We start from the raw sequence: 57,549 nt of genomic DNA, 5'->3' as shown, positions 1-57,549 counted from the left end.
CGCGCGCTCGTCGATCAGCGTGAGATCCGCGACATCCACGTCCTTCTGCATCAGCACGCCGCGCCGGTGACGGTCGGTCGCGATCTGCACGATCTTCTGCGCGGCCGCGACCGCGTCCTGTTGCTGCGCGACGAGCGTCTGCGACGTCTGCAGCGACGTGACGAACTGCGCGACCTGGCCGAGCGCGTCGTCGACGGTCTTGTTGTACAGCCCGATCGCCACATCGGCCTGTGCGACATCCGCGCCGAGCTTCGCCTTCAGCCGGCCGCGATCGAAAATCGGCAGCGAGATCGCCGGGCCGACGGAGCCGGCGAGTGAGTCGCGCGAGAACAGCGACGCGGGCGTCAGTGCAAACACGCCGCCGAGCGCGACGAGGTTCACGTCCGGATAGAACTGCGCGCGCGTCGAATCGGCATTCGCGAACGCGGCTTCGACGCGCAACCGTGCGGCGACGACGTCGGGCCGGCGGCCGAGGAGACCGGCCGGCAACCGCGCGGGCAGCGCGCCGCCGGCAAATGCGCCGACGCGCGGCCGCTGCAGCGCGAGCCCGCGCTCCGGGCCGCGACCCGACAGCACGCCGAGCTGCAGTTGCGCGAGCTTGATCTGCTCGTCGTTCAGCGCGATCTGCGCGAGCAGCTTGCTGCGCTTGATCGATGCATCGCTCGCGTCGTACGCGTTGTCGAGCCCGCGCGCGGTACGCTCGCGCACCACGGTCGTCACGCGCTGGCTGACCTGCAGTTTCTGCTGCAGCAGGTCCTGCGTCGCATACGCCTGGTCGAGCTGGCAGTACACGGTGACGATCGCGACCGCCAGCGTGAGCCGCACCTGCTCGGCCTCGACCCGCGCCGCTTCACGCAGCGACATCAGGCTCTTCGTCGCGGCGCGGTTCTTGCCCCACAGGTCGAGCTGGTAGTTGAGCCCGACGAACACCGACGACGGCGATACGTTCGGATCACCAAAGATCTCGACCGGCACGCGATAGCCGCCGACCGACACGTTCGCGACGTCGTCGCCCGGCTTCGGCATCCGCGAACGGCTGACCGTTGCGCCGGCCGTGCCCGTCAGCCCCGTCAACGAATCGAACTGCTGAAGCTGGGCCTGCGCGATCCGCAGCCGCGCCTGCGCGACCTGCAGGTCGGGGTTGTTCTGCGATGCCTCGGCGACCAGCGCATCGAGCTGCGGATCCTGCAGCTGCTTCACCCAGTCGGGCGCGGGCCACGCACCGTTCACGCCGGGGCCGGCCGTATGCACGAGCGCATCGTCGGCCGGCGCGCGCAACGACAGTGACGGCAGGAAGCCCGTCGGCACGCATCCGCCCAACGCCAGCGACATCGCCGCGACACCGATCAACGCACCGCCCTTCACGCTGCGCGCCAGACCCGCTGCTTGTTTCACACGCCGCATCGCGCCCCTCATCCCTGCTGAATGCGCTGCTGAACGCGCTGCGCACGCGCGGCCAGACGTGGCCGTGTGTGTTCGAGCGGGCCGAGCCGGCCGAACAGGCCGTCCGCGATGCCGAACAGGATGCCGGCAAGCTTCGCGCGCTTGTCGCGTTCGACGAGCGCGATCTGCACAACCTGCCACACGGTCAGCAGGTTCGGCACGATCGCCACCGGAAAGCGCAGCCCGTACTGCATCCCGAGCTGCACCGCATTGCGTGCGCTGTAGTAGCGCCGTTGCCACGAGTGATTCATCGACGTCATTTCGAAAGGGCCGAGCGCATGACGCTGCTTCGCGCCGATCCGGTGCGGCAGCACCAGCGACGGCACGACATAGAGCGGCACGTTGCGCGCGAGCGCGCGGAAGCTGTACTCGGTGTCGACGTGATCGATGAACAGCGTCTCGTCGAAGCGGCCAAGCACGTCGAAGGCGTCGCGCGACACGACGCAGCCCGACGAGATCAGGAACGCGCAGCGCTGCAGCGGCGCACCCGGCTCGATGCGCAGGCGACGCAGCCCGATCCCGTTGGTCGAGAGTTCCGGCAGGAAACTGCGCGCGTTCTCGTCGAAAATGCGCGGGCCGGCCAGGAACGCGCGCCCCGCGAGCCCCGCGCAGACATCGCGCATCGCGGGGAAATACGCGGCGGGCACGGACGAATCCTGGTCGAACAGCGCGACGGCATCGAGGCGGTCGCGAAACAGCACCGCGAGGCCTGCGTTGTACGCGCCCGCAATGCCGCCCCGATTGCCGTGATGCAGCAGCGCGATGCCCTCGCGCGCGCACAGCTCGCGGGCTCGCGCATCGGGCTGCGGCGTGTTGTCGACGACGAGCAGCGCGTCGCACGCGTGCCGCCAGGCGCCGAGCGCGTCGAGCTGCGCATCGCTCGGGTGATACAGGATCACGAGTGCGCCGAGTGTCGTCATGTTCCTCTCCTCAATGCCCGAACGACGCCGCCGCGCCACGCTTCGGCCGCGTCAGCCACATCATTGCCGCGAGTGCGAGACACGTCATGCTCGCCATCCAGAACATGTCGTTGGTCGCCATCATGTACGCCTGCTGCATCACGACCTGGTGCAGCGTCGTCAGCTCGCGCACGCCGTCCACGCCCATCGCGTTCAGCGTGTGCACGAAACGCTGCGTGTTCGCCGACGCGTGCGTGACGGATTGCGACACGACGTCGTAGTGATAGGTCGCGCGGTTGTCCCACAGCGTCACGCTCATCGCGGTGCCGAACGCGGCCGACAGCGTGCGCAGGAAGTTCGACAGGCTCGACGCGGCGGCGAGCCGGTCGTCCGGAATGCGCGACAGCGTCGCGGCCGTCAGCGGAATGAAGAAGCACGGCAGCCCGATCCCCTGGATCAGCCCCGGCGCGGCGATCTGCGCAAACGTCATCTTCAGCGTGAAATGCGCATCCCACGCGAGCACGGCCGCGAACACGAGGAAGCCGAAGGTCGCGAGCACGCGCGCGTCGAAGCGATGCGCATGCAACCCGACGAGGATCGAGAACACCAGCGCGAGCACGCCGAGCGACGCCGTGGCGAGCCCCGCGTGAAACGCGTTGTAGCCCATCACGGCCTGCATCCACAGCGGGAACACGACGCCGACCACCGAGAAGCTCATCATCCCGAGCGAGATGATCAGCACGCAGAACGAGAACGTACGATCGCGAAACAGGCTCAGGTCGACGACGGGATGCGCTTCGCCCGCCTCCCAGATCAGCAGCGACACGATTGCAAGCCCCGCGACCACCGCCAGCGTGACGATCAGCGGCGAACCGAACCAGCCGCGATCGTGGCCGAGATCGAGCATCGCCTGCAGCGAGCCGACGCCGATCACGAGCAGCACGATGCCCGGCACGTCGATCGGGCCGGCCGTGCCGCGTTGCGCGTCGGGGCGCAGCATCGCGGTGCAGACCGCGAACGAGAACAGCCCGATCGGCAGGTTGATCAGGAAGATCCACGGCCACGAGAAGTTGTCGACGATCCAGCCGCCCACCACCGGCCCGAAGATCGGCGCGAGCAGCACCGTCATCGCCCACAACGCGAGCGCGATCGTGCGTTTGTCCGGCGGGAACGTGCGCAGCAGGATGGTCTGCGACAGCGGCACCATCGGCCCCGAACACAGCCCCTGCAGCGCGCGGCAGATCACGAGCACGTGCAGGTCGCGCGCGAGGCCGCACAGCAGCGACGTCAGCGTGAACAGCAGCACTGCGCCGACGAACAGCCGCAATTCGCCGACGCGGCGCGCGAGCCAGCCCGTCAGCGGCACCGCGATCGCGGCCGCGACCGAATACGAGCTGATCACCCACGTGCCCTGGCTGTTCGATACGCCGAGACTGCCGGAGATCGCCGGTACCGCGACGTTCGTCACGGTGGAGTCGAGCACCTCGATGAAGGTCGCGAGCGACAGCGCGAACGTCAGCAGCGCGAGCCGGATGCCGCGCACCGGCTGCGCGGCCGGCGCGGGGGCCGGCACGTCGAACGCGGACGGCGTGACGGGCCCGTCGTGAAGCGGCGACGCGGTGCTCATGCGCCGGCCACCGCGACTTCGGGCCGCACGGCTGCCCGCCCGCGCGCCGGCGCGAACCGTTCGATGAAATCGGCGGCGGCATCGCAGCCGTCGCGTTCGGCCGCCAGCCGTGCGCGTGTACGCGCCGCGTGCGCCGCAAACGCGGGTTCGCCGAGCACGCGCGCGAGCGCCGCGCCGAGGCGCGCACCGTCGATCGGGCCGTCGACCCGCACGCCGCAGCCGCTCACGGCGACCCGTTGCGCGTTGTCGAACTGGTCGTGCGCGAACGGTGTCACCACCTGCGCGATCCCGGCTTCGAACGCGAGCGCCGCCGTGCCGATCCCGCCGTGATGCACGAGCGCGCGACAGCGCGGCAGCAGCGTGCGCATCGGCACGAAACGGCGCACGAGCAAACGGTCGCCGTCCGGCGCCGCATCGTGCGGCGTCAGCAGGATCCCGCGCGCGCCGGTCGCGCGCAGCGCGTCCGCCACCGCGCGCGCATAGGCCGCGTGATCGACGCGTGTCGAACCGGCCGTGAACACGACCGGGGGCTCACCGGCCGCGAGAAACGCATCGAGTGCCACATCATCGTCAGGTGTCGCAATATCGTTGAACAGAGGAAAACCGCTTTGCAGATGATTCGACGGCCAGTCAGGCTGCGGCGGCGCGAACCAGCCGGGAAACAGGCACAGCACGCCGTCAGTCGAATGCAGCCAGCGGCCCAGCACGCGCCGCGCCGGCGCGAGCCCGAGATCGCGGCGCACCGCGTTGAGCGCGGGGCCGCATGCGCGGTCGAGCACCTGACGCTCGATCAGCGTCATCAGCGCCGCCTTCACGGGCAGCGGCCAACGCGCGGGAATCGTCAGGCGCGGGTGGGTCGGCGGCGCATGCGCGGACAGCAGCGTCGACGGCGACACCTGCACCGACACGTACGGCGTGCCGTGCAACTCCTGCATGAAGCGCGCGGAGAACGCCCACAGCGTGCCGACCAGCACCGTATCGCCGTCGGCCCGCGCGCGCAGTGCGTCGTAATGCGGGCGCAGCGTCGGCGCGATCACCTGCCACAGCGTACGGAACGACGTGCGCGAATCCCACAGCGCGGGGTTCGCCATCGCGGCCTCGTAGTCGGCCGCGGTGCCGATCGGCACGAATTCGAACCCGCAATGGCGCACGGCCGCCTCGAACGGCGCATGCGTGCAGAACACGACGTCGTGACCGCGCGCCGCGAGCGTGCGCGCGACGCCGAGCAGCGGATGCACGTCGCCCGCCGAGCCGATCGCGGTCACGATCATCTTCGCCATTGCGCGCCTCGCGGGGTTCAGTAGAAGCCGGGAATCAGCGCCGCGACCTCGCGGCGGTACTGCGCGTACGCCGGCCCGAAATACCCGGTCAGCCAGCTTTCCTCGACGCGCACCTTGTACGCGAGCGACGCGAACACGAGCAGCACGCCGATCGCGCCGCGCCATTCGCCGCCGATCAGCGCGGCGCCGACGAGCGCGATCAGGCAGCCCGTATAGATCGGGTGGCGCACGAGCGCGTACGGCCCCGTGCGCACGAGTTCGTGGTCTTCCTTCAGCGTGACCGACACGCTCCAGTTCGTGCCCAGATGCAGCCGCGCCCATACCGAGAACAGCAGGCCGGCGGCCAGCACCGCGAGCCCGCACTGCGCTTGCAGGCCGAAGCGCTGCCAGTCGGGCACGAGCGCTTGCCACGACGGATCGGGCAGGATGATCAGCGCGCCGCCGACGATCAGCGGAATCGACTGCAGCGTGCGCGAGCGCGAAGCCTCCTTGCGCACGGTCGTCTTCACGCCTTGCGAAGTGGCAATCCAGTAGGCGAGCCACGCGGCCCACGGAACGACGATGGCGATGGTCTGAACGATATTCACGGCTGGCCTGCCTCGTTGGGATGGGAATTCGGATGCGCCGGATGTGCCCGATGCGCCGGGCGCACGGCGTGCGACGTCACGACGACAACGCGTGCATCGGCGCGGGCATGCACGCCTGCGAGGCGGCGTGCGCGATGCCGGCGGCGAGCGACGACTCGCCGCAGAAAAAGTCGAGCAGCGCCGACCGCGTGTATTCGCGCTGCGCGCGGCCTTCGATGTCGAGGAAGTGGCCGGCATCCGGCACCGTCGCGAACCGCGCGCGCGGCACGTGCGCACCGAGCTGGCGCACGTCGGCGGGCGTCGTGTAGTCGTCACGCTCGCCGTTCAGGAACAGCAGCTCGCAGCCGATGTTCGAGAACTCGCTGAAATAGCGCTCCGGCTGCAGCGACAGGATCTGGTCGACGTGGAACGCGACCTGGTCCTGCTCGTCGCGCGGCAGGCGCGTGAGGTACCGGTAGTTGTACAGCTTCATGATGCGCGGCAGGTAGCGGCCGACGGTGTCGTTCAGCAGCTGCGCGGCCTTCAGGTTCTCGCCGGCCGCGATGTGGTCGCGGGCGCGCGTCACGTAGTCGACCATCGCATCGTTCAGGAACGGCGAGAACGAGCAGATCGCCGCGCGCCGCACGCTCGGGCAGCCGCGTGCAAGTGCGAACAGAGACGCGACGCCGCCCCACGACACCGACACGAGGTAAGCCGGCGCGAAGCGCTCGACCAGGTGCTGCAGGATCGCGGCTTCGTCGTCCTTCGTCAGGATGAAGCAACCCGGGTTGTGTTGGCGCGACTGCCCCGCGTACGGCAGGTCGAAGCAGATCGTGTTCATCCGCTCGCCGAGATACTGGACGGTCTGCCCGAACGACGCGGTCGTCGCGAGCGCGCCGTTGACGAGCATTGCCGTGTCGAACGCCGGGTCGAACACGTTCCGTTCGACGTAGACCTTCAGACCATTCGGCAACGGGACCACGTGTTTTTCGGTCAGCATCGTCGTTCTCCGGTGGATGCGGCGTCTCGACGTCGCGGCATGCTGCAGGTGCGCAATGACTGCGCCGGTTATCGCGCGCAATCCGAATCGCGCTGTTGGCCAATGCACCGCGGCAATACCGGCGGCATCGATTCATTCCTCGTAGTGCGGCGCCATACTAATACGGACAATATTACTGACTCAAGTCATTCCAACGATAGCCTCTACTCTTCCCGGAAATACGGTCGATTCAAATTATTCCCGCATTTTTTATGGTAAGCCGAACTCTTCAGAGCGCGGCCGCAATCGTTTGCCAAGCGACGATCGATCCCCGTTTAATCTTCATATATTCATTTAAAATCAATGCGTTGATTCGTTTCATTCGCTTATTTCAAACGGATTTTCATGAATGAATCGTGACGTCGTTTCTCCGACCGACTTCCATACTTCACCGAGTATCACACTGCTCAATACTCTTTCATTCCGTAATCGCTTCGACACCTGCAACGATTAACCGGATTGATCGCACACCTCAGAAAGTGTTTTAAACAAAATCCAGCTTTTTTAATCATCTTTCGATTATTTTTCCGCACCTGCACAACGCGCAGTCGGGCCCCCCTCTCGCCTGCCCGGCACACACCGTCACCGTCAGACCCCGATTTTTTGTTGATTGAACGATCAATAAAAAACCGCTAAGCTCTCGACTTCCAGGGACGGCCCGTCCGGGCGAAGGGAGTCGCGATGCCGAAAGTCGGAATGCGGGAGATTCGCCGCGCACAGTTGATCGACGCCACGCTGCGTTCGATCGACGAAGCGGGCCTGCCCGGCACGACGCTTGCATCGGTCGCGCAGCGCGCGAACATCTCGACGGGCATCGTCAGCCACTACTTCGGCGACAAGGACGGCCTGCTCGAAGCGACGATGCGGCACGTGCTGCGCGACCTGTGGTCGGCCACCACGCGCCGCCGCGTGGCGGCGCGCAAGGATCCGCGTGCCCGGCTGCGCGCGATCGTCGCCGCGAACTTCGACGACACGCAGGTCAGCGCGCCCGTGATGAAGACGTGGCTCGCGTTCTGGTCGCAGAGCATGCACGACCCGATGCTCAAGCGCCTGCAGCACGTCAACACGCGGCGCCTCCATTCGAACCTGTGCGCCGAATTCGCGAAGGCGTTGCCGCTCGCGAAGGCGCGCGAAGCCGCCAGCGGCCTCGCCGCGCTGATCGACGGCCTGTGGCTGCGCGGCGCACTCGCCGGCGGCCCGATCGACACCCGGGCTGCATTGAAGCTCGCCCACGATTACATCGACCTGCTGCTCGCGTCCGACTGACGCGTCACGCAGTCGCCCTCAAGGAGATCCTCATGTCCGTATTCGGTTTGCAGCGCCTCTACATCGGCGGCGGTTACGTCGACGCCACGAGCGGCAAGACTTTCGACACCTTCGATCCCGCCACCGGCGAACTGCTCGCACAGGTGCAGCAGGCCAGCGCGGCCGACGTCGACCGTGCCGTTGCGTCCGCGCAGGAAGGCCAGCGCGAATGGGCCGCGATGACCGCGATGCAGCGCTCGCGCATCCTGCGCCGCGCGGTCGACCTGCTGCGCGAGCGCAACGACGAGCTCGCCGCACTCGAAACGCGCGACACGGGCAAGCCGATCGGCGAGACGCTCGCGGTCGACATCGTCACCGGCGCGGACGTGATCGAGTATTACGCGGGCCTCGCGACCGCGATCGAAGGGCTGCAGGTGCCGCTGCGCGCGGAATCGTTCGTCTACACGCGCCGCGAGCCGCTCGGCGTGTGCGCGGGCATCGGCGCGTGGAACTACCCGATCCAGATCGCCTGCTGGAAGACGGCGCCCGCGCTCGCGGCCGGCAACGCAATGGTGTTCAAGCCGAGCGAAGTCACGCCGCTGACCGCGCTGAAGCTCGCGGAAATCTATACGGAAGCCGGCGTGCCGGCCGGCGTGTTCAACGTCGTGCAGGGCGACGGCTCCGTCGGCGCGCTGCTCACGGGCCATCCGGACATCGCGAAGGTGTCGTTCACGGGCGGCGTCGAGACGGGCAAGAAGGTGATGTCGCTGGCCGGCGCGTCGTCGCTGAAGGAAGTGACGATGGAGCTCGGCGGCAAGTCGCCGCTGATCGTGTTCGACGATGCGGATCTCGACCGTGCGGCCGACATCGCAGTGACCGCCAACTTCTTCAGCTCGGGCCAGGTCTGCACGAACGGCACGCGCGTGTTCGTGCACCGCTCGATCAAGGACGCGTTCACGCAAAAGGTGCTCGAACGCGTGAAGCGCATCCGTGTCGGCAAGCCGACCGATGCCGATACCAACTTCGGCCCGCTTGTGTCGGCCGCGCAACTCGACAAGGTGCTCGGCTTCATCGAAAGCGGCAAGGCCGAAGGCGCGAAGCTGCTCGCCGGCGGCACGCGCCTGACCGACGGCCACTTCGGCAGCGGCCAGTACGTCGCGCCGACCGTGTTCGGCGATTGCCGCGACGACATGAAGATCGTCCGCGAGGAAATCTTCGGGCCGGTGATGAGCATCCTCGATTTCGAATCGGAGGACGAAGTGATCGCCCGCGCGAACGACACGCACTACGGCCTGGCAGCCGGTGTCGTGACCGAGAACCTGTCGCGCGCGCACCGCACGATCCACCGCCTCGAAGCCGGCATCTGCTGGATCAACACGTGGGGCGAATCGCCGGCCGAGATGCCGGTTGGCGGATACAAGCAATCCGGTGTCGGACGCGAGAACGGCATCACGACGCTCGAGCACTACACTCGAATCAAGTCGGTGCAGGTCGAGCTCGGCCGCTACAACCCGGTGTTTTGAGAATCACGAAAGGAGACTGACCGTCATGACGACACGCGAATACGACTACATCATCTGCGGCGCAGGTTCCGCGGGCAACGTGCTCGCAACGCGCCTGACGGAGGATCCGGACGTCACGGTGCTGCTGCTCGAAGCGGGTGGCCCCGACTACCGCTTCGACTTCCGCACGCAGATGCCGGCGGCGCTGGCCTATCCGCTGCAGGGCCGCCGCTACAACTGGGCGTACGAAACCGACCCCGAGCCGCACATGGACAACCGCCGGATGGAATGCGGGCGCGGCAAGGGGCTCGGCGGCTCGTCGCTGATCAACGGGATGTGCTACATCCGCGGCAACGCGCTCGACTACGACAACTGGTCGACGCACAAGGGTCTCGAGAACTGGACGTATCTCGACTGCCTGCCGTACTTCAAGAAAGCCGAGACGCGCGATGTCGGCCCGAACGACTATCACGGCGGCAACGGCCCCGTGTCGGTCACGACCAGCAAGCCGGGCGTGAACCCGCTGTTCGAGGCGATGGTCGACGCGGGCGTGCAGGCCGGTTATCCGCGCACCGACGACCTGAACGGCTATCAGCAGGAAGGCTTCGGCCCGATGGACCGCACCGTCACGCCGAAGGGCCGCCGCGCGAGCACCGCACGCGGTTATCTCGACCAGGCACGTGCACGGCCGAACCTCGAGATCGTCACGCACGCGCTCGCCGATCGCATCCTGTTCGACGGCAAGCGCGCATCGGGCGTCACGTACCTGCGCGGCAGCGAGCGCGCGAGCGCGCATGCGCGCCGCGAAGTGCTCGTGTGCAGCGGCGCGATCGCATCGCCGCAACTGCTGCAGCGCTCGGGCGTCGGCCCCGGCGCGTGGCTGAAGGAACTCGACATTCCCGTCGTGCTCGACCTGCCCGGCGTCGGCCAGAACCTGCAGGATCACCTGGAGATGTACATCCAGTACGAGTGCAAGGAACCGGTCTCGCTGTATCCGGCGCTCAAGTGGTGGAACCAGCCGAAGATCGGCCTCGAATGGATGCTGAACGGCACGGGCCTCGGCGCGAGCAACCACTTCGAGGCGGGCGGTTTCATCCGCACGCGCGACGACGATCTGTGGCCGAACATCCAGTATCACTTCCTGCCGGTGGCGATCAACTACAACGGCTCGAACGCGATCGAGATGCACGGCTTCCAGGCGCACGTGGGCTCAATGCGCTCGCCGAGCCGCGGCCGCGTGAAGCTGCGCTCGCGCGATCCGAACGACCATCCGAGCATCCTGTTCAACTACATGGCCGAAGCGCTCGACTGGCGCGAGTTCCGCGATGCGATCCGCGCGACGCGCGAGATCATGCGGCAGCCTGCGCTCGACCGCTATCGCGGCCGCGAGCTGAACCCGGGCGCCGACTGCAAGAGCGACAAGGAACTCGACGCGTTCGTGCGGGCCCGCGCGGAGACGGCGTTCCATCCGTCGTGCTCGTGCAAGATGGGTTACGACGACATGGCCGTGGTCGATGAAGAAGGCCGCGTGCACGGGCTGGAGGGGCTGCGTGTGGTCGATGCGTCGATCATGCCGATCATCACGACCGGCAACCTCAATGCGCCGACTATCATGATCGCCGAGAAGATCGCCGACAAGATTCGTGGCAAGCAGCCGCTCGCGCGCGTCGACGTGCCTTATTTCGTCGCGAATGGAGCGCTGGCGCGCAATGTCGCGAAGGCGGTGCGGCAGCCGGAGACGGTCTGACGACGGCGGGCGTTCTGCCCGCTCTTCGGTGTACTGACAAAACGCCGCCGACAGTGATTGTCGGCGGCGTTTTTTTACGGTGACTTGCGCGGAAGCGCGCTCCCGACTTGCCGCCATGTGATCGTATCGGCCGGATGCGTTCGCGGGCGCACGCGTTTTGAAATGAGGCTACCGGGATACGCGCTACCGGGCGAACGGCCGGAGGACTTCTGAACCGTTCGCATGCCGATCCATCCTCACCGGCGAGAGCGGCCGGTGTGTCCTTGGCGTAGCAGCGCTACGTTCTGGTCGATGCGGCCCTGGATCATGCGCAAGGTGTCTCGAGTAATGACCGACGCGTACATGCTGTCGGCAATGTCTGCAAACTGGCTGGCCACCTCGCAAATGCCGTCAATCGTCATGCCGGCAACGGCCTGGGGCACCTCAGCCTCCTCGGCAAGCCGAAGCATGTGCGTGCGAGAAATCTCCAGAGCCTCACCCATCACGTCCATCTGGTGATATCCACCAGGCCCCTCGCAGAAAGTCACGTCGTAAGCCGGTGCCAGCCTCCACTGACCATCCGGCGCCATGATGTAGGCGAAGTTCTTCGGATGGTCGTCCCGGTTGTTGAACGCAACATTGAAGACGGTACGCTCGAAGGCCACCGCCATTTGTCGCACATCGTTGGTACACATCTGCGTCGCCCGCAAGAAGTTGACGTAGTCCAACGCCCCCGGCGTCCGGTAATCCGCACCCGTAAAGGCGGCGAGGCTCTGCATGGGGACGCGCAACCCATCGTGGCGATCAAAGCGCTTGCTGGCAAACGCCGCCAGCCCATTGGGCAAACTGAAGTGCTGCGTGTCCGGGGTCTCGATGCCGCACCTGCGCAGACATTCGGCGTAGACCATCTCGATGGCGCACACCTCGGAATGTTCTTCATTGGCCGGGAACTTGACCAGCCAGGCGTCGAAGCCCGGCGTGATGGCCGTGGTCAACCCGCCGGTTTGGGGATCGCGATAGACCAGGGCCTTGGGCCTTGCACCTTGGGGCGAGCCGCCCACCAGCAGCAATGTCTGCAGGAACGCACCACCTTCTCCATGGAGCACCTTCTGCACGTCAACGGCGAGCTGTTCCAGCGGGATGTGGACATCCGGTGCCGCTCCTTCAGGCGCCACGGGCTCGAACGTCATGGCCCCCATCGCATTGCCACCGATGTAGGCCAACCGCGCCAGGGGACCGATGCGCGCCGTGGTGAGTCCACGGCTCCTGAACATGCGGTCCATCAGCAGCATGCCCCACCCGTCCGGCAAGGCGTCATAGACGGGCCCCGGCAGTTGCAATTGGAAGTCCGGGAAATCTCGCCGCAAGTTGGGACCATCCAGCGGCAGCGTGTACGAGGACAGCTCCAAGCCCCTTTGCCTCGCTTCATTGCTGTACTCGAATGCGATCATCGGGCGACTGCTCAGGGCGGTCGTAGAGACCAGCGTGCCCCAATGCCATCGCTCCCCCCAGCCCTCGTAGAAGACGTTCACTTGTTCAGGCATTGCCGGACTTCCTCCTTGTACGGAGGCGCTTGGCTGTTTTCTCGTAGCGCAGAATGTCCTCGATGCTGTCCAGCTTTGGCTGGAACAGGCCTTCGAGCTCCTTGATTCGGCCAAGCGCCATCGCCACCCGGACTACGGCCTCGAAGCCCACATTGCGCCCGGCTTCCAGGTTGGACACGGTGTTGGTCGCAATGCCGGCACGCCCGGCCAGATCGGCTTGCGTCATGCCCAGCGCCAAACGCTCGGTGCGCAAGCGCTCGCAGAGTCGCTTGACGACCTCACTTGGCTTGCTGAAGCTTAAATCCAGCATAGTGCGTCCCGTTTCCATTCTGTGCCGGTTAACACCCAAAATTATAGAATTAATGGCACTTCTGCTCAAGGCACTTAATTCCTTGATTTTGCGTCTTATCGGCAAAACTTCCTGGGCAACCACAACATATTGGAGTTAATCAGCTCCGCACCAAAGAGGCGCGGATCAGACCGCCCCGGGTTGCGCTGACTATCCGGGGCAATCCGGAGACGGTCTGACGACGGCGGGCGTGCTGCCCGGTCGCCCAAAAGAAACGCCGCCGACGGTTCCCGTCGGCGGCGTTTTTCCTTTCCGGCTCAGCCGTTGTTGACCTCTTGCCGCAACCGCTCGACGTCCACGCGCTTCAGGTAGTTCGTGATGTTCTGCCAGATCGGATGGAACCCGTAGCCGCCATGCTGCAGCTCGTCGAGCGCCTGCTCGCGCGTCCAGCCCTGGTACACCATCCGGTACAACGCCGACACGAGGCCGGTACGATCGGCGCCGTGCTGGCAGTGGATCAGCACCGGGCCGTCCTGGTCGGCCGTACGCAGCGCCTTCAGCGCCGCGACCATGTCTTCGTCGCGGATGTCCCAGGTGTTGATCCGGATGCGCTGCATCTTGATCTGCGTGCCGGCCAGGATGCTGTCGTCCGCGTGAAACGAACGGAAGCTGATGACCTTGCGAATGCCGAGCTTCTGCAGTTCCGGCACATCCGAGCGCGACAGCTGGGCGCTGCGGTACAGCGTCGGTGTGATGCGGTGCAGGTTGTTCACATGCGCATCGGTCACGTTCTGCGCCCATTTGATCGGCCGGGCGGACACCTCGGAGGCCGGGTCCGCGTGGGCCGGCTGCACGAGCCCAGCGAGCGTGACAGTGATCGCGGCAATGACGGCGAATTTCATGTCGGGTCGGGGATCAATAAAATGCGCGCTTGCGCTCGCGGGAAAGAATGAACAGCACGATCGCGGCCGCGCTCATGGTCCAGTAGTCGGTCGGCGCCACGCCGAGCCAGTGGATATGCCACGGCACGTTGGCCGGATTGAAGCGGGCCAACCCGTACGCCGGATTCAGCACGAACCACAGGAAATCCTCGGTCAGCCAGAACACCATGATGCACGCGACGATCCGCGCTTCGATGCGCCACGACCACCGCGCGTTGAAGATGGGCGGCAGGTGGAAGAACAGCGCGACGAACGGGAACACCCACGCGTGGTAGCCGGTCATCGGCCGCCCGCCCCAGAAGATGTCGAGCAGCCAGTGATGCTCGATGCGCCACGTCGGCAGGTTGGCCGCCCAGCCAGCGCTGCCTTCGATCTGGATCTCCACGTTCGCGAAGAAATACGCGAGCAGCACGACCCACGCGACGACGAACAACGTATGGCGCGTCGGCACAAAACGCGCGACGCTCATGCGGCGGGCTCCAGGCCCAGCACGCGATCGAGCACGAAGCGGCCGGCGAGCGGCCGGCCGAGCGGCGCGAGACGGCGGCGCATGTCGGCGAGACGCTCCGGCGTCTGCAGCAACGCGCGGATCCGGTAGACGAGCGCGTCGTCGTCGATCGCCTTCAGCGCGACACCCTGTTCGAGCAGGAAATCCGCATTGCGCTCTTCCTGGCCCGGAATCGGCGAGTTGACGATCATCGGCAACTGCATCGCGAGACATTCGGACGTCGTCAGGCCGCCCGGCTTCGTGATGACGAGGTCGGCGCAGGCCATCAGGCGCTCGACCTGCTGCGTGAAACCCTGCGGAAACAACCGGCCCGGATGCTGCGCGGCCAATTTCTGCAACGACGCGAGCATCGCCTTGTTCTTGCCCGCCAGCGCGATCAGCTGGAAGTCGGCATCCATCTCGAGCAGCCGCGTCGCCAGCACGTCGAGCCCGCCGAGGCCCGCGCCGCCGGACATCATCAGGAACGTTGGCCGCGCGGGATCAAGGCCGAACTCGGCCGCGCAGGCCGCGCGATCGAGCGGCTGGCCGAACGCCGGCATGATCGGGATGCCGCTGACGTGCACCGTTTCAGGCGCCATGCCGCGGGCATGCATGCGCCACGCGATCTCGTCGTTGGCCGCGAAGTAGCCGCGCATGTTCGGCACGACCCACATGCTGTGCAGGTCGAAATCGGTGACCTGCACCCACACCGGCGTGTCGACGCGCGCCTTGCGGATCTCGCGCGACAGCAGTTCGGCCGGCAGGAAGTGCGTGCAGATGATCGCATCCGGGCGCTGCCGTTCGATCTCGGCGAGCAGCTTCCGGCAATTGAGCCGCTCGATCGCGCGCCGGATCTTCTGCGACGGCGCGGCGGGATCGACTTCGTCGGTCTTCTGGTACAGGTAGCCCCACAGCGCCGGCTGGCTGCTGACGAGCTTGATGTAGAGATCGGTGTACAGCTTGCGGAAGCCGGTGGACACGAAATCCATCACGTCCAGGTGGGTGGCTTCGATGCCGGCGGGATGGTGATCGGCGAACGCGCGGATCGCTTCGGCCGCTCGGGTATGGCCGGCGCCGGCGCTGACGCTCAGGAGGAGGATCTTCTTGCTTTGCTTTGACATCTGACTGACCGTTTCGATGAAGAGGGTCCGGATGCAGGTTCGCGGCAGCGCTCTCACACGGCGGCTGTTTGCGTCCGGCTTACAACAAGCTTGGCAGATCTATGGCGATGCGGGCGGGCGGTGACATCGAAGCGATCGCCGGCATCGACTGCGGAATCATACTGCGTTCGGGCGATGGCACCGGAATCGGGGGACACGGGCAGGCTGGGTGGTTTGGCGTTTGGCGTTTGGCGTTTGGCGTTTGGCGTTTGGCGTGGGGCGTGGGGCGTGGGGCGTATGGTGCGGGGTGCGGGGTGCGGGGTGCGGGGTGCAGGGGCGCAGGGGCGCAGGGGCGCAGGGGCGCAGGGGCGCAGGGGCGCAGGGGCGCAGGGCCAGTGTAGACGCTGACGGCATGACGGCTCGGCGCGCCGCCTCCTGATGCCCGTTCGCGCGTGCGAACGGGGTCCGGCATGTCAGCGCGAATCAGGATACGCAGGATGCGCGTGCGCGAGTCGTTTGGAATCCTCTCTGATCGATTCGAAAGAGGAATCGGCAAAGCCGGGCGTCAACCGGCCTTGTCCCAGTGTTCGCGAAGGTATCCGGAATTTCGTGTGTGAGGCGGGTTGAGATTCAGACTCCAATGTTGAATCGTTCCGGGTAAAGCAGTGCAAACTGCGTCATCGCGCTCTTCCAATCGTGTCGGGAGCCGGTCCATTTGGCAACGACGTTGCGCAGCGCCAGCCAGATCAACTTCAGCGCGGCCTCGTCCGACGGGAAGTGACCGCGCGCCTTGATGATCTTCCGAAGCTGCATGTGCAGCGACTCGATCGCGTTGGTCGTATATACAATTTTCCGGATGTCAGGCGCGAAGGCATAGAACGGAATCACCTGATCCCAGGCCCGGCGCCAGAGTGCAGCAATCGGGGGGTATTTCGTGCCCCACGGGCTCGTATCGAACGCCTCTAGCGCCACGGCGGCGGCTTCAGCCGACGGTGCCCGGTAGATCTCCTTGAGCGCCGCCGCGACCGATTTCCTGTCTTTCCAGCTGGCGAAGTCCAGCGAGTTTCGGATCAGATGCACGATGCAGGTCTGGACCGTCGTTTCCGGGAACACCGTGTTGATCGCTTCCGGGAAGCCCTTCAAGCCGTCGACCACGGCGATCAAGATGTCCTGCACGCCGCGCAGCTTCAGGTCGTTCACCACCCGCAACCAGAACTTGGCCCCCTCGGTCTGCTCGATCCAAAGGCCGAGCACGTCGCGCGTGCCATCGCGGCGTACGCCCAGCGCCAGATAGATCGCCTTGTTGCGCACGACGCCTTCGTCGCGGATCTTGACTCGCAAGGCATCGAAGAACACGACCGGGTACATCGGCTCAAGCGGCCGCTGCTGCCATTCGCGCACTTCGTCGATCACGGCATCGGTCACCGTGCTGATGAAGTCCGGCGACACCTCGATGCCGTACATCTCCAGCAGGAAACCCTGAATCTCCCGCACGCTCATGCCGCGTGCGTACATCGCGATGATCTTGCCGTCGAAGCCGGTGAAGCGTCGCTCGCCCTTGGCGATCAGCACCGGATCAAAGGTGCCTTCACGGTCGCGCGGAATCTCGACGTCGAGTAGGTCATCGTCGGTCGCGATGCGCTTGCGGCTGGTGCCGTTGCGATGGTTCGTGCGGTCTACCGGCTTGGCTTCGCCCTTCTCGTAGCCCAGGTGGTGGGTCAGTTCGCCGCCCAGCGCGCGCTCGAAGATCGCCTTCTTGAGCGCGGCGAGCTGCTCGTTGATCGTCGCCCGATCCAGCGTTCCGGGTACCAGTTGCTTGATCAGTTCCGGGTCCAGGTTCAAGCCCTTGCCCGGTTCAATCGTCACTTCTTCCTTGCGTTTGCGTGGCATAAAGTGGCTCCTTGGCCGTCAGTTTATGCCTCACACACAAAGATTCGGATAGGCTCGTGTTCGCCGAATCAGGGTGCTGCGCCGTCCCGCTTCCGCATCCGCTTCCCGCGGACGATCGGGTTCCATCGCGACGTCAGGCTCATTGCGCCACGCAGGTGATCGAATGCGACGTCCTCCTTCGGCCCGAAGCGGCTGACCGCCGGCCACGCGAGCACATGATCGAGCCACGCCTGCCACTCGTCACCATGAAAACGGCGACCGATTTCCCGCACGGCGTCGTCCGGTGCTGCGATCACGATGCCCGCCAGCAGGTAGTAAGCCCAAAAGCTGCCCGCGCCGACGAGTTGATCCAGCCTGCACACAGATAACGCCGCGAGCAGCCCGTCCACCGACGCGAGATCGGAACGATGCGTGCGGATCGCCTGCGCAACGAGATTGTGCTGACCTCCATACGCGGCGATGGAGGCCCCATTGCCGGCGGCGAGCACGGCCGAGAACATCACGAGCGCGGCCATCTCGTCGATGCGCGATGCATCGTCGCGCGGCCCGCACACGCGCAGCACAATCGCGTCGATGACGGCGCCAGGCATGGCCGACGTTTCTCCACTCGCCGCCGCGACGACGGCGAGCCTCTCTCTCAGGTTGTTCGCAGGCGGCGGGTCGTCCGGCGCGCCCCTTTCATGTGCGGTGCATGCGCCGGCATCGCCCTCGCTGCATTCGACACCACGGGCAATCCGCTCGAGCGCGGCCCAGCCGACATCGGGGTCGTCGAATGCACATGCATCGATCACACCGTGCGCGGTGTCGAACACCACGCGCGAACCGGGGCAACTGCGTTCGGCTTCGGCGAGTTGCTGCATCGAAGGCACATGCGAGCATGCACCGCGCGGGTCGGTCAGGTCGCATGCACAGGCGCCGCCGTCCGATGCGATCCACGGTGCGAGCCCGTGAAGAACGGCCGCTGCGTCATGCGACAGATTCGCGCCTGTCCGCATCCGTATCGCATGCGACACGGCGACAGTCGTGTCGCCGGCATCGGCCGCCATCGCTGCGCAAGCGGCAGCGTCGAGATGATCGATCAGGTACTGCAACCACGCGGCCGTGCGCAGCCGGTCAGGCGTCGCGCCGCGGGCATCACCATACTTTGCTGGATCGGTAAGCATGGGTCTTCCGGGATAGTTCTGACCAATTGGAATTGTGTTGTTTCAACCGAATCGGACGGCGCGGCACGCCGCGCCGCGCCAGTCCTGCCTGTCCGCCCGGATCGGATCGCGACACGGGCGGTCAGCCGGCCGTCGCGCCGATACGCGCGACGACACGAATACATCGAGAAATGGGGAGTCCGCCATACGTATCGCACGCCCCCACGTGCGCAACGGGCACCCGCGTCGACTCGCGGGCTCTTACTGCACGTGGAGCTTCGGCGACGCCATGAGCGTGCCGGTCAACCTGCAGTCGGGTGTCCAGTCGGCATTGTTGAACGTGAGCGACGAATTCGAATCGTTCCATGCCGCCACGAGCTTGCTCGGCTCGCAAGCTCCGAGCAGCTTGAAGTCCACCTGCGCGTTGTTGATCGAAAGCTGTGTCGCGCTGTCCACCTGCCCTGTCCATGGCGAAGCGCTGCTCGCGGTACCGCTAACCAACTGACACAAGCTACCTCCGTTGAACTGCACCGACACGATATTGACGATACCCGCCGGCGTAATCGTTCCGTTGAGCGTCATGGAGCAGTTCGCGATGATCTGCTTTTTGACGAGCGACGTCAGCCCCGTCGCGGAAAACGGCTCGCCGTTCGGATTCATCGGCTGACCGTCCACGCGCGAAACGGTCACTGCAAAAGCAGGCGCGGCCGAAACCGCGGTGAATGTCACCGCAGCAACGAGCGATAAAATTTGACGAATTTTCATCTGCACAACCCTCTCTCTTGATATATGGCGGCCTTCCACGAGAAACGCGACCGCTCTGCCGAACGAATCCGGCCGCCGCGCCGATACGCACGACGGCACGGGCCCATCGAAACTGCAAATACCCGCCGCACCTGCCGCACGGCCCTCGCGCGCAGCCGGTACCCGCTTCGATCCGCGACGCTTACTGCACGTGGAACTTCGGCGACGTCATGAGCCAGCCGTTTACCGTGCAATCCGGCGTCAGCACGGCGTTGTTGAGCGTCACCCGCGAGTCCGCATCACTCCACGCCGCCGTGATCTTGCTCGGTCCACAAGTACCGAGCACCCGCATGTCCAGCTTCACGTTGTTGATCGACACTTGCGTCGTGCTGTCCACGTTTCCCGTCCATGGCGCCGCACTGCTCGCGCTACCGGTGAACAACACGCACAATGCGCCGCCGGTGAACTGGGTCGACGTGATGTTGATGATGCCGGTCGGTGTGACGGTGCCGTTGACCGTCGTCGTACAGTTAATCGGACTGAACGCTCCCTTCTGGAGCGACGTCAGCCCCGACGCGGAAAACGGCTCGCCGTTCGGATTCATCGGCTGGCCGTCCACGCGTAAAACGGTCACTGCCAATGCAGGCGCGGCCGAAACCGCGGTCAATACCACCGCAGCAACAAGCGATGCGATCTGACGAATGTTCATCTGTACGACCCTCTCTCTTGATATATGGCGGCTTTCCACGAGAAACGCGACCGCTCTGCCGAACGAATCCGGCCGCCGCGCCGATACGCACGACGGCACGAACCCATCGAAACCGCGAATACCCACCGCGCGTACCGCACGGCCCTCGCGCGCGGCGGGTACCCGCTTCAATCCGCGACGCTTACTGCACGTGGAACTTCGGCGATGTCGCGACCGTGCCGCCCACCGTGCAATCCGGCGTCAGCGTGGCGTTGTTGAACGTCAGCGACGAGTTCGGATCGCTCCACGTCGTCACGACCTTGCTCGGCCCGCAGGTACCGAGCAGCGTGACGTTCACCTTGACGTTGTTGATCGTCAACTGCGTCGCGCTGTCGGCCTGCCCCGTCCACGGCGACGTGCTACTGGCGCTGCCGTTGATCAGCCCGCACGTCGCAGCGCCCGAGAACGTCGTCGACGTGATGTTGACGATGCCGGTCGACGTGATCGTGCCGTTGAAGGTCGCGCTACAGGTTGCACTGATCGATCCCTTGCTGAGGTTCGTGAGCCCCGTCGCGGAGAACGGCTCCCCGTTCGGATTCATGGCCTGACCATCGGCCCGCGTAACGGTCACTGCGAAAGCAGGCGCGGCCGAAACCGCGGTGAAAGCCACTGCAGCAACAAGCGATACGATTTTGCGAATGCTCATTTGAACTGCCCCCTCTCTTCACAAATGGCGGCATGCCGCCAGGAACGCGACCGCCCGGCCGGAATGGTCCGGCCAGCCGGTCGCAGGAAGCCGCCGGCGCGCGTCATGCGCGCCGGACGGCTCAGAACTTGTAGGAAATCCCGACGAACGTGATCAGCGGATCGGCCTTCAGCCGTGTGCGCGTGGTGGCGAGCGTCGAACCGTCGGCCGCCTTGATCACGAGCGACGAGTAGGTCTTCAGCGGCATGTAGGTCAGCGTCGCCGTCACCCCCCAGTGCTTGTCGATCGCATAGCTCGCGCCGACGTTGTAGACCGGCGTGAACGACGACGACGCCTTGCCCTCGACCGACGTCGGCCCCGGCTTGCCGGCGCCGGCCGCGAGCACGCTGCCGAGGTTCTGGTTGATGTCCCTCGCGAAGTTGCCGTTCAGTTCGATGTTGCTGAACCAGCTGTAGGCCACGCCGATCCCGACGAACGGCCGGAACCGCGCCGTCGACGAGTTGAAGTAGTACTGCAGAATGATCGTGGGGCTCCACTGCCGTGCGTTCTTTACGGCCGGCTGGTTCGCCGGATCATCCATGTTGACGCTGCCGAGCGCACCGGCCGGGCCGGGCGGCTTGATCGTGCCGTGCCCGGTCAGCGTGAACTCGGGCGGCACACCAAGCACCGACGTCACCGCGATGTGGTCGGTGAAGAAGTGCGTGAGCGTCAGGCCGACCGTATCGGCGTTGTTGACGGTCAGGCTCGTGCCCGGTGACGTGAACGACCCGGGCAGGCGCAGCGGCCCGTTGATCGGCATGCTGGCGAGATTCGTCGTGAGCCCGTTGGTCGAATCCTGCGGCATGATGTGCAGCCAGCCCAGCGTCGCGACGTTGTCGCCCGCCTGCTGGGCCGATGCGAGCGTCGATACGCCTGCGACGACACCCGCGACAATCAGCTTCTTCATGAAGTCTCCTTCTCATTCTGTCCGGGCGCCGCGCACTTTCGCGCGGCGCCGCCGTGTCTCCATCCAGGCTTGCGTTACTGCACGAATGCGCCGACCGTGAAGTACGGATTGCTCGTATCGTTCATGTCGAGGAACCCGAACACGCCGCCGGTGAACACGAACTTGCCGGTCGCCGGCCCCGATGCCGCATCCGCATGCACGGTCGTGACGACGCCCGGCACCTTCTGCGTGAAATCGAGGTTCAGCGCGCGGGTGAGCGCGGCCTGCGACGCATTGAACGGATCGAGCAGCGTGGCCTGCGCACCGATGAGCGCGGTCGCGCGGTAGTTGAACGCACTGTCGACACCCGTGTACTCGCCGTTCTGCGAGCCTTGCGCGATCGCCGTCTGCGGGCTCAGGATCGAGATGCCCGATTCGTCGTCCGCACTCGGCGAGCCCTGCGTCAGGTCCGCATTCGCCGCACCGGTGCGGATGAAGATCGGCACGAGCTGGTTGCGCAGCTTGCCGACGATCAGGATCCCCTTGCCAGCCTTCGCCGGATCGACCGCCGCGAGCGTCGCCGGAATCTGCGGCAGGTAGTTGAGCGACTGGAACGCCGGTGCGTCCGGGCGCAGCGTGAACGGCTGGTTCACGGTCGCGCTCGACGCAAGCGGTTGCCCGCCGTTCTTCTTGCCGAAGTTGTCGGTCTCGACGTAGCTGCCGTCCGCGTTGATCGTCACCTGCTGGTCGAGCGCCACCGGCTGGAAGCTTTGTGACGGCACCTGGTGATAGCCGAGCTGGTTGTACTTGCCGGCGATCTTCGTCAGGTCGGTTTCCAGCGACGAGAAGCTGATGAACGGGTAATACGGGAACGTCGTCTGCGGGATCTTGCCCACGCCGATCACGCCGTTGAACTGGATCGTCGCGCCGGGAATCGCGCCGCCCAGCACGCCTTCGCCGAGGAACAGCCGCGCGGGCCGGCTCGGGTCGAGGCTCGCGTTCTGCATCCGGAACGTGCACTGGTTCAGCTTCACGGTCGGCAGGCCCGTTTCGTCGGCCAGCGTGCCGTCGACCACATTCGCGGGTGCCGTGTCGCGGGTCGGCTGCACGGTGCCGGTGGTGCTCGGTACCGGCGAAGCGAGATAGGTCATCCGGTACGTCATCTTCGTCGTGTCGAGCTGCACTTTCACGAGCTCGCCCGACCCGGACCCGCCAATGAACACGGTGTTGTAGTCGATCGTCTGCGGGCACAGCCGGACCACCGGCGCGGGCGGCGGGTCGCCGTCTCCGCCACACGCGGCCAGCACGGGCGCGAGCGACGCCGCGGCCATCCATTGTTTAAAATTCATAGGAATCCTCTTGAAATTCGATTCGCCGGCGGCGACGCATGCGCCGCCGGTGTTACGTGTTCAGTGCAGGGTTACTGGACGAATGCGCCGACCGTGAAGAACGGGTTGACCTTGTTGTTGTTGACGACCATCGCGTAGACGTTGCCGGCCGTCACGAGCCAGCCGGTGTCGCCCTTGCTGAAGATCGCCACGTTGCCGTTCGCTCCCTTCGCGTTGAAGTCCTGCGTGGCAGTCACCTTGATCTTGCCGGGCGTGGCCTGCGTATAGTCGAGCGCGAACTGCGAGGTCACCGATGACGTCTGCGGATCGATGAACGCCGCAGTATTGCCCTGGAACAGCGTGGACGTATAGTTCGCGGCCATCGTCGACACGGCGGTACCGTCGTTGCAGGTGCCCGCTTCCGGCAGGAAGTTCATGCCGTTGAAGGTGCCGGGCAAGTCCGGATGCGGGATATTGACGTCGAAGCTCGGGCCGACTGTCGCAGTGGCGCCCGTCACGCCTGCTGACGTCACGATGCCGCACGCCGACGCGCTGGTCGCACCGATGTACCCGCCCTTCATCGAATTCGCCGCGATCGCCTTGGCCGAAGAGAGCATCGAGATGCCGACTTCGGCATCGGCAACCGACGCAAGGACGTTGCTCTCGTCGACATGCGTGTAGCCGACACGAATCACGACCGGCACCAGTACGCCATTCAGCTTGCCGACGATCATGATGCCCTTCGCCTGGCTGGGAGACAGAATCACGATGGCCGACCCCTGTCCGGCAAACGGATAGGTGACCGCGCCGAGTGCACTGGCCTTCGCATTGCTCACGAAGACATTATCGGCCGATCCATCCGCGTTCTTGCGCAACGTCCATGGCGTTCCGGTGGTCTGACACGAGTAGTCGCTGCCCGACGTGATCGTGCATGATCCATCCGCGTTGAACGTCTGGTTCCAGTTGATCACGTCGGGTTGCCAGCCGACGGGCCCCAGAAAATTCTGATAGTTGGAGCCGACCGGCGACAGGTGAATGCCGACCTCGTTGTAGTTGCCCGCGACCTTCGTGAAGTCGGTTTCCGTTTCGATGAAACCAATGAAAGGATAAAAATCGAACGTGCGTGACGGCACCATGCCCAGTACCAGTCCCGGAATCGGCTCGAGGCCCTTGAACGCAATCGTCGCCCCCGGAATCCCGCCCCCCACCACGCCATTGCCGATGAACAGCATCGGCGGATCCGCGCGGTTGATCGTCACCGCATACGCGCCGTCGCTCGTTGCGCCGCTGTCGAGCACGGCCGCACAGCGGTTCTGCTCGGCGGTCGGGAGATTGGTCGGATGATGGAACGCGCCGCTGATCGTCATGCCTGCGCGCGTGTTGTTGACCTGCCCCCCCGATGTCGGCACCGACGATTCGATGAACTGCATCTGGTAGGTCATCTTCGTCGAGTCGAACTTCACCTTCACATACTCGCCGCTGCCTGCGCCGCCCGTATAGGTCGTCGTGTAATCGAGCGCGTCCGGGCACAGCTTCGTGACGACGGGCGGCGTCGTGATGGAGCCGCTCGGCCCGCACGCGCTTCCCGAGCACTGCGGCACGTTGATGGGCCCCGGATCGTCGCCGCCGCCGCAACCGGCGACGAACGGCAAAGCGATTACCGCGCACGACAGGATCGCTTTCCGCAATTCAGGAATGCAAATCATCAACCCCTCCTATTCAGGTACGACAAGTCTCGTCCGGACAGGCTGCATGGCCCGCCGGTTGGTATCGCGCCGCCGCACGAACGCGCGGCGCATGACGGTGCGCGCATGGCCACCGCGATGCCGGTCAGGCAAATGCGGCACGCGCCGCGGCGGCAGACAAGCGCTCTCCCGCGGCGCCGTCATGCGGCACGGCGCCGTGAGAACAATCGAAACGGGAAGTGGTTCGCCGCTACACGGCGATATGACAACGCAGGCACGCGACCTGCATCGCGCCTGCATTCAGCGAAAAAACGGGAAACGGCAGTCCGACTGGCCCCGCGGATAGGCGTCTCATCAATTGGTCTCCATCCGTACGCTTGATTCGTTATCGTGATGCGTCGTTTGTCGAGACTATGATCGGACGATACCTACAAGTAAATGGATGCAGAGTTCCAAACGGCAGAAACCGCGCAATCCTAGTGTGTGCAGGGGATTTGACAGATTTTCAAACAGCCTTCAATTTATTTGCTCAGACAAATACATGGCCCGTATAACACGCGTTTGAATAACCACGGCCAATCCGCGCTCTGCCTTGCCTGCCGGCCCTCGAAGATCCGCCTGCATGCTGCGGCGCAACCTTACACGTCGATGATCGCGAGCGTGCCGTGGCTGCCCGGCAGCACCGCGTGAAGCGTGCCGGCAAGCGCCAGGTACATCTGCCCGGCCTCGACGACGATCGTCTCGCCCCCGACCTCGAGCATCATCCGGCCGTCGAGCACCAGCAGCCCCTCGTTGTAGTCGTGCACTTCCGCTTCGTAAGCCTGCGCGTCCATGCGCAGCACCTTGATCCTGGCCGGCCCGACCTCGCCGACGATCGTGGATTTCCACGCGACGGCCTGTGCCGCCGCCACGGATTTGAAATCGATCAAAGACATGCGCTCCGCTCCGTGAACGATGAAAGGAACGCATTATCGCGAGCGCGGCGCACGCCGTCCCGGTACGGCGCGACGGCCTTCGGGCGGCACAGTCGGCCGGCCGGCCGCGCCGCCGCCGGGCGGAAAGGCGATCGCGGCCCGGGTCGCCGAAGACGGCACTCATTGTTCGTGCAGCACAAATAAAGCCCGACGTAATTGAGCGATGCGCCGTCAATTCGCGCCAATCCGACACCGGCAACGCACGCCCTTTCCACAAGAATGCATTTCCATCTATCGATTGCTAATATGGCGATCCCGCGATCCCGCACCACAACGCCGTTCGACATGACGCCCGTTCGCCATGCCGTCCCCGGTCCCGGCCGCTTCGCAGCGGCGGCGACGCCGGGCACGCGCGGCGCACGCCGTCGCGCCGGCCGGCCGTGCCATCCGTCAGCATGCAACCGATCCTTTCCGTCTCCGACCTCTCCAAGACTTACGCGTCCGGCTTCCAGGCGCTGAAGCACGTGACCCTCGACATCCGCCCCGGCGAGATCTTCGCGTTGCTCGGGCCGAACGGCGCCGGCAAGACGACGCTGATCGGCTCGATCTGCGGCATCGTCACGCCGACCTCAGGCCGCGTGACGGTCGGCGGCCACGACATCCGCGATCACTACCGCGCAGCCCGCGAAATGATCGGCCTCGTGCCGCAGGAACTGACGACCGACGCGTTCGAAACCGTCTGGGCGACCGTGTCGTTCAGCCGCGGCCTGTTCGGCAAGGCGCCCGATCCCGCGCATATCGAGAAGACGCTGAAGGCGCTGTCGCTGTGGGACAAGCGCGACAACAAGCTGATGACGCTGTCGGGCGGCATGAAGCGACGCGTGATGATCGCGAAGGCGCTGTCGCACGAGCCGCGCATCCTGTTCCTCGACGAACCGACCGCCGGCGTCGACGTCGAGCTGCGCCGCGACATGTGGAAGCTCGTCGATTCGCTGCGCGAAAGCGGCGTGACGATCCTGCTGACCACGCACTACATCGAGGAAGCCGAGGAAATGGCCGACCGGATCGGCATCATCCTCGGCGGCGAGCTCGTGCTCGTCGAGGAGAAGCACGAGCTGATGCGCAAGCTCGGCAAGAAGCAGCTCACCGTGCAACTCGAGCACCCGCTCGCGGACGTGCCGCCCGCGCTCGCGCCGTTCGGCCTCGAACGCGCGGACGACGGCGCCGCGCTCGTCTACACGTACGACTCGCAGCGCGACGACGCGAGCATCGCGACGCTGATCAACGCGCTCGGCTCGGCCGGCATCGGCTTCCGCGACCTGCATACGACGCAGAGCTCGCTCGAGGACATTTTCGTCAGCCTGATCGACAACCGCCGCAACGGCGTGCAGCAAGGAGCCTGACGCATGAACCTGCATGGAATCCGCGCGATCTACCGCGCCGAAATGGCCCGCACGCGCCGCACGCTGATGCAGAGCATCATCGCGCCGGTGATCTCGACGTCGCTGTATTTCGTGGTGTTCGGCTCCGCGATCGGCTCGCGCATCAGCGACGTGAACGGCATCGGCTACGGCTCGTTCATCGTGCCGGGGCTCGTGATGCTGTCGCTGCTGTCGCAGAGCATCTCGAACGCGTCGTTCGGCATCTACTTCCCACGCTTCACGGGCACGATCTACGAGATCCTCTCCGCGCCCGTGTCGTACTGGGAGATCGTGATCGCGTACGTGGGCGCGGCCGCGTCGAAGTCGATCCTGCTCGGCGTGATCATCCTCGCCACGGCCGGCCTGTTCGTGCCGCTGCACATCCTGCATCCGTTCTGGATGGTGCTGTTCCTCGTGCTGACGGCGGTCACGTTCAGCCTGTTCGGCTTCGTGATCGGCATCTGGGCCGACAGCTTCGAGAAGCTGCAGCTCGTGCCGCTGCTGATCATCACGCCGCTCACGTTCCTCGGCGGCAGCTTCTACTCGGTCGACATGCTGCCGCCCGCGTGGCGCGTCATCACGCTGTTCAACCCGATCGTCTACCTGGTCAGCGGCTTCCGCTGGTCGTTCTACGGGATCGCCGACGTGCACGTGTGGATCAGCCTCGCCGCGACCGGGCTGTTCCTCGTGATCCTGCTGGCGATCGTCGCGTGGATGTTCCGCACCGGCTACAAGCTGAAGAACTGACGCATCGCGCGCCGCCTGCCCATGACGCATTTGGGCAAGCAGGCGGCGCTTTTCCTCTGATGCGGCATTTTGTGGTCGCGTCTACTGAAGACGAAGCATCGGGGTCGCGAAGCACGCGCTTCACGGCCCCTTTTCATTTCAGAGGACGCCATGCCCGCCGCCACCGCTCCCGCCTCCGCCGCCGCCCGGCTCGAACGCCTGCCGTTCTCCGGCTATCACAAGCGGATCTTCTTCATCATCGCGATCGCGTTCTTCTTCGACTCGGTCGACCTCGGCACGATGACGTTCGTGCTCGGCTCGATCCGCAAGGAGTTCGGCTTGTCGACCGCGGCCGCCGGCCTCGTCGCGAGCGCGAGCTTCTTCGGGATGGTGCTCGGTGCGGCCGTCGCCGGCCTGCTGGCCGACCGCTTCGGCCGCCGGCCCGTGTTCCAGTGGAGCATGGTGCTGTGGGGCGCGGCCTCCTACCTGTGCTCGACCGCGCAGAGCGTCGACGCGCTGATCGTCTACCGCGTGCTGCTCGGGATCGGGATGGGGATGGAATTCCCGGTCGCGCAGACGCTGCTGTCCGAATTCGTGCCGACCGAGAAGCGCGGCCGCCTGATCGCGCTGATGGACGGCTTCTGGCCGCTCGGCTTCATCACGGCCGGCATCGTCGCGTATTTCGTGCTGCCGCAGTTCGGCTGGCGCACGGTGTTCGCGCTGCTCGCGATTCCCGCCGTGTTCGTACTCGTCGTGCGCCGCATCGTGCCGGAATCGCCGCGCTGGCTCGAGCATGCGGGCCGGCACACGGAAGCCGACACGGTGATGCACACGATCGAGGCGAAGGTGATGCGCTCGGCCGGCGTGACGACGCTGCCGCCGCCGTCGCGGCTCGCCGAGCCGGTCGCCGCACGCGGGCGCGGCGCGCTGCGCGAGATCTGGAGCGGCGCGTACCGCCGTCGCACGGTGATGGTGTGGCTGCTGTGGTTCTTCGCGCTGCTCGGCTTCTACGGCCTCACGTCGTGGCTCGGCGCGCTGCTGCAGCAGGCCGGCTTCGAGGTCACGAAATCGGTGTTCTACACGGTGCTGATCTCGCTCGGCGGCGTGCCGGGCTTCCTGTGCGCCGCGTGGCTCGTCGAACGCTGGGGACGCAAGCCGACCTGTATCGCGTCGCTGATCGGTGGCGGCGCGATGGCGTACGCATACGGCCAGAGCGCGCTGTACGGCGGCAGCATGACGCTGCTGATCGGCACCGGCCTCGCGATGCAGTTCTTCCTGTTCGGGATGTGGGCCGCGCTGTACACGTACACGCCCGAGCTCTACGGCACCGGCGCGCGCGCGACGGGCTCGGGCTTCGCGTCGGCGATCGGGCGCGTCGGTTCGCTGATCGGGCCTTACGTGGTCGGTGTCGTGCTGCCCGTGTTCGGCCAGGGCGGCGTGTTCACGCTCGGCGCGCTGTCGTTCATCGCGGCCGCGATCGCCGTGTGGACGCTCGGGATCGAGACGAAGGGCCTCGCGCTGGAGCAGCTCGCGGCGGGCGACGAAGCAGGCGGCGGTGGCCGGTATGCAGCGGCAGCGGACAAGGTGTCCTGAGCGCCGAATCGACCCGGGCGTGCTTTCCGGCCGGCATGACGTTCAGCACCGTGCCGGCTGCTGCGTGAATTGACAGGATTCGCGCCTGGACCGGCGCTGCTAGACTGCATCGAGGCACCGTGTCGCGCGCCCCCGGTGCATCGCGGCGATCGCGCGACTGTGGTGCCCGCCCCCACTGCCCGCGCAAGGATCGCATCGATGGACAACGCCCGTATCGAAGAAATCCGCAGCGGCCTGTTTCGCGCAACGACTTATATCGACAAGCTGAAGCTCGGCTTCAGCCAGTTCTTCGTCCGGTCGCCCGGCGGCGACGTCGTCTGCATCGAAACGGGCACGCGTTCCAATTTTCCGCAACTGAGCGCGAGCCTCGCGACCGTCGGCATCACGCCGTCGATGGTGAGCAGCGTGATCGTCCCGCATTTCGAAGTCGACGAGATGGGCGCACTGCCCGACTTCCTCGCGGCCAATCCGGCACTTATCGCTTATGCGCATCCGATCTGCACGCACGGCCTGGCCGATATCTTCGGCGTGCGCGCGAAGCCGCTGAAGGACGGCGAGCCGACGACGATCTCCGGCATCGACGTCGTGCCGATCTTCACGAAGCATGTCCATCAATGGGATGCGCTCGTGGTGTATTTGCCGGCGTACAAGGCGCTGCTGTCGTCGGACATCCTGATGCGCTTCGGCGACGAAGCCGCCGACGACCCGCTGCCGGCCATCCTCGATTCGATCCGGCGCTCGGACTACCTGCCGTCGCTCACGCACATGGCGAGCGCGCTGCGCCGGATCCAGGCGCTCGACCTCGACGTCATCCTGCCGATGCACGGCCCGGCCATCACGCACGACATCCCGCGCGTGCTCGCCGGCGCGATCGCGCATTGCGAGGCCGCCGCCGCGTGAGCCGCGGAGGCGGCAGGCCGACGGCGGTGCAGCAGGTTCCTGTCAGGCGACGACGAACTCTTCGGCCGCCTTGCGTTGAACCGCGGCCATCACCGCCAGTTCGCGCTTGCTGCGCGCGTCGCCGGACACGACACCCGTCGCGTTCTTCGCCTTCGCGCCCAGCGGGAAAAAGACAAACGACGCGCCAGCCGGGGCCGCCGGCTCCGCGCGCAGGCGTTTGTTCAGGATTTTCAGGTACTTCTTCTTCGAGACTTCTTTAGCAGCCATGGCACCCTCCGCGTGAACGTGGTGAGGATCAGCATACCAGTTTTGGTGGCGGGCTCCGCGCCAGGGCCCGCCGGTGCACGCGTCATCGAAACTTCGCCGGGCTCGATGTCGATTCGCGTCGTTGCCGCGCGTCGTGTTGTCGTAACCGATCGTTTTGCCGTCGGCGCGGCCGGCGGCGCCCCTTCATTCCCTTTCAAGGAGATACGACCATGCGCGTCCTGGTAATCGTCAAGGCCACCGCCGATTCCGAATCCGGCCGGATGCCCGACCCTGAAATGATCGCCGCGATGGGCCGGTTCAACGAAGAACTGGCAGAAGCCGGCATCCTGCTCGCCGCCGACGGGCTGCATCCGAGCATGCGCGGCAAGCGCGTGCACTTTGCCGGCAAGAACCGCACCGTCATCGACGGCCCGTTCGCGGAAACCAAGGAACTCGTCGCCGGCTTCTGGCTGTGGCAGGTGAAATCGATGGAAGAAGCGGTCGAATGGGTGAAGCGCTGCCCGAACCCGATGCCCGGCGACTCCGATATCGAGATCCGCCCGCTGTTCGAGGCTGAAGACTTCAGCCCGGCATTCACCGACGAGTTGCAGGCGCTGAAAGCGCGGATGAGCGCGCAAGCCGAGGCCGGGAAGCGCGCGTAAGCCGGGCGGCGTCAGGCGGTTTCACATGACCGCCGGGCGCCGCCCCAGCCCGCTCGCGCGTGCGCGGCTCACGCGCGTTTGCGCGGCACCGCGAGCCGCTCGACCGCCCCGCCGGTCACGCCCCTGAACATCCCCGCATTGCCGTACGCCCGGGCGGCAAGCATCGCGCCATAGACCAGCGACACGAACGTCGCGGCCTCGGTCTGCACCGACACGCCCGGCTGCACGACGCCGTCCTTCACCCCTGCCTCGAGCACACGCACCAGCCACGCGGCAAGGTCGTCGAAATGCGCCTTCACCGCCCGCGCGACTTCGTCGGGCAATGCCGGCAACTCCGCGCCGAGCATGCCAGCCACGCAGAACGGCGCGCTGTCGTCCACGATGCAGCGTTCCCAGTAGCCGATGTATGCGCGCATCTGCACCAGCGCGTCGGCGCCGCTCGCGTCGAGCAACGCCATGTCGGCATCGAATTTCGCCTGCGACTGCTGCAGCACGGCGACCGCCAGATCCGCCTTCGTCGGGAAGTGATGGTGAATGCTCGCCTTCCGGATGTCGATCGCGTCGGCGATGTCGGCATAACTGAACCCGCTATAGCCGCGCCGCATGATCAGTTGCCGCCCGGCTTCGAGAATGCGGCCCGCCGTGCTGTCCCCCGTTACCGTCATATTTGCCTACCATCTAGTCGGATGAAAAACAGCGATAGTTTACCGCCCGGAGATACTCTTTTCCAGCCGTGATTTCTCCTTGTCGATCATCCTACCTACTAGTAGGATGAACGCATCGACAGAACAAGACGCCTGTCGATATCCGACGGTTTCCTACCCTGTCTTCCTTCTGGAGAATGAAAATGAAGCGCTTTTCCCAAGTCCGCCAGATCGCCGCGGCACTCGCGTTGTCTGCTGCCGCACTCGGTTCGCACGCGGCCGTCGCCGCCCCCGTCAAGAACGTCGTGCTGGTTCACGGCTACTTCGCCGACGGCTCGGGCTGGCAAGCCGTCTCGAACATCCTCACGCGTGACGGCTACAAGGTTTCCGTCGTTCAGCAGCCGGAAACGTCGTTCGACGACGACGTAAAGGCAACCCGCCGTGTCGTCGACGCGCAGGACGGCCCGAGCATCCTCGTCGGCCACAGCTATGGCGGCGCGGTGATCACCGAAGCCGGCAACGACGACAAGGTCGCGGGCCTCGTCTACGTGGCCGCGTTCCAGCCCGACACCGGAGAAAGCCCGCTCGACCTGACCAAGAAGACCCCGCCCGCGACGAAGGCGATCAAGGCCACCGAGGACGGTCACCTGTATTTCGACGAAGCGTCGTTCCACGCCGATTTCGCGGCCGACGTGCCGGCCGCCGAAGCGAAGTTCATGGCGATCTCGCAAGTGACGCCGGCCGCGCAGTCGTTCGGCGTGCCGATCACGCATGCCGCATGGCGGACGAAACCGAGCTGGGCGGTGGTCGCCACCGCGGACCGCGCGATCAACCCCGAGCTCGAACGCTTCATGACGCAACGCGCCGGCAGCAAGACGATCGAACTCAAGTCGAGCCACGTCGCCTACATCTCGCATCCGGCCGAAGTTGCAAAGCTGATCGAGCAGGCAGCCAGGGGCGCCGGCAAGGAGTGATGCAGCGCATCGCCCGATTCCCGCCGTTGACGCTATCCGCCGAGTAACGTATCGTTTTGATACGTTACTCGGCAATCTCTTTCCGTCATGCATTCCCGTTTCGACCGTTTCCGCACCACCGCGCTCGGCGCCCAGCTCGAAGCACTGATCGCGCAACCCGCGCGCTACGTCGAATTCGCGGCACTGTCACGTGTGGGCGTCGCCGCGATCGGCGCGATCCAGCACGAAATCGCACTGAAATTCCCCGAAATCGACACCGACACGACAGCCCGCCAGTTCTGCGGCGCGATGGTCGCGGAAGTCATGCGCCGCCACGGCCACGATGTCGTGCAGGCGCGCGGGCGGCTGAGCGGCACGCTATTCAGTTACGGCGCGGTGTTCAGCGCGTATCCGCAGCTGCTGCCGTTCGCCGACGTCGTCGCCGCGCTGGCGCAATTGCCCGATCGGCTCGCCGCGTATGCGGCGCACGTGCCGGCCGCGCTGCGGACGCGCCGCCCCGACGGCACGGGCTTCTCGTTCGTCGAGCATGCGTGCCACCTGCGCGACCTCGACGCGGTGTTCGCCGAACGCATCGACGCCGTGCGCACGCTCGAACTGCCGGTGATCGCCTCCGTCGACGGCACCGCGCTCGCCGCGCGACGCGACTATCTTGCTCAGCCGCTCGATCCTGCGGTCGCCGCATTCCGCACGGGCCGCGCCGCGCTGTGCACGACCGCCGCCGCGCTCGATCCTGCACAGCTCGCACGCTGCGGGCTGCGCGACGGCATCCGCCGCATGTCGCTCGACGAACTCGTGCGCGAGCTGCTCGACCACGACCGCACACACGTGCTCGAACTCGACGAACTGCTCGCCGAACTCGAATTGCCGCCCCTCCCATCCGCACCCGCCCCATGACCCAGCCCACGCCCGTCGTCTTCATTCACGGTTTCATCGGCACGCTCGACGTGCGCGGATGGAACGGCCCGCATCTCGCGCCCGACCTGCTCGGCTACGGCGCGCATCGCGCGGTACCGTTCGACGCGATCACGCTCGCCGCGCAGGTCGAGCACGTCCGCCACACCGTCGATACGCACTTCGGCGCGCAGCCGGTCGATGTCGTCGGCCACTCGGTCGGCGGCGCGATCGCGATGCTGTTCGCGCATGCGCATCCGGACCGCGTGCGGCGGATCGTCAACGTCGAAGGCAACTTCACGCTCGACGATGCGTTCTGGTCGGCGTCGGTCGGCCGCATGACGCCCGGTGAGGCCGATGCGATGCTCGACGGGTTGCGCAACGATCCGCCCGGCTGGCTGCGTGGCGCGATCGACGCGCCATCGGCGGGCCTCATCGACGACGCCCGCCGCTGGCTCGCGCATCAGCCCGCATCGACGCTGCGCGCGATGGGCCGCTCGGTGGTCGCGACGACAGGCGAACCCGGCTATCTGCAGGCGCTCGCGCAAGTCTTCGAGCGTCACCCCGTCTGGCTCGTCGCAGGCGAACGCTCGCGCGCAGGCTGGCACGTGCCCGACTGGGCGCTCGCGCGCTGCGCCGGCTTCGACATGATCGCGCGCTGCGGGCACCTGATCCCGGCCGAGCGGCCCGATGCGTTTCGCGCCGCCATCGAGCGCATCGTCGGCGCGCCGCCCGCCTGACAACCCGTAGGATTCGCCGAAATATGGTTGAAAGGCACGGTTGCTAGAGTCGTCCGAACAGGGATTTCCCGGCGCTCGACGCCGGACGGGGTCGACACATGCGAGGATCGAGGAATCTGGCGCGCGCCTTCTGGCTGCTTCTGCTGCTCGCCATTTCGGGCCCTGCTCTCGCATTTCACGCGCGGGTCGTCGTGATTCCCAGCGCCGCGATGAACGAGACGCTAAAGGCAACCGTCGTGCTGCCCGACGCTTATGCGCGCGGCGCCCGCGACGGCGACCGCTATCCGGTCGTCTATCTGCTGCACGGCTCCGGCGGCGACCACACCGACTGGACGTCGAACACGCACATCGCAGCGCTCGCCGACCGCTACCACGTGATCCTCGTGATGCCCGACGGCGGGCACGAGAGCTGGTACATCGACAGTCCGTTCGACTCGGGCAGCCGCTACGAAACCTTCATCGGCGACGAAGTCGTCTCCTACGTCGATTCGCACTTCCGCACGATCGCGACGCAGCACGCCCGCGCGATCACCGGGCTCAGCATGGGCGGCTTCGGCGCGCTGCGCATCGCGCTCGACCGGCCCGACACGTTCGGCGCGGTCGGCAGCATCAGCGGCGCGGTCGATCCGCGCTGCTGCGAGGACGAGCCGGGCATCGACCACGTGTTCGGCGACCCCGGCCGTCATCCGTCGTTCTGGAACCGCAACGTGATCGTCGCCAGCGCCAGCGCGTTCGTGCGCGCACATCTCGACCTGACGATCGATTGCGGCCGCGACGACGCATTCGTCGGCTCGAACCGCACGCTGCACGAACGGCTCGTCGCGCTCGGCGTGCCGCACGACTATGCGGAGCGGCCGGGCGGCCACACGTGGGATTACTGGGCGAACGCGATCCGCTACCAGATGCAGTTCTTCGCGACGTCGTTCCAGCATGGCGGCTATGCGTACCATCCCGCGCCCCATGCACCGGGCATGACACGCGCGGGCTGACGCGCGCCGCATCCCTCGTCGCCTTGCCGCGCGGCCCGGTGAACCCGGTGGTACGATGCGCGGGCATCGACCACCCGACACCTTCCATGCCGCGCGACAACTTTGCGGACCTCCTCGCCTTCATCGCCGTCGCGCGCGAGCGCAGTTTCACGCGGGCGGCCGCCCAGCTCGGCGTATCGCAATCCGCGCTCAGCCATACAATCCGCTCGCTCGAAACGCGCCTCGGCGTGCGGCTGCTCACGCGCACGACACGCAGCGTGGCGCCGACCGAAGCCGGCGAACGCCTGCTGCTGAACCTCGCGCCGCGCTTCGACGAAATCGAGGCCGAACTGACGGCGCTCGCGGAATTGCGCGACCAGCCCGCGGGCACCGTGCGCATCAACGCGACCGACTTCGTGATCCGCACGCTGCTGTGGCCGAAGCTCGCGCCGGTCCTGCGCGACTATCGCGACCTGAAGGTCGAGTTCGTGAACGACTACGGGCTGTCCGACATCGTCGCGGAGCGCTTCGACGTCGGCGTGCGGCTCGGCGACCAGGTTGCGAAGGACATGATCGCCGTACGCATCTCGGCCGACATGAAAATGGCGATCGTCGGCGCGCCCGCGTATTTCGCGGAACGTGCGCGCCCCGCGTCGCCGCAGGATCTGGTCGCGCACGACTGCATCAACCTGCGCCTGCCGACGCACGGCGCGCTGTACGCGTGGGAACTCGCGCGCGGCGACGACACGCTGCAGGTGCGCGTCGACGGGCAGGTCACCTTCAACGGCACCTACGAAACGCTCGACGCGGCGCTCGCGGGCTACGGGCTCGCGTACGTGCCCGCCGAACTCGCGGCGCCGCATGTCGCAGCCGGCCGGCTCGTCAGCGTGCTCGACGACTGGTGCCCGACGTTCCCCGGTCATCACCTGTACTACGCGAGCCGGCGGCAATCGTCGCGCGCGCTCGCGGTGATCGTCGATGCGCTGCGCTATCGCGCATGAGCCGGCGGGGCATCGCCCATGCATCACGATTCATGAGTCGCGTCGATAAGTGCATGCGCATTGCCGGGGATTATCGATAAGCGCATCGGTGGCTACCATCGTCGATGTTCCCCAACTTCCCCGGAGCCCTCGATGTCCGAGCCGACTTCCGCCGCGCGCAAGGCGTTCGGCGCCATCGCACCCGCGCTCGCCGACTACACCGACAACGTGCTGTTCGGCGACGTCTGGCAGCGCCCCGGCCTGTCGCCACGCGATCGCAGCCTTGTGACGGTCGCAAGCCTCGTGTCGCTGTATCGCGTCAACGAACTGCCGTTCCACCTGAAGAAAGCACTCGACAACGGCCTCACGCGCGACGAGCTGATCGAAACGATCACGCATCTCGCGTTCTACTCGGGCTGGCCGACCGCAAGTTCCGCATTGACGATCGCCCAGCGCGTGTTCGACGAAGCCGGCGTGTAAGCGCGGCTTCCTTCATTCAACCGGCGGGCACGTGCCCGCATGGAGCTTCCATGGATTACCGCTATCTCGGGCGCAGCGCGCTCAAGGTGTCGCCGCTGTGTCTCGGCGCAATGATGTTCGGCGGCGAGACCGACGAAGCGACGTCGGCGCGCATCATCGACAAGGCGTTCGACCAGGGCGTCAACTTCATCGACACGGCCGACGTCTATCACGCCGGCCGCTCGGAAGAAGTCGTCGGCCGCGCGATTACGCCGCGTCGCGACAGCTGGGTCGTCGCGACGAAGTTCGGCTATCCGGCCGGACCGGACGCAGGGCCGAACCGGCAGGGCCAGTCACGCAAATGGATCGTCGAATCGGTCGACGCGAGCCTGAAGCGGCTCGGCACCGACTACATCGACATCCTCTATTTCCATCGCGCGCTGACCGATGCGCCGCTCGACGAAGCCATGCGCGCGATCGCCGACCTGATCCGGCAAGGCAAGGTGCGCTACTTCGGGCTGTCGAACTTCAAGGGCTGGCGCATCGCCGAGATCGTGCGACTCGCGGATCAACTCGGCATCGATCGCCCGGTTGCGAGCGAACCGCTGTACAACCTCGTCGATCGCACGGCCGAGGTCGAACAGCTTCCGGCCGCTGCGCATTACGGGATCGGCGTCGTGCCGTACAGCCCGCTCGCGCGCGGCGTGCTGACCGGCAAATACACGGCAGATACGCAGCCGCCCGCCGATTCACGTGCGGGCCGCGGCGACCGGCGCATCCAGCAAACGGAATGGCGACCCGAATCGTTGCATATCGCGCAGCAGGTGGCCGCGCATGCGGCCGCACGCGGCTCGACATCGGTGGCGTTCGCGCTCGCGTGGGTGATGAAGAACCGCATCGTCAGCTCGACGATCGCGGGGCCGCGCACCGAAGCGCACTGGGACAGCTACATCGATGCGCTCACGCTCGAACTCGGCCCGGACGACGAACGGTTCGTCGATTCGCTCGTGCCGCCCGGGCACGCATCGACGCACGGCTATACCGATCCCGGTTATCCGGTGGAAGGCCGCAAGGTCTGAAGCAGGAACGGGATAAGTGAACGACATGCCGGGCGCGATGCCCGGCATGAAGATGAACGCGCGTCGCCTGACGCGCGAACACGCGGGGCCGGCGGGATCAGTTGTCGTGTGCGGTTGTGTCGGCGCTGACTACGCGATCGAAGCATTCCTGCGCAAGCGCCAGCTCGTCGAGCGCGCGATCGAGGCGCGACATCGCGCGTGCATATTCGGCCGACGAAATGTCGTCGTCGCTTTCGCCACGCACGGCGCGAAAGGCCTGATCGACGTTGCGCGTGGCTTCGACGAAGCGTTGCGCGGCCCGGGCTTCCCGCGAACAGATGTGGGTCGACATCGACACTTCTCCCTCAGGGTTGCAGTGTGAAGCACGCCGACGCTCAGTGTGCGTGGTGCGCATGTCGGCGGCGTGAACCACGACCCATCGAGTATCGACGCATCGGCCGCCGCGCAGCGCGCTTCGTGCCGATTGTCTCTCTGCCCTCGCCGCTCCGCTATGGCGAGATTGCAACAGATTCTTGCGCGATCTGCTGCGCGGGTTGCGTCACGCGCGCCCGATGCGTGGATGCGCAAGGCCCGCGAACGCGGCCGCCTCGCCCGGTGACAGGTCGAACAGGTCGCCCGTGAGATCGCGCGCATGCTCGGCCGCCGGCCGGTTGCGCAAGCGCGCCACGTGCGTGGGCGCAACATACGCGGCCGCCGTTTCGATCGGCGGCACGTCGAACAGATCGCGCGTGACGCCGCGCTCGGCGTCCGTCGGCGAACGGCCGCGCAAGCGCGCGACGAGCTCGACGAAGCGATCGAAATCACCGGCGCGCGTCGCCTTGTTCACTTCCGCGAGATCGCGCGCCTTCAGCACGCACGGCTGGGCGAGCCGCACGAAATACGGTGCCTCCAGCTCGACCGACAGCGCGAGCGGATAGCTCTTGCCCGTCTGCTCCTTCGCACGCCCGACACAATCGACCACGGCCGCGCCCTGCGCGGCGCCGAGCGGCTTGCCGGTGCTCACGCTGCGCAGGTGATCGGGAAACACGCGCAATTGCGTGCCGACCGTCAGCGCGGTGGACGACGCGCAGACGAGTGCGTAGTGCTGCTCGCGGCGCCGGCCCGACGGCAAGGTCGAGCGGCTCGCGATGAACGTGTGCGGCGGCAACGGCCGTACCTGCCCGCTCGCGTCGACCCATGCATTCCACAACAACGCGTCCTTGCGCTCGCCTGCGCGCGGGCGCGACGCGACCGGCGAAAACAGCGCGAGCAGCGAGCCCGTGCGATGCGCGGCGACTTGCGCGCTGCTGCCGAGCGGTTGGTTGATGCCCCACAGAAAACGCCCGCCCCCGAGCCGGCGCTCCCATTCCTTGCGGAGCACGACGGTCGGCAGTTCCTCGCCGGACTCGGTACCGATCTTGGTCCAGCAGAACGTGGGTGGGAGGTGTTTCAGTGTCATCAACTTTCTCGGGATACAGCCTCGCTGGTGACAGCAAGCCCATTCAACAGCCGTAACTGTATAGGTATAATGCATCGCATGGAAGCCCCGGACCAAGATTTTCCCGTTCAAGACCTGTTGCGCCGCCTGACGGCAGATACACGCTCGTCCAGCGAAATAGCGCGACTCTCCGGGGTCAGCCAGCCGACCGTATCGCGCCTGAGGCTGTCGAATGGGCATCGGCTGCGCCGAAGCGCGCCATTCAATAAGTTATGCAGTTTCTATGGTGTCGATACCGGGCTGTCGCGCCGCCGGTACAACGACCTGCTGCGCGACGCGATCGTCGACGCGTGGGATGGGTCGGACGAGCACGGCCGCGCGCTGCTGGTCGTGATTCAGGGGTTGAAGGGGCTGCAGGCGAAGGCGGACGACGGGTGATCGCCGAGCCGTGTTGCAGGGCACACGGCGCGCGACCTGCGCGCCGCCGCTGCGGGAATCGGTAAAGCCGGCAAGAAGGAAAAGAAGATGCCGCGCAACACGATGCGTGTTCCACGCAAGTCCGAACGATTCGCCCGGTTTCAATCGAAGCGCATCGCGCGTTGCATCGAACGCGCGCTCACTTGCTACGCGCAGACAACGAAACCGCGAGGGCCGGTTTCGGAACGTCGCATCGAAATGGCAGCGGCGGCATCGGTTTTTCGCAACGCCAGCGCCTGGCTCGCACTGCGTCACGCGTCACTCGTCAAGGATGACGAATGACTTACATAATCGCTTCCCGTTCATAAAAAACATCCTTTGAAGCGATTATCTAAACTTTTTAAACGCAATCAAAAAAAGTTTGACTCTGCGTTTTCTTTCTTGCTATCTTTCCCCGCAAGAAATACCGCCGTGAAATCGAATCCGCATCAGGAAATCAACGGCCCGACAATTAACTTCCGTTTTTATTACGTTGCACGAGAACAGTAGCTGATTCGTAAGCCACGATATCTACTCGCAACACCCAGCTCCCGCGTCACCGGTCATCCCGTTCCGCTTCAGGCGGAAGACGACGATATCGACCTCTCTCCCGGCTGACCGGGGCATTCGATCTCGCCCGCAGCACCTCACACGAAACACGCGCACCACGCCGTCGAACGACAATGCATCACCCGCTTATACGGATTTTATATATTGGATTCCTAATTAAGTGATAACGCGTTGAAGCAGCCGTCGCAGCAGATTGAACGGAATGAGAGAAGGTCGGACCACGCCGCCGCCGATGCGACGCAGGCCGACACGATAGAGGGCCGTGCGCGGGATCGACGTTCGCGATGCGCGAATCCGATACCCCGACCGGCCTCCGATCTTGATGGTGGGAGGGGGAGGAAAACTTATGTCGCCTTGAATCACGCTGGTTGGTCCGGTCTTGCGTCAGGTTGCATGCGCCGCCCTGCCGCTACCCGCGATCCGGGTCGCGCGCTGCACCGGTTCTACGTCGAAATCTCGGAGCTCACAATGCAGAGAACTCAGCACGTCAATCGCACACTCTCGCAACGCTTTGCCCTCGCCGCACTGCCGCTCGCGGTCGCCGCCACGCTGGCGCCGCTGCCCGCCCAGGCTGCCACCAACTGGGTCGCGACCCGCACCAGCGCTTTCCTGCTGTCGAATGCGCCCGCCGCGGCTGCGTCGGCCGCATCGCAGGCTCAGCCTGCGTACTCGCTCAACAGCGTCGGCACCCCGGCGCTCACCGACACGCACGTGACGCCGCTCGAACTGAGCCAGCCGCTGCATGTGACCGTGGTGCTGAAGAACCGCAACACCGACCAGCTCGACGCATTCCTGCGCGACGTCAACCAGCCGGGCAGCGCGAGCTACCGCAAGTACCTGACACCCGCCCAGTTCAAGGCACGCTTCGCGCCGACCGACAGCCAGGTCGCGGCCGTCGTGGCCCACCTGAAGGCGAACGGCTTCAGCAACATCACGGTGTCGGAGAACAACACGCTAGTCTCCGCCGACGGCAACGCGACCAACGCGCAAAACGGCTTCCACGCGAGCATCAAGCGCTTCAACTATCGCGGCAAGCCGGTCTTCGCGAACGATTCGGCCGCGCTGATCCCGGCGTCGCTCGGTTCGGTCGTCGATTCGGTGCTCGGCCTGCAGAACGCCGCGGTGCCGCACCGCCTGCTCCACCGCTTCGCGCCGGCCGCCGTCATCGAGCCGAACAGGATCGCGAAGAACGCGGCCGCCGCGTCGCAGCAAGTCGGCCACCAGCCGACCGATTTCGCGGCGATCTACGACGCGAGCGGCCTGCCTGCCGCGACCAACACCACGGTGGGCATCATCACCTGGGGCGACATGACCCAGACCATCGCCGACCTGAACACCTTCACGCAGAATGCCGGCCTGGCGACCGTCAACACGGCGGTGGTCGCAGGCGGGTCGGGCACGCTGGCCGACGACGGCGATCCGGGCGAATGGGATCTCGACAGCCAGGACATCATCGGCACCTCCGGCGGCGTCAAGCAGCTGATCTTCTACTCGGCGGTGAACGGCGACAGCAACGACAGCGGCCTCACCGACGCGACGCTGACCGCCGCATACAACAAGGCCGTGACCGACAACAAGGCGACCGTCATCAACGTGTCGCTCGGCCTCGACGAAACCGCCGCGAACTCCGACGGCTCGCTCGCCGCCGACGACGCGGTGTTCAAGCAGGCCGTCGCGCAGGGTCAGGTCTTCTCGGTCTCGGCCGGCGACGCGGGCGTCTATCAATGGTCGACGTCGCCGCAAGGCGCGCCCGGCTACATCGGCACGTACAACGGCACGTCGGTCAGGACGACGATCAACCTGTCCAAGTACAGCGTGTCGTCGCCCGCGAGTTCGCCGTATGTCGTCGCGGTCGGCGGCACGACGCTCTCGACCACCGGCACCACGACGTGGGCCGGCGAAACCGTGTGGAACGAAGGCGTCGCGTACGCGGATCTCGACAGCAACGGCAACCCGGTCGACAACGCGGTGCGGATCTGGGCGACGGGCGGCGGCGTGAGCGCGTTCGAAACCGCGCCGAGCTGGCAGACTGCCGCGCTCGGCAGCACGGTGACGAAACGCGTGCTGCCCGACGTGGCGTTCGACGCCGCGCAATCGACGGGCGCGTACATCGTCATCAACGGGCAGACCAACCAGCTCGTCGGCGGCACAAGCCTCGCTTCGCCGATCTTCGTCGGCGGCTGGGCGCGGGTCGAATCGGCGAACAACAACAGCCTCGGCCTGCCGACGTCGGCGTTCTACCAGAACTTCCCGACCAATACGTCGCTGCTCCACGACGTGACCTCGGGCAACAACGGTTACAGCAGCCACGGCTATACCGCGAAGGCCGGCTGGGACGACGATACGGGCTTCGGTAGCCTGGACTTCGCGAAGGTCAGCGCGAGTTCCGCGAAGTAACACCTTGCGCGATGCGGCGCGGCGATGCTGCCGCTCGGTATCGCGCTCGGTACGAGGGGGAGGGTTTCGCTACCCTGCCCCTCGTGTATGGCGCCGGCCTCGACTATCGCGTCACGCCGGCCCTGGCCCCGAGGCGTAGCCAGTCCGCTGTTCGATGTAGCCAGACGTTCTTCGACTTTCATGCCCACCATCCATCCCCCAAGCGATTCGCCCAGTTTCGGATTGCAGCCGACGGTGAATACAGGCGCGTGGCGCAAGATCGATCGCAACGATTCGCACAGTCATTCGTTGCCCGTCGCGGTCGACGTCAGTTGCAGCCAGTCGAAGCGAACCGTCCTCCATGCGCAAGCTGGCGTCGTCAACCACCACGGAACGATGGATGCCGACCCCGGCATCACTCGCGGTGCGTTGTCCGGATTGCCCGGCACACCGGTCGGCCCCAACCTCGGCATCCATCACGTATTCTGACTCGGCGCATTCGGACGGATGATCGGCGCCCGCTCGTCCGGCGCCCGGCCACCGGAAGACAGCCGCACAAAAACGGGAAACGCGCGGTGCTGGCCCAACCATCCGGATCGCCGATCTGGACGTTTACCCGACCTCAAGTCGGCGGCTACGCCGCCGTCAAGTCAGGGGCACACTCCCAAAATTCGCCAAAGACCGGCCAAGCGTGTCCACCAGGAGACCCAGCAACGTGAACTTCTTCGGAATCGGCCGCAGCCGCCGTTCATCGCGCGCACTCGTCGGCGACATCGCCGAGCAGGCCGGCAGGCTCGGCATCGAGATCTGCGACGTGTCGGGTCACGTCGAGGAAGTCGCGACCCGCGTCGCCCGGCAGGCGGAGGTCTGCCACACGCTGCGCGAATCGGCGGCCGTCACGTTGCGCGGCAACCACCGGATTGCCGAAGCCGCGCAGCAGGTGCGCGCCGTGAGCGCGAATGCGTCGAACGCGGTTCGCCAGTCGCAACAGACGATCGAGGCGTCGCTCGCCGACATCCACGGCCTCGTCGAGGGCGTCACGTCGATCGGCAACCAGATGGGCGCGCTGCGCGACGCGCTCGATCACGTCCGGGCCGTGTCCGAGGAGATCTCCGTGATCGCGCGACAGACCCACCTGCTCGCGCTGAACGCCGCGATCGAGGCCGCACGCGCCGGCGATTCGGGGCGCAGCTTCGCCGTCGTCGCGGCCGAGGTCAAGAACCTGTCCGCCAAGACCGGACAGGCGACGGCCCAGATCGAAACGACCCTCGCGCGCCTTGCCGAGCAGACCGAACACCTGATCGCGGAAGGCACCGACAACGCCGCACGCGCGCATCGCGTGCGCGAGGGCACGCGTACGATCGGCGAAGTCGTGCACGCGACCGGGCACGCGATCACCGAGCTCGCCGGCGAGGCCGAACAGATCGCGTCGCTGACGGACGAGATCGAGACGCAATGCCACCGCCTCGACGAACAGGTCGGCGAGATGGCATCCGGCGTCGAGGATTCGAGCGACAACTTCTCGCAGGCCAAGGACCGGCTCGGCAACCTGCTCTCCGTCTCCGAGACGCTCATCGAACTCACGGCCGCGACCGGCATCGAATCGCCCGACACGCGCCTGATCGACACCGCGCGGAATACGGCCGCCGCGATCAGCAAGCTCTTCGAGGAAGCGGTCGGGCGCGGCGATATCGCACTCGACGCGCTCTTCGACGCGAACTACGTGCCGATTCCCGGCACCGACCCGCAGCAGTTCATGACGCGCTTCACGGCGTTCACCGACCGCGTGCTCCCTGCCATCCAGGAGCCGATCCTCGAGATCGACGCACGCATCGTCTATTGCGCGAGCTTCGACAGGCAGTGCTACCTGCCGACCCACAACCGCAAGTTCTCGCTGCCCCAGCGCGCGGACGCCGCGTGGAACGCCGCGAACTGCCGGAATCGCCGGATCTACACGGACCGCACGGCACGCACCTCCGTGGCGCATACCAAGCCGTTCCTGCTGCAGACCTATCGGCGCGACATGGGCAACGGCAACTTCGCGCTGATGAAGGACGTTTCCGCACCCATCGTCGTCGGCGGACGGCAATGGGGTGTGCTGCGGATCGGCTACAGCGTCTGAGTCCGGGCCAGCACCGGCGGGCCGTCGTCTTCTACTGCTCCAACTTCACCGCCAGCGGCCGCTGATCACTGCAGCCGTGATCGTCGTCATGAAAAGTTGGCGCCGCTCGTACGTGCGGAACAAGGCTGTCTCCGGTAAGGTCCCCATCCGGTCGTCGGTGAGGGAAATGGATTTTTCTTGATCGAACGCTGGGTATCAAACGAAGCATTAGCGGCACACGACGCAACGCGACACATGATTGTGGCCGATGCGGATGCCCGAGCCTCAGGACGATACCGCGCAGGTTTTACGACTTGCCCCCGACAGCCTCGCATAGTCGATCTTCCAGCACAGCACGCGATCAGGGCCGGCCCGGATGACGAAGTGACGGGGGGCCCGTCACCGAACGGACTTCTGCCAAACGTTTGTCGCCGGAAGCACACAGGCCGCTTGCACGCGAAGCGTGCCGTCTCGAGTGACGAACAGTCGCATCGGTTTGGCGCCCATTCGGGATATCGCTTTCGCGAAAGCGCTTTCACCATGCCTGATAGCATAGTGGCCTCCTTCCTCCAGCCGACATCAGCATGACAAGCCCTGTTCGACGATTTTCGATGATCCGTGAATTTCATCTGGCTGACTGGTTCACGCTCGGTAACGCGGTGTGCGGCACCGGCGCACTTTTTTCAATCATTTCGTACATCGCGAGTGGCGACAAGCTGCACATCTATTACGCGGCCGGCCTGATTGTCGGCGCCCTGGTATTCGACATCCTGGACGGCAGAATTGCGCGCTGGCGGCAAAAATCGTCGGCGTTGGGCCGCGAACTCGACTCGCTTGCCGACGTGATTTCGTTCGGCGTCGCCCCCGCCATCATCGGTTACGGATGCGGCATGACAGGGTTGTACGACCGGTTGATACTGGTTTATTTCGTGGCCTGCGGCGTGTCGCGGCTGGCCCGTTACAACGTGACGGCGGAAGAGCTGTCGCAGGAAACGGGAAAGGTTTCGTACTTCGAGGGCACACCGATTCCGACATCGATCGTCCTCGTGCTGTTGCTGGCGGTCGCCGCGAGGTTCGACGCAATCGGCCCGAACCTGTGGCTCGGCGACCTGCAGATCTGGGGCGCCACGCTGCATCCGATGACGCTGCTTTTCGGTCTGTCGGGTTCGCTGATGATCAGCCGTATCCGGGTGCCCAAACCCTGACTGTGCGACGGGAACAAGCCCCGGATGTCGGGCCGGCAATTCCGCACCTCGATTGCGCGAACGGCCGCGCCAGACCGATCGTCGCCCGACGCATTCGACTGAAGCCGCCCCTGTACGGACGGCCCCACGTTCGACAACAGTCAACAAAGCGAACCAATCGGACATGGATCGCCGGCAATCGGTGCTACATCGGGGGCATCGTGCCGTACTGTTTGATCAGCCCCTTCCAAAGGTCCTGCAATTCCGCCTCTCCGGGCCACCTACCGCCTGTGTGCGAACCGCAGGACGGCAATCCCGCTCGAGAGTTACGGAAAATGACCGACACCGGCATTTCGCCTGCTGCCCGCATGTGATCCGGAACGCCTACTGCTCCAACCCCACCGCCAGCGGCCGCTGGTCGCTGCGGCCGTGATCGTCGACCACCCGCACCGTAAAACTGCCGGCCGTCCGCGGCTGCCAGAACAGCGCATCACCCGGCACACTGCGCCCGACAAACGCATCGTTGACGAACCAGTACAGCGCGTGCGCACTCGCATCGGCCGTCGCGTTGAACGCGATGCGCATCTCCTCCGTACTCTTCACGCGCATCGCATACGTACTGCCGCGCAGCGGCGACGTAATGCGCGGCGGATCGCCTTCGACCTGCCCGGCATCGCGACAGTCCGCATTCTGCGGCGGCCGCCGGCGCGGAATGCCGGCCTGCGCGAACACCTGCTGCAGATCCGACGACCAGAACTCGAAGATCTCCGTATGCGTGCGCTTGCCGTCGTACGGCGGGCACGCGGCCTTCCCCGTCGCGTCGTCGATCACGACCGGCCGGTGCACGGTACTCACGCGAATCGGTGACGTGCCCGGAATGAACCACGTCCAGCCCTGCTGCGGGCACCACTCGTTCGGCAGGTCACCGCTCGCGAGGCAGATCCGCACGCGCTTCAGCCGCGGCGGCACCGCGCGCGGCGGCTCGGCGAGCGTGCGCTCGGCATTCAGCGCGTCGACGACCTGGAAGAACAGCGGCGCGGCCGCGTCGACACCGACGAATGCCGTATTGGTCGAGTTGTCGAAATTGCCGACCCACACGACCAGCACATACGGGCCGAACACGCCGGCCGTCCACGCATCGCGGAACGACCATGACGTGCCGGTCTTCCAGTAGACGGGCACGCTCGACGGTTGCGCGCCGCTCGTCTCGTCGGGGCGCAGATGCTGGCGCAGCATGTCCATCGTCATGTAGCTCGCCTCGGCACTGAGCAGGCGCCGGCCGGGCAGCGCCGGCTCGTCCGCGCGCAGCCGCAGCGGCCGGAATTCGCCGCGATTCGCGAGCATCGCATAGAGCCCCGCGAGATCCTGCATCGTCACTTCGCCGCCGCCGAGCACGAGCGCGAGCCCGTAGTGCTGCGCGCTCGCGAGCCGGCGCACGCCGGCTTCCTGCAGGAACCGGTACAGGTCGGGCGACTTGAGCTGCGACGCGACCCACACGGCAGGCACGTTGCGGCTGCGGTTCAGCGCGTCGGTCGCGGTGATCGGCCCGAGAAAATGCCCGTCGAAATTCTCCGGCGCATACGGGCCGAACGCGGTCGGCACGTCGCGCAGCACGGTCTGCGGATGCAGCACGCCCTGGTCGAAACCGAGCGCATAGATGAACGGCTTGAGCGTCGAGCCCGGCGAGCGCCGCGCGAGCGTGCCGTTCACCTGCCCGTCGATGGTGCGGTCGAAAAAGTTCGCGGAGCCGACCAGCGCCTTCACGCCCATGTCGCGCGTATCGACCAGGATGGCCGCCGCGTTGCGCACGCCGCGCGTGTCGTTGCGCGCGACATAGCGTGCGATCTGCCGTTCGAGCGTGCGCTGCAGGTCGAGATCGAGCGTCGTCACGAGCCGCGCGCCGCCGTCGCTGTCGTCCGCCGCGCCGCCCGAGGTCGTACGCCACGCACTGCGTGCGGCGAGCGCCTGGTCGACCGCATGCGGCGCATCGAAAGGCAGTGCCGACAATGGCCGCATCGCAAGCGGCAACGCGAACAGCGGCTTGAGCGACGCATCGCCCGGATGCTTCGTCAGCCAGCGCGCATACAGCCGGTTGCGCGACGCGGCCAGCGCGCGGTTGATCTCGTCCTGCCCGCCGCGCACGCGCCGTGCCGGATCCTGCGGAATCACCGCGAGCGCGAGCGCCTCGGGCAACGTCAGCGCATCGGGCATCCGGTCGAAATAGACGACGCTCGCGGTGCCCGCGCCTTCGACGTTGCGGCCGTACGGCGCATCGTTCAGATACGCTTCGAGGATCTGCCGTTTCGAATAGAAAAGTTCGAGTTGCATCGCGCGCGCGACTTGCGCGAGCTTGCCGGCCGGCGTACGCGTGTTCAGCTTCCACAGTGAGCGCGCGAGCTGCATCGTCAGCGTCGAGCCGCCCTGCGGATTGCCGCCACGCACGTAGGTGATCCATGCGCCGCGCGCGAGGCCGTACGGGTTGAAGCCGGGATGCCAGCGAAACCAGCGGTCCTCGTGCAGCATCACGGCTTCGACGAGCTGCGGCGACATTCGGTCGAGCGGCACCCATAGCCGATAGCGGTCGTCCTTCGCGAGCGTCAGGCGCAGCAACCGGCCCTGCGCGTCCGTCACTGCAACGGACGACGGTTTCCAGTCACGCAGCGGCGGATGCGGCCACAGCCGGCACGCGGCCAGCGCGCCGAACACGAGCAGCGCGCCGACGATCCAGTTCTGCCAGCGATGCAGCCAGCGGCCGGCGCCACGCAACGCGCGCCGCAGCACCGAAGCGTCAGTCACGCGCGGGCGCTCCTTGCACCCGGCGCGGCCGGCACCTCTGGCAAGGCCGTTGCAGCTGCATCGTCATCGCACGCGCTCCACGGTCAACGTCGTGCCGCCGGGCGCCTGAGCCTGCACGCGGCGGTCGTACATCGACTCGCCGTACGCAGGCGGCGCGACGAAGCGGCCCGCGTTGCTCGCCTTGATCCGGTAGACGAACTCGCGCACGTCGGTCGTCGCGGTGCCGTAGATCACCACGCGGTCCTCGCGCACGTCCGCGAACTGCGGCTGCCACGTGGAACCCTTTACGCCGATCGGCGAGCGCCACGGTGCATCGGCCACCGGCGCCGACGCGCCGCCATCGCCGTTGCTGTCGCCGTCCGGCGTGTCGGTAACCGGCGGCGGCGCGATCACCGGATCGAAGCCGCCGGGCAGCAGGTCGACGATCGCGATGTTGCCGACGCTTGCCGAGCCCGTCGCACGGATCTTCAGGTGCACGTCGATCTCCTGGCCGACCGTGATCTTCTCGAGCGGCTTGCCGTCCGTGTCGGTGTAGTCGCGCACGATCTCCAGCCCGTCCTTGATCGCCTTCGTCGACGTGCCGCGGTCGTAGCCCGACTGGCTCGTGATCCACCACGCGGGCAGCGTGCTGCCGTTCACGAAGTCGACGCGCGACGCACCGCCCGACCACGTGCCGGAGCGCACGAGGTTCGCCTGGATCGACGACACGTCCTTCGGCGCGGCGCCCGCGCGTACCTCGTCGATCGCGAGCTGGTCGAGCTGGCCCGCACTCGATGCCGCATACGCATCGAGCGCGAGGATCGTCATCGCCGACGACAGCGTGTTGTAGCGGTTGTCGACGAGCGGCGCGGCGAGGTTGTCCATCGCGCGCGGCGACAGCTTGCGCACGCGCTCCGGGAAGTGCTTCGCGATCAAGTACAGCACGCTCGCGTCGCGTGTCAGCGGATCGAGGTAGTAGCCCGTCACGTAACCGCCGTCGGACGCGCGCTTGCGCTCGAGCAGCGCCTGCGGGCCCGCGATCAGCGCCGCGGCCTCCTTGTCCTGCTTCAGCAGCTGGTACGACGCGGCGAGCCACGCGGCCGCGAGGTCGTTCTTCCAGTCGTTCGGATACGCATCCTGCAGCCGCTTCTGCACGGCCGCGAGGCTGTTGGTCGTCACGTTGCCCTGGCGTGTCAGCAGATACACCGCGTACGCACGCTGCCGCAGCAGGTCGAGCGAGCCGAGCGAATCGTTCGCCGCGAGCTTCTGCAGATACTGGTTGCCCGCGTCGAGCATGTCCTTCGGCACGGCGATGCCGCGCTCGCGCGCGTCGAGCAGCACGTGCATCGCGTATGCGGACACGAACGGATCGGCGTCCGGCGTCGCGCTCCACAGACCGAACCCGCCCTGCGCGTTCTGCCGGCTGCGCAGCACGCCGAGGAACTGCGCGATCGCCGCCTCGTTCGTCGCGTCGGCGCCGGCGTCGGTCGCATGCATCGCACTCGTCAGCGCGCGCACCGACAGCCACTTCGCCGCGAACATGCGCGGCACCGCCGCGCTCACCATCTGCTCGCTGCAGTAGTGCTCGAAGTTGACGAGATACGACGAGAGCCCTTCGGACAGCACGAGCGGCGCGGTCGAGATGCTCGCGTCGCGCGACGCATACGCGTCGTACATCGACCGCAGGTTCGGCACGCTCGCCTTCTTGCCTGGATCGAGCCGCGCGATGTCGAGCTGCGTGCGGAACGCGGCGGCCGGCCGCACCGACACGTCGACGCGCTGCTGCGCGCCCTTCGCGCCATAGCGCGCGCCGAACGACAGCGAACCCGAGCCGAGCGTATCGGTCGCCTTCACGCGGAACATCGCGACGCCCTCGTGCTGCGGCGCGAGCGCGACATTCTGCGTGGCCGGCCCGATCACCTGCAACTGCGGGCCCGTCTTCAGCGTGACCGCGACCGGCACCGGCTGGTTGCCGGCGCCCGTCAGGTTGTTCGAGACACCGACGCTGACGTCGGCCTCGTCACCCGGCGCGAGCGTCGTCGGCACGTTCGGCGACAGCACGAAATCGCCGCGCACCGTCGTCGCGCCTTCGAACGTGCCGACCAGGTCCGGCGACACCGACACGGCCATCACGCGCAGCTTGCCGTTGAAGTAGTCGGGCACGGTGTAGCTCAGGCGCGTGTCGCCGTTCACGTCGACGATCCCCGACCAGTAAACGACCGGCTTGTCCCGCTTGCGCTTGAACGGGTTCAACTGGCGGCCGATCGCGTCGTCGGCGTCGCCGCCGGGCGCGGCCATCGCCATCAGCTTCTCGAAATCCGGCAGGATCAGGTCGAGGATCTGCGACGTGCCGACTTCGAGCATCCGCTTGCGGAAGAAGAACTTCAGCGGATCGCCGAGCTTGTAGCGCGCGACCTGCAGGATGCCCTCGTCGACCGCGAACACGACGACCTTCGCGGGCTTCGCCGAATGCACGGTGAAATTCACCGTGTCACCGGGCTTCACGAGCGCCGGCGCATCGACCGACACCGCGTTGCGGCGCGCGTCGAGGTTCACCGAGAACGGCACGACGCCGTAGCTCAGCGGGCTCATGAAGATTTCGTCGGACGACGGATCGCGGATGTACTGCACGTTGATGTAGCCGTTGCCTTCGAAGCCGGCTGGTACCGTGATGTGCTGGATCGAACTGCTCGTGTCCGCATGGAACCAGGCGTGCGCATACACCTTGTCGCGCTCGATCGTGATCAGGCCGCTGCCCGCGTAAGGTGCGCGGATCGCGATCTCGACCTGCTCGCCCGGCTTGTAGTCATGCTTCGCGAGGGTCACCTGCAACTCCGCGTTGCGGTCGAGCGAACGCGTGACGTTCGCGTCGCCCGTGACCGAATACTCGATCCGGTTCACCGCGGCGCCGTCCGCGTTGCGGATCACGAGCGCATAGCTGCCCGGCTTGTCGGTGCGCAGCGTGAAGTCGAGCCCGGCCGCCGGAATCGTCAGCGGCTGCTCGTCGACGGGCACTTCCTTCAGCCGCGAATCGTATTTGTATGCGCCGGAATCCTGTTTGGTCAGCACCGACACGTAGCGTTCCTCGACGAGCTGCGCGCGCAGGTCCTTCACGCCGATCGCCTTCGCGTTCGGATCGATCGCGACGAGCCGCACCGTGCGCGGGCTGCCGCGCTTCACGTAGCCGAGATCGTCGACCGACTTGTAGCCGACGAGCCAGTCGTTGTTCGACACGAGCGTCTGGGCGTTCGCGGCGACGTTGCGCCCGCCTTCCGCTTCGTACGCCTTCGCCTGGAAGTAGAGCTGGTAAGTCGAGTCCGCGTACTTGTCGAGATCGAGGTCGAACTCGGCATGGCCGTGGTCGTCGGTCGTGCCGTCCTGCAGCGTCGTCGTGTAGCCCTCCTTCGCGCGGCGTGCGTCGAAGAAGTGATAGCCCTGCCAGCTGCGGAACGACGGCCACACCGGGCGCAGCGTCAGCGTCGCCGCGACGCGACGCTTCTCCGCCGGCGTGCCGAACAGGTTCTGCGCATCGACGACGCCCTTCAGCCCCTTCGGTTTCACCCACCCTTCGACGACCTGCTGCGACAGCTTCGCGTCGACCTTCATCCGGTCGGGCAGGAACTCCTTCACCTGCACCGTCGTGCTGCCGATCGGCTCCGCGCCGGGCTGGCCGTCCTTGACGATGTACAGGTTCACCGTCCACGTGCCGGTCGGTGCCGTTTCGGCGGTCGTATAGCCGAGCTCGGTGAAGCCCGTCGCATCGACCGTCACCGGCTTGCGCTCGACGGTGATCCCGCGCGGGTCGACGATCTCCGCCTGCAGCGGCACGCCGGCCGGGCTGCGCGCCCAGCTGGCCGCCCGTACGATCAGGCCGATGTGGAACGGATCGCCGGGGCGATACAGCCCGCGATCCGAGAACAGGTAGGCGGACAGCTGCCCCTGGCCCGTCGCATTGCGCTCGCCGTCGACGTCGAAACGCGAGAAATCGAGCTGGCGATCGCGGCCGGCCACCGGCAGGAACGACAGGTCGGTGTCCTTCTTCACGACATACAGCTGCGGCCGCTTCTCGCGGTCGAGCCCCTTGAACGCGGGGAAGTGCACGATGCCGTCGGCGCCGGTCGTCTGCGTGAACAGCGCCTGGCCGTTCACCGCGAGTACCGATACCGTTGCGCCCGCAACCGGACGGCCGTTGCGGATCGACTGGACGAATACGTCCTGGCTGCCATCCAGCGCCTTCTTGACCAGCATCCCGAGATCGGTCACGACGATCAGGCGCGTGTCGCCGAGCGCGCTGTCGCTGTCGTCGCCGTTGCCGTTTCCGTTGCTGTCGCCCGAATCGGCGTTGTCGGATTGATCCTGGCTGCCGTCGCCGGACGATGCATCGTTATCCTTGGCATCGTCGGCTTTCTTCTTCTCGGCGGCCGGGTCGTACTTCGTCAGGTGCAGCAGGAACACGCCGCGCTTGCCGCCCTTCAGGTACTGGCCGAGATCGATGCCTTCGTAATGCGCCTTGCCGGGGTCGCCGGCCGGGAATGCGCGCGTCTGCACGAAGCGCTCGACGATGTGATCCTCGCTGAACGAATACGACAGCTCGGGCCGCGCGTACGTGCCGTTGTTGAAGCTCACGAGATGCTGGAGCTGGTCGGGCAGCACGCGACCGATCTCGACCTTCATCCCCGGCAGGTTGCGCGACACGACCGACAAGCGCTTGCTGCCGCTCATCGACAGCAGCGAGCCGTCGGCCATGAAGCGCAGCAGCTTCGGATAGTCGGGCACCGTGAACGCGGTCGTCACCGGCTCGGCGAGCAGGTAGCCGCCCGCCGATTTCAAGTCGCCCGCGAATCGCACGACGATACGATCGCCCGGCGTCGCGTGATACTTGAAGCTTTGCAGCGTCGCGTAGTCGTTCTCGGTGGGCACCGCTTCGAGCGGCAGCGGCTTCGACTGCTTCAACACAGCGTCGCTGATGTCGGCCACGTTCCATTCGTACGGCGGATCGTCGTCCGACTGATCGACGCCCGGCTTGCGCTTGGGCAACACCCACGCCTTGGCGCGCGCGGCCAGGTCGGCGCTGCGCACGCCATCCGACGCTTCCGCGACGAGCACCTGCTCGGGCTCGTAGCGCTCGTTGTCGACGAGCGTCGGCGCGATGTTGTCGATCGACAGGCTGTAGAGCCCCGGCACGTCGACCGATGCGTGCAGCACCTCCGGCGTGCCGTTGCCGCCGCGCGAACTCTTCACGCCCTTGTCGACGTCGAGCCGTGCGACCAGCGGATCGCGCGGAATCTCGAGCGGCTGCGAGTAGACCCACGCGCTCGTCTTCATCTTGTCGTAGTTGACCGTGTAGCGCAGCGGCGACGCATTCTTGCCGTCGCGGCCGACCAGCACGAGGCCGATGCGCTTCTCGAATTCGGCCGGATCGACCGGGTAGTTGAAGCGCAACTGCAGCAGCGCCTGCTTCTCCGCCGGATTGTCGGGATTCTGGTAGAACTCATTGTTGCCGAACGTCGCGGCGAACGCGGGCAAGTCGAATGCAAAGCGGTCGTCGTGCATCGTCACCTGCGGCGCGAACACCCGGTGCACCGCGAAACGCACCTCGACGTGCGCGCCGACCGGCCAGTCGGCTGCCGGCGTAAAGCGCAGCGTCTTGTCGTCGGCCCACTCCCATGCGCCCTTGAGCGCGGGCGTCATCTCGATGCCGTCTCCGGCCGGCTTGCCGACCTGTTCGATCGGCGCGGCCGACTGTGCGAACACGACTTCGAGCGGATGCACGGTGATCTTCGGCTTGTCGCTGTCGTCCACCTCGTAGGTGGTGATCGCCGGCGCCTTCACGGTAAAACTGACGGTCTCGGGCTCGGGCGGCTTCGGGCGGTGCTTGAACCAGTAGCCGCCGTAGCCCAGCGCGGCCGTGAGCAGCACGAGGCCGCCGGCATGCCACGGGCGGCGGCGCACGGCCGCGACGGTGATGCCCATCCACGCGGGTGCTGTCCACGACACGTCGCCGACCAGCGGCCGCAGCGCGGAGCCGAGCAGCCACCAGACGAAGCCCGCGACGCGAATCGGCAGGAGCAGCAGGAAGCGCAGCAAATCCATTGTTATTTCCTTGTCGAGGACATGCTGCCTGTTGCGGCAACCTCCCCCGAATTGTTATGGGTCTGTGACGGCGCGGCCCGGTTGCGCCGTACATGCTTGGTATGTTCGACCGGATGCTGGCCGCCATTATCGATCAGACCCGAAACGATGGAAATATCGGTGTGCCGGCGTGCAACGCCGGCCATCGACCGGCCGGTCGGGCGGGTTTTCGGCTCGCCGCCCATCCGCTGCGCGCACTCGCGCCGCGTTCGCTAGAATGCGCGGCTCGGCACGAATCGAATCGAAATGAAAGGAAACCGCTTGAAACTCCCGTTCGAATGGCAGATCGGGCTGCGCTATGCGCGCGGCGGCCGGCGCTCGGCCGGCGACGGCTTCGTGTCGTTCATCGCCGGTGCCGCGATGGCCGGTATCGCGCTCGGCGTCGCCGCGCTGATCGTCGTGCTGTCGGTGATGAACGGTTTTCGGACGGAAGTGCGCGACCGGATGCTGTCGGTGCTCGCGCACGTGGAAATCTTCTCGCCGACCGGCGCGATGCCCGACTGGCGGCTCACCGCGCACGAATCACTGCAGAATCCGGCGGTGCGCGCCGTAGCACCCTATGTCGATGCGCAGGCGCTGCTGACGAACGCGGGCAGCGTGACGGGCGTCGCGCTGCGCGGCATCGACCCCGTGCTCGAGCCGCGCGTGTCCGAGATCGCGCGCAAGCTGAAAACCGGGCGCCTCGACGCGCTCGTGCCGGGCGGGATGGGCATCGTGCTCGGCTCGGCGCTGGCCGACGCGCTGCACGTGAAGATCGGCGACCGCATCACCTTCTTCGCGCCCGGCAACACCGCGCGCATCGGCGACGCACTGCCGCAGTTCCGGCAGTTCAACGTGGTCGGCACGTTCGAGTCGGGCCACTACCAGTACGACAGCGCGCTCGCGTACATTCATCTCCGCGACGCGCAGACGCTGTTCAACGTGCGCGCGCCGACCGGCATCCGACTGCGCCTCGACGATCTGCAGCGCGCGCCGGACATCGCACTGGCGCTGTCGCGCACGCTGTCGGGCGACCTCTATATCCGCGACTGGACGCGGCAGAACCGCACGTGGTTCGAAGCCGAGCGGCTGCAAAAGCGCATGCTGTCGCTGATCCTGATGCTGATCGTCGCGGTCGCCGCGTTCAACCTCGTGTCGTCGCTCGTGATGACCGTCACGCAGAAACAGGGCGACATCGCGATCCTGCGCACGCTCGGCGCGCCGCCCGGGTCGATCATGAAGATCTTCGCGATCCAGGGGATGACGATCGGCCTCGCCGGCACGCTGGCGGGCGTCGCACTCGGCTGTGCGATCGCGGTGAGCATCCCGTGGGTGCTGCCGGCGATCGAGCAGTTGCTCGGCATCCGCTTCCTGACACCGTCCGTGTACTTCCTCAGCTCGCTGCCGTCGAAGCTGGCGGCGACCGACGTGATCGAGATCGCCGCGGCCGCGTTCCTGATGTCGTGCGTCGCGACGCTCTACCCGAGCTGGCGCGCCGCGCGGGTACGGCCGGCCGAAGCGCTGCGCGACGAATAGGCGCGCGGCGCGACGGCGCGGTGTGGCGTGCCGTCATGCCGTCTCGTGAAAACCGACGCTGTTGGTGCCATTCAGGATGTCCTCGAACGCGTACCCGAAGCCGACGTCGATCAGGCCCGCGCGCCTGCCGTAAGTCTTCTGGCCGGACACGTCGTTGACGAAGATCGCCGCGCCCGACGACAGCTGACGATCGGTCTCCAGCAGTGCGAGCGTGCCGCGCGCGCTGCCGGCCGACGGGTCGAACTTCAGCCGCGTGCCGTCCTGCGTGGTGAAATGCCCGCCGATCTCTTCGAACTTCTGGTTGCGCGCGACGGACGCGTTGATCTCCTTCATGAAGAGGAAATCCGCGTCGGCGCGCTGGCTGGCCACCTTGCGATCGTCGTCCGTGAACGTGTCGCCCACCGAGGCGGCGCCCTGCTCGGCGAAGTCGACGGCCTGCTGGTGAAACTCGCGCGTCGCGAGCACGAGGCCCGCGTTCGCGTTCAGCGTCGACTCGACCCACGCGCGATCGCTTTCCGTCATCGTCTTCGACACGACCTTGATCCGGCCGTTGTCGGTCATGAAGTCGAACTGCGCGTCGGCCAGGTCCGGGCGCTTCGCGATGATCTCCTTCATGCTCGTCGCGAGCTGGCTGGTGACGCCGCGCAGCTGCGTCGACAGGTTGCCCAGGATCGTCATCTGCTTCATGCGCGCCGCGTGCATCGCGTCCTGGTCCAGCACCCGGATGGTAAGCGGCGGATCCTGCGGTTTCCCGGCCGCCGCGTCAGGCGGTTGGCGCCCGTCGAGCGCCGCTTCCTGCACCATCTGCGCGAGCGAAAGGCCGCTCGCTGCCGTGACTGAAATCGTCATGCCCTCTCTCTCCTTTCGATCTGCTTTTTACCGTTTACGGACGGATATCGCGGAAATTTAGACCGATCGCACATGGATTTCGGGGCACGCGCCAATACATTGTTTGATCAAAACTAAAAAAGTTTGACACCGAGATTTCACTGCGATAAGTTTGCGCAAGCTTCCGGAAAGCAATCCGGCC

General features: G+C 66.2%; 49 protein-coding genes (1 of these 49 cut by a window edge). 22 read left to right on the top strand and 27 right to left on the bottom strand.

Going from position 1 to position 57,549, the window contains the following annotated elements; all coding sequences use genetic code 11:
* From ACPTTF_RS19905 to ACPTTF_RS19880, 6 genes are all read right to left on the bottom strand, one after another.
* Positions 1–1,404, bottom strand: the 5' portion of a protein-coding gene (locus tag ACPTTF_RS19905; protein ID WP_423367875.1) for an efflux transporter outer membrane subunit. The gene continues 480 nt to the left of window position 1, outside the view; only the first 1,404 of its 1,884 coding nucleotides appear in the window; it begins with the start codon at positions 1,402–1,404; the stop codon falls past the left edge of the window.
* Positions 1,405–1,412: 8 nt separating this feature from the next.
* On the bottom strand, positions 1,413–2,363 hold the full coding sequence (locus tag ACPTTF_RS19900) for a glycosyltransferase family 2 protein (RefSeq protein ID WP_423367874.1): 951 nt from the start codon (positions 2,361–2,363) through the stop codon (positions 1,413–1,415).
* A gap of 10 nt (positions 2,364–2,373) precedes the next feature.
* Positions 2,374–3,969 (bottom strand): DHA2 family efflux MFS transporter permease subunit, encoded by a 1,596-nt coding sequence (locus tag ACPTTF_RS19895; protein WP_423367873.1) that lies wholly within the window; start codon positions 3,967–3,969, stop codon positions 2,374–2,376.
* Positions 3,966–5,249: a glycosyltransferase gene (locus ACPTTF_RS19890; protein ID WP_423367872.1), complete on the bottom strand. Its 1,284-nt coding sequence runs from the start codon at positions 5,247–5,249 to the stop codon at positions 3,966–3,968. Before ACPTTF_RS19890 ends, ACPTTF_RS19895 begins: the two co-directional genes overlap by 4 nt.
* 17 nt (positions 5,250–5,266) lie before the next feature.
* On the bottom strand, positions 5,267–5,836 hold the full coding sequence (locus ACPTTF_RS19885; protein ID WP_166965283.1) for a methyltransferase: 570 nt from the start codon (positions 5,834–5,836) through the stop codon (positions 5,267–5,269).
* A gap of 76 nt (positions 5,837–5,912) precedes the next feature.
* On the bottom strand, positions 5,913–6,815 hold the full coding sequence (locus tag ACPTTF_RS19880; protein ID WP_166965285.1) for an alpha/beta fold hydrolase: 903 nt from the start codon (positions 6,813–6,815) through the stop codon (positions 5,913–5,915).
* 720 nt (positions 6,816–7,535) lie between these two features.
* Here ACPTTF_RS19880 and betI point away from each other — a divergent pair.
* Genes betI through betA form a run of 3 tightly spaced genes read left to right on the top strand, consistent with a single transcriptional unit; the run spans position 7,536 to position 11,348 of the window.
* Positions 7,536–8,120 (top strand): transcriptional regulator BetI, encoded by a 585-nt coding sequence (betI, locus tag ACPTTF_RS19875; protein ID WP_166965287.1) that lies wholly within the window; start codon positions 7,536–7,538, stop codon positions 8,118–8,120.
* A 32-nt stretch (positions 8,121–8,152) separates the two neighbouring features.
* Positions 8,153–9,622, top strand: coding sequence for a betaine-aldehyde dehydrogenase (gene betB, locus ACPTTF_RS19870; RefSeq protein WP_089448234.1), 1,470 nt, complete (start codon positions 8,153–8,155; stop codon positions 9,620–9,622).
* Positions 9,623–9,647: 25 nt separating this feature from the next.
* On the top strand, positions 9,648–11,348 hold the full coding sequence (gene betA / locus ACPTTF_RS19865) for a choline dehydrogenase (RefSeq protein WP_166965291.1): 1,701 nt from the start codon (positions 9,648–9,650) through the stop codon (positions 11,346–11,348).
* 236 nt (positions 11,349–11,584) lie between these two features.
* On the opposite strand, the gene ACPTTF_RS19860 is transcribed toward betA, so the two are convergent.
* The 14 genes from ACPTTF_RS19860 to ACPTTF_RS19795 all read right to left on the bottom strand — a co-directional run bounded on the left by ACPTTF_RS19860 (position 11,585) and on the right by ACPTTF_RS19795 (position 25,731).
* Entirely contained in the window at positions 11,585–12,871 is a 1,287-nt protein-coding gene (locus tag ACPTTF_RS19860) for a type II toxin-antitoxin system HipA family toxin (RefSeq protein WP_423367871.1), read from the bottom strand.
* Complete coding sequence (locus ACPTTF_RS19855) at positions 12,864–13,178, bottom strand: helix-turn-helix transcriptional regulator (RefSeq protein WP_347814798.1); 315 nt, start codon at positions 13,176–13,178, stop codon at positions 12,864–12,866. The genes ACPTTF_RS19860 and ACPTTF_RS19855 overlap by 8 nt, the downstream gene beginning before the upstream one ends.
* Positions 13,179–13,477: 299 nt before the next feature.
* Positions 13,478–14,062 (bottom strand): dual specificity protein phosphatase family protein, encoded by a 585-nt coding sequence (locus tag ACPTTF_RS19850; protein WP_423367870.1) that lies wholly within the window; start codon positions 14,060–14,062, stop codon positions 13,478–13,480.
* Between the two features lie 13 nt (positions 14,063–14,075).
* Positions 14,076–14,570 carry a hypothetical protein gene (locus ACPTTF_RS19845; protein WP_423367869.1) on the bottom strand — a complete coding sequence of 165 codons (495 nt, stop codon included), beginning with the start codon at positions 14,568–14,570 and terminating at the stop codon, positions 14,076–14,078.
* Positions 14,567–15,709: an MGDG synthase family glycosyltransferase gene (locus tag ACPTTF_RS19840; protein ID WP_423367868.1), complete on the bottom strand. Its 1,143-nt coding sequence runs from the start codon at positions 15,707–15,709 to the stop codon at positions 14,567–14,569. The genes ACPTTF_RS19845 and ACPTTF_RS19840 overlap by 4 nt, the downstream gene beginning before the upstream one ends.
* A gap of 609 nt (positions 15,710–16,318) precedes the next feature.
* Positions 16,319–17,578 carry an IS256 family transposase gene (locus ACPTTF_RS19835; protein WP_423367867.1) on the bottom strand — a complete coding sequence of 420 codons (1,260 nt, stop codon included), beginning with the start codon at positions 17,576–17,578 and terminating at the stop codon, positions 16,319–16,321.
* A gap of 68 nt (positions 17,579–17,646) precedes the next feature.
* Positions 17,647–18,741, bottom strand: coding sequence for a hypothetical protein (locus ACPTTF_RS19830; RefSeq protein ID WP_423367866.1), 1,095 nt, complete (start codon positions 18,739–18,741; stop codon positions 17,647–17,649).
* 240 nt (positions 18,742–18,981) lie between these two features.
* Positions 18,982–19,485 carry an activator protein gene (locus ACPTTF_RS19825; RefSeq protein ID WP_423367865.1) on the bottom strand — a complete coding sequence of 168 codons (504 nt, stop codon included), beginning with the start codon at positions 19,483–19,485 and terminating at the stop codon, positions 18,982–18,984.
* A gap of 181 nt (positions 19,486–19,666) precedes the next feature.
* A complete protein-coding gene (locus ACPTTF_RS19820; protein WP_423367864.1) occupies positions 19,667–20,173 on the bottom strand; it encodes an activator protein in 507 nt (168 codons plus the stop codon).
* Positions 20,174–20,354: 181 nt separating this feature from the next.
* Positions 20,355–20,858, bottom strand: coding sequence for an activator protein (locus ACPTTF_RS19815; protein WP_423367863.1), 504 nt, complete (start codon positions 20,856–20,858; stop codon positions 20,355–20,357).
* A gap of 121 nt (positions 20,859–20,979) precedes the next feature.
* On the bottom strand, positions 20,980–21,804 hold the full coding sequence (locus ACPTTF_RS19810) for an OmpW/AlkL family protein (RefSeq protein ID WP_166965309.1): 825 nt from the start codon (positions 21,802–21,804) through the stop codon (positions 20,980–20,982).
* Between the two features lie 74 nt (positions 21,805–21,878).
* Complete coding sequence (locus ACPTTF_RS19805) at positions 21,879–23,132, bottom strand: DUF2957 domain-containing protein (protein ID WP_423367862.1); 1,254 nt, start codon at positions 23,130–23,132, stop codon at positions 21,879–21,881.
* A 71-nt stretch (positions 23,133–23,203) separates the two neighbouring features.
* Positions 23,204–24,817, bottom strand: coding sequence for a DUF2957 domain-containing protein (locus ACPTTF_RS19800; protein WP_423367861.1), 1,614 nt, complete (start codon positions 24,815–24,817; stop codon positions 23,204–23,206).
* A 617-nt stretch (positions 24,818–25,434) separates the two neighbouring features.
* The gene (locus tag ACPTTF_RS19795) at positions 25,435–25,731 is read right to left on the bottom strand and encodes a cupin domain-containing protein (protein WP_166965315.1); all 297 of its coding nucleotides are present in this window, start codon (positions 25,729–25,731) and stop codon (positions 25,435–25,437) included.
* Between the two features lie 434 nt (positions 25,732–26,165).
* On the opposite strand from ACPTTF_RS19795, the gene ACPTTF_RS19790 reads away from it, so the two are divergent.
* From ACPTTF_RS19790 to ACPTTF_RS19775, 4 genes are all read left to right on the top strand, one after another.
* Entirely contained in the window at positions 26,166–27,113 is a 948-nt protein-coding gene (locus ACPTTF_RS19790; RefSeq protein ID WP_166965317.1) for an ABC transporter ATP-binding protein, read from the top strand.
* A gap of 3 nt (positions 27,114–27,116) precedes the next feature.
* On the top strand, positions 27,117–27,878 hold the full coding sequence (locus ACPTTF_RS19785; RefSeq protein ID WP_069749046.1) for an ABC transporter permease: 762 nt from the start codon (positions 27,117–27,119) through the stop codon (positions 27,876–27,878).
* A gap of 150 nt (positions 27,879–28,028) precedes the next feature.
* Positions 28,029–29,450, top strand: coding sequence for an MFS transporter (locus tag ACPTTF_RS19780; RefSeq protein WP_423367860.1), 1,422 nt, complete (start codon positions 28,029–28,031; stop codon positions 29,448–29,450).
* A 198-nt stretch (positions 29,451–29,648) separates the two neighbouring features.
* Entirely contained in the window at positions 29,649–30,350 is a 702-nt protein-coding gene (locus ACPTTF_RS19775) for an MBL fold metallo-hydrolase (RefSeq protein WP_423367859.1), read from the top strand.
* Positions 30,351–30,392: 42 nt separating this feature from the next.
* On the opposite strand, the gene ACPTTF_RS19770 is transcribed toward ACPTTF_RS19775, so the two are convergent.
* On the bottom strand, positions 30,393–30,617 hold the full coding sequence (locus tag ACPTTF_RS19770) for a hypothetical protein (protein WP_166965323.1): 225 nt from the start codon (positions 30,615–30,617) through the stop codon (positions 30,393–30,395).
* Between the two features lie 209 nt (positions 30,618–30,826).
* On the opposite strand from ACPTTF_RS19770, the gene ACPTTF_RS19765 reads away from it, so the two are divergent.
* A complete protein-coding gene (locus ACPTTF_RS19765; RefSeq protein WP_166965326.1) occupies positions 30,827–31,258 on the top strand; it encodes a YciI family protein in 432 nt (143 codons plus the stop codon).
* Positions 31,259–31,326: 68 nt separating this feature from the next.
* Here the strand turns inward: ACPTTF_RS19765 and ACPTTF_RS19760 are convergent, their stop codons facing one another.
* A complete protein-coding gene (locus ACPTTF_RS19760) occupies positions 31,327–31,923 on the bottom strand; it encodes a TetR/AcrR family transcriptional regulator (RefSeq protein WP_423367858.1) in 597 nt (198 codons plus the stop codon).
* Between the two features lie 182 nt (positions 31,924–32,105).
* On the opposite strand from ACPTTF_RS19760, the gene ACPTTF_RS19755 reads away from it, so the two are divergent.
* The 7 genes from ACPTTF_RS19755 to ACPTTF_RS19725 all read left to right on the top strand — a co-directional run bounded on the left by ACPTTF_RS19755 (position 32,106) and on the right by ACPTTF_RS19725 (position 37,993).
* A complete protein-coding gene (locus ACPTTF_RS19755) occupies positions 32,106–32,876 on the top strand; it encodes an alpha/beta hydrolase (RefSeq protein WP_166965330.1) in 771 nt (256 codons plus the stop codon).
* 87 nt (positions 32,877–32,963) lie between these two features.
* On the top strand, positions 32,964–33,770 hold the full coding sequence (locus ACPTTF_RS19750; RefSeq protein ID WP_423367857.1) for a DinB family protein: 807 nt from the start codon (positions 32,964–32,966) through the stop codon (positions 33,768–33,770).
* Entirely contained in the window at positions 33,767–34,507 is a 741-nt protein-coding gene (locus ACPTTF_RS19745) for an alpha/beta fold hydrolase (protein WP_423367856.1), read from the top strand. Before ACPTTF_RS19750 ends, ACPTTF_RS19745 begins: the two co-directional genes overlap by 4 nt.
* Before the next feature lie 98 nt (positions 34,508–34,605).
* Positions 34,606–35,496: an alpha/beta hydrolase gene (locus tag ACPTTF_RS19740; RefSeq protein WP_423367855.1), complete on the top strand. Its 891-nt coding sequence runs from the start codon at positions 34,606–34,608 to the stop codon at positions 35,494–35,496.
* Positions 35,497–35,582: 86 nt separating this feature from the next.
* Positions 35,583–36,476, top strand: coding sequence for a LysR family transcriptional regulator (locus tag ACPTTF_RS19735; protein WP_166965337.1), 894 nt, complete (start codon positions 35,583–35,585; stop codon positions 36,474–36,476).
* A gap of 132 nt (positions 36,477–36,608) precedes the next feature.
* A complete protein-coding gene (locus tag ACPTTF_RS19730) occupies positions 36,609–36,935 on the top strand; it encodes a carboxymuconolactone decarboxylase family protein (RefSeq protein WP_423367854.1) in 327 nt (108 codons plus the stop codon).
* Between the two features lie 50 nt (positions 36,936–36,985).
* On the top strand, positions 36,986–37,993 hold the full coding sequence (locus ACPTTF_RS19725; protein WP_423367853.1) for an aldo/keto reductase: 1,008 nt from the start codon (positions 36,986–36,988) through the stop codon (positions 37,991–37,993).
* A gap of 97 nt (positions 37,994–38,090) precedes the next feature.
* Here the strand turns inward: ACPTTF_RS19725 and ACPTTF_RS19720 are convergent, their stop codons facing one another.
* Both ACPTTF_RS19720 and ACPTTF_RS19715 read right to left on the bottom strand, forming a co-directional pair.
* A complete protein-coding gene (locus ACPTTF_RS19720) occupies positions 38,091–38,324 on the bottom strand; it encodes a hypothetical protein (RefSeq protein ID WP_166965343.1) in 234 nt (77 codons plus the stop codon).
* A gap of 207 nt (positions 38,325–38,531) precedes the next feature.
* Positions 38,532–39,431, bottom strand: a complete 900-nt coding sequence (locus ACPTTF_RS19715; protein WP_423367852.1) for a hypothetical protein — start codon at positions 39,429–39,431, stop codon at positions 38,532–38,534.
* Between the two features lie 78 nt (positions 39,432–39,509).
* Between ACPTTF_RS19715 and ACPTTF_RS19710 the strand changes: the two genes are divergently transcribed.
* The 6 genes from ACPTTF_RS19710 to ACPTTF_RS19685 all read left to right on the top strand — a co-directional run bounded on the left by ACPTTF_RS19710 (position 39,510) and on the right by ACPTTF_RS19685 (position 46,118).
* Entirely contained in the window at positions 39,510–39,848 is a 339-nt protein-coding gene (locus ACPTTF_RS19710) for an XRE family transcriptional regulator (protein WP_423367851.1), read from the top strand.
* Between the two features lie 87 nt (positions 39,849–39,935).
* Complete coding sequence (locus ACPTTF_RS19705) at positions 39,936–40,169, top strand: hypothetical protein (RefSeq protein WP_423367850.1); 234 nt, start codon at positions 39,936–39,938, stop codon at positions 40,167–40,169.
* A 735-nt stretch (positions 40,170–40,904) separates the two neighbouring features.
* Positions 40,905–42,833, top strand: a complete 1,929-nt coding sequence (locus ACPTTF_RS19700) for a S53 family peptidase (RefSeq protein ID WP_423367849.1) — start codon at positions 40,905–40,907, stop codon at positions 42,831–42,833.
* A gap of 234 nt (positions 42,834–43,067) precedes the next feature.
* Entirely contained in the window at positions 43,068–43,301 is a 234-nt protein-coding gene (locus ACPTTF_RS19695; RefSeq protein WP_423367848.1) for a hypothetical protein, read from the top strand.
* 226 nt (positions 43,302–43,527) lie between these two features.
* Positions 43,528–44,934: a methyl-accepting chemotaxis protein gene (locus ACPTTF_RS19690; protein ID WP_423367847.1), complete on the top strand. Its 1,407-nt coding sequence runs from the start codon at positions 43,528–43,530 to the stop codon at positions 44,932–44,934.
* A 590-nt stretch (positions 44,935–45,524) separates the two neighbouring features.
* Entirely contained in the window at positions 45,525–46,118 is a 594-nt protein-coding gene (locus ACPTTF_RS19685; protein ID WP_423367846.1) for a CDP-alcohol phosphatidyltransferase family protein, read from the top strand.
* A gap of 363 nt (positions 46,119–46,481) precedes the next feature.
* On the opposite strand, the gene pbpC is transcribed toward ACPTTF_RS19685, so the two are convergent.
* On the bottom strand, positions 46,482–48,893 hold the full coding sequence (gene pbpC, locus ACPTTF_RS19680; RefSeq protein WP_423367845.1) for a penicillin-binding protein 1C: 2,412 nt from the start codon (positions 48,891–48,893) through the stop codon (positions 46,482–46,484).
* Positions 48,894–48,956: 63 nt separating this feature from the next.
* Complete coding sequence (locus ACPTTF_RS19675) at positions 48,957–54,965, bottom strand: MG2 domain-containing protein (RefSeq protein ID WP_423367844.1); 6,009 nt, start codon at positions 54,963–54,965, stop codon at positions 48,957–48,959.
* Positions 54,966–55,250: 285 nt separating this feature from the next.
* Here ACPTTF_RS19675 and ACPTTF_RS19670 point away from each other — a divergent pair, with 285 nt between their 5' ends.
* Positions 55,251–56,519, top strand: a complete 1,269-nt coding sequence (locus tag ACPTTF_RS19670; RefSeq protein ID WP_423367843.1) for a lipoprotein-releasing ABC transporter permease subunit — start codon at positions 55,251–55,253, stop codon at positions 56,517–56,519.
* Positions 56,520–56,552: 33 nt separating this feature from the next.
* Here ACPTTF_RS19670 and ACPTTF_RS19665 read toward each other — a convergent pair whose 3' ends face one another.
* Complete coding sequence (locus ACPTTF_RS19665; protein ID WP_423367842.1) at positions 56,553–57,368, bottom strand: hypothetical protein; 816 nt, start codon at positions 57,366–57,368, stop codon at positions 56,553–56,555.
* Between the last annotated feature and the right edge of the window lie 181 nt (positions 57,369–57,549).

It is taken from the genome of Burkholderia crassaminum (assembly GCF_964265005.1).
Lineage (GTDB): Bacteria > Pseudomonadota > Gammaproteobacteria > Burkholderiales > Burkholderiaceae > Burkholderia.
The sequence above is the reverse complement of the archived record's forward strand: the minus strand, read 5'-3'. Positions and strand labels throughout refer to the sequence as shown.

Excerpts from the sequence above, each read along its gene's own strand:
- ACPTTF_RS19900 (WP_423367874.1), bottom strand. The coding sequence starts at position 2,363 with ATGACGACACTCGGCGCACTCGTGATCCTGTATCACCCGAGCGATGCG.
- ACPTTF_RS19895 (WP_423367873.1), bottom strand. The coding sequence starts at position 3,969 with ATGAGCACCGCGTCGCCGCTTCACGACGGGCCCGTCACGCCGTCCGCG.
- ACPTTF_RS19890 (WP_423367872.1), bottom strand. The coding sequence starts at position 5,249 with ATGGCGAAGATGATCGTGACCGCGATCGGCTCGGCGGGCGACGTGCAT.
- ACPTTF_RS19880 (WP_166965285.1), bottom strand. The coding sequence starts at position 6,815 with ATGCTGACCGAAAAACACGTGGTCCCGTTGCCGAATGGTCTGAAGGTC.
- betI (WP_166965287.1), top strand. The coding sequence starts at position 7,536 with ATGCCGAAAGTCGGAATGCGGGAGATTCGCCGCGCACAGTTGATCGAC.
- betB (WP_089448234.1), top strand. The coding sequence starts at position 8,153 with ATGTCCGTATTCGGTTTGCAGCGCCTCTACATCGGCGGCGGTTACGTC.
- betA (WP_166965291.1), top strand. The coding sequence starts at position 9,648 with ATGACGACACGCGAATACGACTACATCATCTGCGGCGCAGGTTCCGCG.
- ACPTTF_RS19860 (WP_423367871.1), bottom strand. The coding sequence starts at position 12,871 with ATGCCTGAACAAGTGAACGTCTTCTACGAGGGCTGGGGGGAGCGATGG.
- ACPTTF_RS19850 (WP_423367870.1), bottom strand. The coding sequence starts at position 14,062 with ATGAAATTCGCCGTCATTGCCGCGATCACTGTCACGCTCGCTGGGCTC.
- ACPTTF_RS19845 (WP_423367869.1), bottom strand. The coding sequence starts at position 14,570 with ATGAGCGTCGCGCGTTTTGTGCCGACGCGCCATACGTTGTTCGTCGTC.
- ACPTTF_RS19840 (WP_423367868.1), bottom strand. The coding sequence starts at position 15,709 with ATGTCAAAGCAAAGCAAGAAGATCCTCCTCCTGAGCGTCAGCGCCGGC.
- ACPTTF_RS19835 (WP_423367867.1), bottom strand. The coding sequence starts at position 17,578 with ATGCCACGCAAACGCAAGGAAGAAGTGACGATTGAACCGGGCAAGGGC.
- ACPTTF_RS19830 (WP_423367866.1), bottom strand. The coding sequence starts at position 18,741 with ATGCTTACCGATCCAGCAAAGTATGGTGATGCCCGCGGCGCGACGCCT.
- ACPTTF_RS19825 (WP_423367865.1), bottom strand. The coding sequence starts at position 19,485 with ATGAAAATTCGTCAAATTTTATCGCTCGTTGCTGCGGTGACATTCACC.
- ACPTTF_RS19820 (WP_423367864.1), bottom strand. The coding sequence starts at position 20,173 with ATGAACATTCGTCAGATCGCATCGCTTGTTGCTGCGGTGGTATTGACC.
- ACPTTF_RS19815 (WP_423367863.1), bottom strand. The coding sequence starts at position 20,858 with ATGAGCATTCGCAAAATCGTATCGCTTGTTGCTGCAGTGGCTTTCACC.
- ACPTTF_RS19810 (WP_166965309.1), bottom strand. The coding sequence starts at position 21,804 with ATGAAGAAGCTGATTGTCGCGGGTGTCGTCGCAGGCGTATCGACGCTC.
- ACPTTF_RS19805 (WP_423367862.1), bottom strand. The coding sequence starts at position 23,132 with ATGAATTTTAAACAATGGATGGCCGCGGCGTCGCTCGCGCCCGTGCTG.
- ACPTTF_RS19800 (WP_423367861.1), bottom strand. The coding sequence starts at position 24,817 with ATGATTTGCATTCCTGAATTGCGGAAAGCGATCCTGTCGTGCGCGGTA.
- ACPTTF_RS19795 (WP_166965315.1), bottom strand. The coding sequence starts at position 25,731 with ATGTCTTTGATCGATTTCAAATCCGTGGCGGCGGCACAGGCCGTCGCG.
- ACPTTF_RS19790 (WP_166965317.1), top strand. The coding sequence starts at position 26,166 with ATGCAACCGATCCTTTCCGTCTCCGACCTCTCCAAGACTTACGCGTCC.
- ACPTTF_RS19785 (WP_069749046.1), top strand. The coding sequence starts at position 27,117 with ATGAACCTGCATGGAATCCGCGCGATCTACCGCGCCGAAATGGCCCGC.
- ACPTTF_RS19780 (WP_423367860.1), top strand. The coding sequence starts at position 28,029 with ATGCCCGCCGCCACCGCTCCCGCCTCCGCCGCCGCCCGGCTCGAACGC.
- ACPTTF_RS19775 (WP_423367859.1), top strand. The coding sequence starts at position 29,649 with ATGGACAACGCCCGTATCGAAGAAATCCGCAGCGGCCTGTTTCGCGCA.
- ACPTTF_RS19770 (WP_166965323.1), bottom strand. The coding sequence starts at position 30,617 with ATGGCTGCTAAAGAAGTCTCGAAGAAGAAGTACCTGAAAATCCTGAAC.
- ACPTTF_RS19765 (WP_166965326.1), top strand. The coding sequence starts at position 30,827 with ATGCGCGTCCTGGTAATCGTCAAGGCCACCGCCGATTCCGAATCCGGC.
- ACPTTF_RS19760 (WP_423367858.1), bottom strand. The coding sequence starts at position 31,923 with ATGACGGTAACGGGGGACAGCACGGCGGGCCGCATTCTCGAAGCCGGG.
- ACPTTF_RS19755 (WP_166965330.1), top strand. The coding sequence starts at position 32,106 with ATGAAGCGCTTTTCCCAAGTCCGCCAGATCGCCGCGGCACTCGCGTTG.
- ACPTTF_RS19750 (WP_423367857.1), top strand. The coding sequence starts at position 32,964 with ATGCATTCCCGTTTCGACCGTTTCCGCACCACCGCGCTCGGCGCCCAG.
- ACPTTF_RS19745 (WP_423367856.1), top strand. The coding sequence starts at position 33,767 with ATGACCCAGCCCACGCCCGTCGTCTTCATTCACGGTTTCATCGGCACG.
- ACPTTF_RS19740 (WP_423367855.1), top strand. The coding sequence starts at position 34,606 with ATGCGAGGATCGAGGAATCTGGCGCGCGCCTTCTGGCTGCTTCTGCTG.
- ACPTTF_RS19735 (WP_166965337.1), top strand. The coding sequence starts at position 35,583 with ATGCCGCGCGACAACTTTGCGGACCTCCTCGCCTTCATCGCCGTCGCG.
- ACPTTF_RS19730 (WP_423367854.1), top strand. The coding sequence starts at position 36,609 with ATGTCCGAGCCGACTTCCGCCGCGCGCAAGGCGTTCGGCGCCATCGCA.
- ACPTTF_RS19725 (WP_423367853.1), top strand. The coding sequence starts at position 36,986 with ATGGATTACCGCTATCTCGGGCGCAGCGCGCTCAAGGTGTCGCCGCTG.
- ACPTTF_RS19720 (WP_166965343.1), bottom strand. The coding sequence starts at position 38,324 with ATGTCGACCCACATCTGTTCGCGGGAAGCCCGGGCCGCGCAACGCTTC.
- ACPTTF_RS19715 (WP_423367852.1), bottom strand. The coding sequence starts at position 39,431 with ATGACACTGAAACACCTCCCACCCACGTTCTGCTGGACCAAGATCGGT.
- ACPTTF_RS19710 (WP_423367851.1), top strand. The coding sequence starts at position 39,510 with ATGGAAGCCCCGGACCAAGATTTTCCCGTTCAAGACCTGTTGCGCCGC.
- ACPTTF_RS19705 (WP_423367850.1), top strand. The coding sequence starts at position 39,936 with ATGCCGCGCAACACGATGCGTGTTCCACGCAAGTCCGAACGATTCGCC.
- ACPTTF_RS19700 (WP_423367849.1), top strand. The coding sequence starts at position 40,905 with ATGCAGAGAACTCAGCACGTCAATCGCACACTCTCGCAACGCTTTGCC.
- ACPTTF_RS19685 (WP_423367846.1), top strand. The coding sequence starts at position 45,525 with ATGATCCGTGAATTTCATCTGGCTGACTGGTTCACGCTCGGTAACGCG.
- ACPTTF_RS19675 (WP_423367844.1), bottom strand. The coding sequence starts at position 54,965 with ATGGATTTGCTGCGCTTCCTGCTGCTCCTGCCGATTCGCGTCGCGGGC.
- ACPTTF_RS19670 (WP_423367843.1), top strand. The coding sequence starts at position 55,251 with ATGAAAGGAAACCGCTTGAAACTCCCGTTCGAATGGCAGATCGGGCTG.
- ACPTTF_RS19665 (WP_423367842.1), bottom strand. The coding sequence starts at position 57,368 with ATGACGATTTCAGTCACGGCAGCGAGCGGCCTTTCGCTCGCGCAGATG.